General features: G+C 58.6%; 49 protein-coding genes, 1 tRNA gene and 1 pseudogene (1 of these 51 running past the window's edge). 22 read left to right on the top strand and 29 right to left on the bottom strand.

The annotated features are described in order from the left end of the window. The 3 genes in view from HUU46_13435 to HUU46_13425 are tightly spaced (at most 12 nt apart) and all read right to left on the bottom strand, a layout consistent with a single transcriptional unit that may run on beyond the window. Positions 1–263, bottom strand: partial view of a hypothetical protein gene (locus HUU46_13435; GenBank protein NUM54641.1) — the 5' portion only. 679 nt of this gene lie to the left of the window's left edge; 263 of the gene's 942 nt are visible here — the first part of the coding sequence; the start codon lies at positions 261–263; its stop codon lies beyond the left edge, outside the window. 10 nt (positions 264–273) lie between these two features. Then, the gene (locus tag HUU46_13430; GenBank protein NUM54640.1) at positions 274–1155 is read right to left on the bottom strand and encodes a DUF58 domain-containing protein; all 882 of its coding nucleotides are present in this window, start codon (positions 1153–1155) and stop codon (positions 274–276) included. Positions 1156–1167: 12 nt separating this feature from the next. Beyond that, complete coding sequence (locus tag HUU46_13425; protein ID NUM54639.1) at positions 1168–2154, bottom strand: MoxR family ATPase; 987 nt, start codon at positions 2152–2154, stop codon at positions 1168–1170. 861 nt (positions 2155–3015) lie between these two features. Here HUU46_13425 and HUU46_13420 point away from each other — a divergent pair. The 3 genes from HUU46_13420 to HUU46_13410 are packed head-to-tail and all read left to right on the top strand — an operon-like array spanning position 3016 to position 5830. Next, on the top strand, positions 3016–3747 hold the full coding sequence (locus tag HUU46_13420; protein ID NUM54638.1) for a YceI family protein: 732 nt from the start codon (positions 3016–3018) through the stop codon (positions 3745–3747). Between the two features lie 40 nt (positions 3748–3787). After that, positions 3788–4645, top strand: a complete 858-nt coding sequence (locus tag HUU46_13415) for a sulfurtransferase (GenBank protein NUM54637.1) — start codon at positions 3788–3790, stop codon at positions 4643–4645. An 18-nt stretch (positions 4646–4663) separates the two neighbouring features. Beyond that, positions 4664–5830 (top strand): aldo/keto reductase, encoded by a 1167-nt coding sequence (locus HUU46_13410; GenBank protein NUM54636.1) that lies wholly within the window; start codon positions 4664–4666, stop codon positions 5828–5830. A 110-nt stretch (positions 5831–5940) separates the two neighbouring features. Here HUU46_13410 and HUU46_13405 read toward each other — a convergent pair whose 3' ends face one another. Together HUU46_13405 and HUU46_13400 are read right to left on the bottom strand one after the other, a co-directional pair. Then, positions 5941–6153 (bottom strand): hypothetical protein, encoded by a 213-nt coding sequence (locus HUU46_13405; protein NUM54635.1) that lies wholly within the window; start codon positions 6151–6153, stop codon positions 5941–5943. Between the two features lie 21 nt (positions 6154–6174). Further along, positions 6175–6936, bottom strand: a complete 762-nt coding sequence (locus HUU46_13400) for a hypothetical protein (protein ID NUM54634.1) — start codon at positions 6934–6936, stop codon at positions 6175–6177. Between the two features lie 82 nt (positions 6937–7018). On the opposite strand from HUU46_13400, the gene HUU46_13395 reads away from it, so the two are divergent. From HUU46_13395 to HUU46_13385, 3 genes are all read left to right on the top strand, one after another. Then, positions 7019–7094, top strand: a tRNA-Arg gene (locus HUU46_13395). A 123-nt stretch (positions 7095–7217) separates the two neighbouring features. Continuing rightward, the gene (locus tag HUU46_13390; GenBank protein ID NUM54633.1) at positions 7218–10679 is read left to right on the top strand and encodes a pyruvate carboxylase; all 3462 of its coding nucleotides are present in this window, start codon (positions 7218–7220) and stop codon (positions 10677–10679) included. Continuing rightward, entirely contained in the window at positions 10676–11488 is an 813-nt protein-coding gene (locus HUU46_13385) for a biotin--[acetyl-CoA-carboxylase] ligase (protein NUM54632.1), read from the top strand. Before HUU46_13390 ends, HUU46_13385 begins: the two co-directional genes overlap by 4 nt. A gap of 33 nt (positions 11489–11521) precedes the next feature. Here the strand turns inward: HUU46_13385 and HUU46_13380 are convergent, their stop codons facing one another. Continuing rightward, positions 11522–13330, bottom strand: a complete 1809-nt coding sequence (locus HUU46_13380; protein ID NUM54631.1) for a heparinase II/III family protein — start codon at positions 13328–13330, stop codon at positions 11522–11524. Between the two features lie 567 nt (positions 13331–13897). Here HUU46_13380 and HUU46_13375 point away from each other — a divergent pair. The 3 genes from HUU46_13375 (at position 13898) to HUU46_13365 (ending at position 16995) form a co-directional block, all read left to right on the top strand. Continuing rightward, positions 13898–15088, top strand: a complete 1191-nt coding sequence (locus HUU46_13375; GenBank protein ID NUM54630.1) for a response regulator — start codon at positions 13898–13900, stop codon at positions 15086–15088. 131 nt (positions 15089–15219) lie between these two features. Continuing rightward, positions 15220–16326, top strand: a complete 1107-nt coding sequence (locus HUU46_13370) for a hypothetical protein (protein NUM54629.1) — start codon at positions 15220–15222, stop codon at positions 16324–16326. 12 nt (positions 16327–16338) lie between these two features. After that, on the top strand, positions 16339–16995 hold the full coding sequence (locus HUU46_13365) for an SIS domain-containing protein (protein NUM54628.1): 657 nt from the start codon (positions 16339–16341) through the stop codon (positions 16993–16995). Between the two features lie 17 nt (positions 16996–17012). On the opposite strand, the gene HUU46_13360 is transcribed toward HUU46_13365, so the two are convergent. Beyond that, entirely contained in the window at positions 17013–17750 is a 738-nt protein-coding gene (locus HUU46_13360) for a L,D-transpeptidase (protein NUM54627.1), read from the bottom strand. A 137-nt stretch (positions 17751–17887) separates the two neighbouring features. Between HUU46_13360 and HUU46_13355 the strand changes: the two genes are divergently transcribed. The 3 genes from HUU46_13355 to HUU46_13345 all read left to right on the top strand — a co-directional run bounded on the left by HUU46_13355 (position 17888) and on the right by HUU46_13345 (position 21062). After that, the gene (locus tag HUU46_13355) at positions 17888–18931 is read left to right on the top strand and encodes a DUF3500 domain-containing protein (GenBank protein NUM54626.1); all 1044 of its coding nucleotides are present in this window, start codon (positions 17888–17890) and stop codon (positions 18929–18931) included. Between the two features lie 12 nt (positions 18932–18943). Beyond that, positions 18944–19861: a flippase-like domain-containing protein gene (locus tag HUU46_13350; protein ID NUM54625.1), complete on the top strand. Its 918-nt coding sequence runs from the start codon at positions 18944–18946 to the stop codon at positions 19859–19861. Between the two features lie 721 nt (positions 19862–20582). Continuing rightward, positions 20583–21062 carry a hypothetical protein gene (locus HUU46_13345; GenBank protein ID NUM54624.1) on the top strand — a complete coding sequence of 160 codons (480 nt, stop codon included), beginning with the start codon at positions 20583–20585 and terminating at the stop codon, positions 21060–21062. Here HUU46_13345 and HUU46_13340 read toward each other — a convergent pair. After that, complete coding sequence (locus HUU46_13340; GenBank protein ID NUM54623.1) at positions 21055–22239, bottom strand: Gfo/Idh/MocA family oxidoreductase; 1185 nt, start codon at positions 22237–22239, stop codon at positions 21055–21057. The two genes, HUU46_13345 and HUU46_13340, sit on opposite strands and share 8 nt — an antisense overlap. A gap of 515 nt (positions 22240–22754) precedes the next feature. Between HUU46_13340 and HUU46_13335 the strand changes: the two are divergent. The 3 genes and pseudogenes from HUU46_13335 (at position 22755) to HUU46_13325 (ending at position 24371) form a co-directional block, all read left to right on the top strand. Further along, positions 22755–23009, top strand: a pseudogene (locus tag HUU46_13335) (prepilin-type N-terminal cleavage/methylation domain-containing protein). A 132-nt stretch (positions 23010–23141) separates the two neighbouring features. Continuing rightward, positions 23142–23795 carry a hypothetical protein gene (locus HUU46_13330; GenBank protein ID NUM54622.1) on the top strand — a complete coding sequence of 218 codons (654 nt, stop codon included), beginning with the start codon at positions 23142–23144 and terminating at the stop codon, positions 23793–23795. A gap of 180 nt (positions 23796–23975) precedes the next feature. Beyond that, positions 23976–24371 carry an ankyrin repeat domain-containing protein gene (locus tag HUU46_13325; protein NUM54621.1) on the top strand — a complete coding sequence of 132 codons (396 nt, stop codon included), beginning with the start codon at positions 23976–23978 and terminating at the stop codon, positions 24369–24371. Positions 24372–25386: 1015 nt separating this feature from the next. Here the strand turns inward: HUU46_13325 and HUU46_13320 are convergent. The 10 genes from HUU46_13320 to HUU46_13275 form a co-directional block, all read right to left on the bottom strand. Then, complete coding sequence (locus HUU46_13320; GenBank protein ID NUM54620.1) at positions 25387–25782, bottom strand: YjbQ family protein; 396 nt, start codon at positions 25780–25782, stop codon at positions 25387–25389. Beyond that, positions 25779–28928, bottom strand: a complete 3150-nt coding sequence (locus HUU46_13315) for a multidrug efflux RND transporter permease subunit (protein ID NUM54619.1) — start codon at positions 28926–28928, stop codon at positions 25779–25781. The genes HUU46_13320 and HUU46_13315 overlap by 4 nt, the downstream gene beginning before the upstream one ends. Continuing rightward, entirely contained in the window at positions 28925–30097 is a 1173-nt protein-coding gene (locus HUU46_13310) for an efflux RND transporter periplasmic adaptor subunit (protein NUM54618.1), read from the bottom strand. The genes HUU46_13315 and HUU46_13310 overlap by 4 nt, the downstream gene beginning before the upstream one ends. A gap of 10 nt (positions 30098–30107) precedes the next feature. Continuing rightward, positions 30108–31796 carry an efflux transporter outer membrane subunit gene (locus HUU46_13305; GenBank protein NUM54617.1) on the bottom strand — a complete coding sequence of 563 codons (1689 nt, stop codon included), beginning with the start codon at positions 31794–31796 and terminating at the stop codon, positions 30108–30110. Next, positions 31789–32427, bottom strand: a complete 639-nt coding sequence (locus HUU46_13300) for a CerR family C-terminal domain-containing protein (protein ID NUM54616.1) — start codon at positions 32425–32427, stop codon at positions 31789–31791. Before HUU46_13300 ends, HUU46_13305 begins: the two co-directional genes overlap by 8 nt. A 563-nt stretch (positions 32428–32990) precedes the next feature. After that, positions 32991–33380, bottom strand: a complete 390-nt coding sequence (locus tag HUU46_13295; GenBank protein ID NUM54615.1) for a hypothetical protein — start codon at positions 33378–33380, stop codon at positions 32991–32993. A 332-nt stretch (positions 33381–33712) separates the two neighbouring features. Next, a complete protein-coding gene (locus tag HUU46_13290) occupies positions 33713–35407 on the bottom strand; it encodes a hypothetical protein (protein NUM54614.1) in 1695 nt (564 codons plus the stop codon). Beyond that, positions 35404–36132 carry an ABC transporter ATP-binding protein gene (locus HUU46_13285; GenBank protein NUM54613.1) on the bottom strand — a complete coding sequence of 243 codons (729 nt, stop codon included), beginning with the start codon at positions 36130–36132 and terminating at the stop codon, positions 35404–35406. Before HUU46_13285 ends, HUU46_13290 begins: the two co-directional genes overlap by 4 nt. Before the next feature lie 116 nt (positions 36133–36248). After that, the gene (locus tag HUU46_13280) at positions 36249–37715 is read right to left on the bottom strand and encodes a glycosyltransferase (GenBank protein ID NUM54612.1); all 1467 of its coding nucleotides are present in this window, start codon (positions 37713–37715) and stop codon (positions 36249–36251) included. A gap of 119 nt (positions 37716–37834) precedes the next feature. Beyond that, a complete protein-coding gene (locus HUU46_13275) occupies positions 37835–37981 on the bottom strand; it encodes a hypothetical protein (GenBank protein ID NUM54611.1) in 147 nt (48 codons plus the stop codon). A gap of 559 nt (positions 37982–38540) precedes the next feature. Here HUU46_13275 and HUU46_13270 point away from each other — a divergent pair. Continuing rightward, positions 38541–39608 (top strand): Gfo/Idh/MocA family oxidoreductase, encoded by a 1068-nt coding sequence (locus HUU46_13270; protein ID NUM54610.1) that lies wholly within the window; start codon positions 38541–38543, stop codon positions 39606–39608. A gap of 3 nt (positions 39609–39611) precedes the next feature. On the opposite strand, the gene HUU46_13265 is transcribed toward HUU46_13270, so the two are convergent. Further along, on the bottom strand, positions 39612–39974 hold the full coding sequence (locus tag HUU46_13265) for a response regulator (GenBank protein NUM54609.1): 363 nt from the start codon (positions 39972–39974) through the stop codon (positions 39612–39614). A gap of 249 nt (positions 39975–40223) precedes the next feature. On the opposite strand from HUU46_13265, the gene HUU46_13260 reads away from it, so the two are divergent. The 5 genes from HUU46_13260 (at position 40224) to HUU46_13240 (ending at position 44283) form a co-directional block, all read left to right on the top strand. Then, a complete protein-coding gene (locus HUU46_13260; protein ID NUM54608.1) occupies positions 40224–41027 on the top strand; it encodes a hypothetical protein in 804 nt (267 codons plus the stop codon). Positions 41028–41084: 57 nt separating this feature from the next. After that, a complete protein-coding gene (locus tag HUU46_13255) occupies positions 41085–42386 on the top strand; it encodes a Glu/Leu/Phe/Val dehydrogenase (protein ID NUM54607.1) in 1302 nt (433 codons plus the stop codon). Positions 42387–42624: 238 nt separating this feature from the next. Continuing rightward, on the top strand, positions 42625–42891 hold the full coding sequence (locus tag HUU46_13250) for a hypothetical protein (protein NUM54606.1): 267 nt from the start codon (positions 42625–42627) through the stop codon (positions 42889–42891). Further along, on the top strand, positions 42888–43283 hold the full coding sequence (locus HUU46_13245; protein NUM54605.1) for a type II toxin-antitoxin system VapC family toxin: 396 nt from the start codon (positions 42888–42890) through the stop codon (positions 43281–43283). The genes HUU46_13250 and HUU46_13245 overlap by 4 nt, the downstream gene beginning before the upstream one ends. Positions 43284–43446: 163 nt before the next feature. Beyond that, entirely contained in the window at positions 43447–44283 is an 837-nt protein-coding gene (locus tag HUU46_13240; protein NUM54604.1) for a DUF4143 domain-containing protein, read from the top strand. Here the strand turns inward: HUU46_13240 and HUU46_13235 are convergent. From HUU46_13235 to HUU46_13190, 10 genes are all read right to left on the bottom strand, one after another. Then, positions 44240–45607, bottom strand: a complete 1368-nt coding sequence (locus tag HUU46_13235; GenBank protein ID NUM54603.1) for a hypothetical protein — start codon at positions 45605–45607, stop codon at positions 44240–44242. The genes HUU46_13240 and HUU46_13235 overlap by 44 nt on opposite strands. Next, positions 45607–46695: a hypothetical protein gene (locus HUU46_13230; protein ID NUM54602.1), complete on the bottom strand. Its 1089-nt coding sequence runs from the start codon at positions 46693–46695 to the stop codon at positions 45607–45609. Before HUU46_13230 ends, HUU46_13235 begins: the two co-directional genes overlap by 1 nt. A gap of 1 nt (position 46696) precedes the next feature. After that, on the bottom strand, positions 46697–47476 hold the full coding sequence (locus HUU46_13225) for a hypothetical protein (GenBank protein ID NUM54601.1): 780 nt from the start codon (positions 47474–47476) through the stop codon (positions 46697–46699). A 30-nt stretch (positions 47477–47506) separates the two neighbouring features. Further along, positions 47507–47929 (bottom strand): type II toxin-antitoxin system death-on-curing family toxin, encoded by a 423-nt coding sequence (locus HUU46_13220; protein ID NUM54600.1) that lies wholly within the window; start codon positions 47927–47929, stop codon positions 47507–47509. Further along, complete coding sequence (locus HUU46_13215) at positions 47930–48154, bottom strand: AbrB/MazE/SpoVT family DNA-binding domain-containing protein (protein ID NUM54599.1); 225 nt, start codon at positions 48152–48154, stop codon at positions 47930–47932. Between the two features lie 583 nt (positions 48155–48737). Next, on the bottom strand, positions 48738–50066 hold the full coding sequence (locus HUU46_13210) for a Gfo/Idh/MocA family oxidoreductase (protein ID NUM54598.1): 1329 nt from the start codon (positions 50064–50066) through the stop codon (positions 48738–48740). Between the two features lie 141 nt (positions 50067–50207). Next, complete coding sequence (gene nifA / locus HUU46_13205; protein ID NUM54597.1) at positions 50208–51797, bottom strand: nif-specific transcriptional activator NifA; 1590 nt, start codon at positions 51795–51797, stop codon at positions 50208–50210. Positions 51798–51956: 159 nt separating this feature from the next. Next, the gene (locus tag HUU46_13200; protein ID NUM54596.1) at positions 51957–54092 is read right to left on the bottom strand and encodes a hypothetical protein; all 2136 of its coding nucleotides are present in this window, start codon (positions 54090–54092) and stop codon (positions 51957–51959) included. A gap of 21 nt (positions 54093–54113) precedes the next feature. Beyond that, positions 54114–54950 carry a hypothetical protein gene (locus HUU46_13195; protein ID NUM54595.1) on the bottom strand — a complete coding sequence of 279 codons (837 nt, stop codon included), beginning with the start codon at positions 54948–54950 and terminating at the stop codon, positions 54114–54116. Positions 54951–54973: 23 nt separating this feature from the next. After that, positions 54974–55660 (bottom strand): hypothetical protein, encoded by a 687-nt coding sequence (locus HUU46_13190; GenBank protein ID NUM54594.1) that lies wholly within the window; start codon positions 55658–55660, stop codon positions 54974–54976. A 113-nt stretch (positions 55661–55773) separates the two neighbouring features. Here HUU46_13190 and HUU46_13185 point away from each other — a divergent pair, with 113 nt between their 5' ends. Further along, a complete protein-coding gene (locus HUU46_13185; protein ID NUM54593.1) occupies positions 55774–56427 on the top strand; it encodes a rhomboid family intramembrane serine protease in 654 nt (217 codons plus the stop codon). Positions 56428–57671: the final 1244 nt, after the last annotated feature.

Here is a 57671-nt window from a genome sequence, read left to right as displayed (position 1 = left end):
GTCGTCCGTTTGCGCCCGTCTGGCAGCGGTTCCGTCTTGATCACGACATCACCGAACGGCTGCAAGCCGCCGAGGTGGTCCATCACGTCGTCGACAGTCACTTCCGCGTCAGCGGGCGCTTCGATGACCACGGCGAACGAAACCGTCTTGTGCCACGGGATTTCCTTGGGTTCGACTTCCAGCCGCGCGTCGACTTCCCCCGCTGCGTGCGCGACGCTCGCTATCACAGCGACTGCGGTAAATAGGAAGCACCATCGGCGCATAACTACCGCCTCACACCACAAAGCGCTTCTCGCGCATCCGGAAAAACCGGTACAACTCATCGACGTAGGGGCGATCTGTGCGCACATGTATCGCGTCCACGCGCGTCCGCCGCAACATCATGTCGCGCTCCCCCGACCGTTTTGCCGCGGCTTTGGCGTATTCCTGCCGCACGGACGGATTGCTCGTGTTGACCAACGTCTCCCGGCCGGTTTCGGCGTCGCGCACGGAAAGCAGCCCAACGTCCGGCAGCGCGCTCTCGCGCGGATCGGACACAACGACCGCGACGACATCGTGCCGCTTGTTCGCCACCCTTAGTGCAGATTCGTAATCGTTCGCCATGAAATCGGAGACGAGGAACGCGACCGAGCGCCGCCGCGTCACACCATTTAAGAAGTGCAGCGCGCCGGGTATGTTCGTCTTTCGTCCCTTCGGTTGGAAGTAAAGAATCTCGCGGATAACCCGCAGCACGTGCCGCCGCCCTTTGCTCGGCGGCACATACAATTCAACGTCGTCTGTAAAAACGATCAGACCGACCTTGTCATTGTTCTTGATCGCGGAGATCGCGAGCACCGCGCACAACTCCGCCGCCAACTCGTTCTTGAATCGCCGCACGCTGCCGAACCGCCCCGAACCGCTCGCATCCACCACGAGCATCACCGTCAATTCGCGCTCTTCGGCCAGCAGTTTCACGTGCGGCACGCCCGTCCGCGCCGTCACGTTCCAATCTATCGACCGAATCTCGTCCCCCGGCACGTACTCCCGCACCTCGTGAAACTCCATCCCCTGGCCTTTGAACACGCTTTCATACTGGCCCGTAAAAATGTCGTTCACGATCTTGTTCGTCCGGATTTGGATCCGGCGAATTTCCTGCATGATTTCTTGCGGGATCATATCGAATCTCGGCTACGGCACAGGCACCGTGTCCAGCACCATCCGAATAATATCTTCGCTTGCTTTACCTTCTGCTTCCGCTTCGTAGGTGATGATGACGCGGTGGCGCAGGATGTCCATCGCCACTTGCTTCACATCGTTGGGATAGACATTGCCTTCGCCTTGGAGGAAGGCCTGCGCGCGCGCGGCGGCCTGCAAGTAGATAGTCGCGCGGGGCGACGCGCCGTACTCGATCAGATGTTTGATCGGCATGCCATACGCATCCGGTTGGCGTGTCGCCTGCACAATATCGACGATGTAATTCTTCGCCTTGTCGTCGACATAGATCTGATTCACGACTTCGCGCGCATGCAAGATTTCATGCTTCGTCACCACCGTGTCCACGCGCGCCTCGTGCAACATATCCACGCGATCCATGATTTCGCGCTCTTCGGCTTTGCCGGGGTAGCCCACGCGCAACTTCAGCATGAAGCGATCTACCTGCGCTTCGGGAAGGGGGTAGGTGCCTTCCTGCTCGATCGGGTTCTGCGTCGCGAGGACCATGAACGGCTCTTCGAGCTTGTAGGTCTGATCCCCAATAGTCACCTGCCGTTCCTGCATCGCTTCGAGCAACGCGCTCTGCACCTTCGCCGGCGCTCGATTGATCTCGTCCGCAAGGATGATGTTTCCGAAAATCGGCCCCTTCTTCGTCGTGAAGTTCCCGTCCTTCGGGTTATAGATGAGTGTCCCTATAAGATCGGCGGGGAGGAGGTCCGGCGTGAATTGAATCCGGCTGAACTGGCACTGGATGGCCCGCGCGAGAGTCTTGACGGCGGTCGTCTTCGCCAGACCCGGCACGCCTTCAACCAGCACATGACCGTTGGCTAGGATTCCGATCAGCAATCTGTCAACCATATACTGCTGACCCACGATGACCCGGCCAATTTCCTTCCGCAAGCGCTGCACAAACGATGCCTGCGCCTCTACATTGCGCCGGATCGCATCTACCGAAATACCCATTGCCGTCCTTTCCACACCCAGCCGCGATTCACGTCAAAAAGAATTGGGATTCACAATAGCCTTGTAAGCCGATGGTACCACACGAACTACCCCTGTGTGCGAGGCCGAGGCCCCGCCAGACACGAAAATTCCCCGAGAACGGGCGAGAAGCCAGGCAGGGGTTGTGTGGGGTTGCACCTGGAGAGGGAACTGGTAGGTTCTGAGTTTGGGGAGGTCTCAAAACCATAGGGTGCAATCGTGGGTTACTGGCTCCTCGTGGTCACCGTCCTCGGGGATCTTCGTTGGTACGTGGTTTCACAAGACGCACCGAGTATCAGAGTCACTAGGTTTACGCTGATTCAAATTGTGTTGTGTCTGTGAGCCGCGCTCACAGCATAGTAGGAGCATACGCTATGCCGAAGCGCCGACGAGTCGTAAATCCTTTGTTTCCAATGACTGCGCGGCAAATCACCCCATGGGCGGCACCCCAGTTCGGGTTTGCGCACCACCTCCAACTGTTTTCGGGTTTTTTTCAGCCTGACCAAACCGGGTATGCCGGGAGATCGAACTCTATTGTCGGATTCTGAACAAGCTGCGCAAGAAGTCTTGCCCTTACTACCCGATGCCAAAACTCCATACCCGATTACCAATCCGCTAAACCCTATACCCTATACCCTATACCCCAAACCCTCGTGCACCCTCTGGTTGCGGCCCATAGCCGCGCTGTGTTCCGTATGTCTCCATAAATAGTGCGCCGCCGCCTCCTGTTCTGCTACCATAAATCGGGTGCTCTAGACTCGAAACTAACCTCAATCGCTTTACAACCGGTCTCGACCCGGATACTACGGCATCGAGCACGGGGGGAATTAGGGAGTTCATATCATGCGTACGCGTTCCGCGGCCTTCTTGGCTAGTATTTTCCTAATCGGTGCCACGCTCTTGGCTGGATGCGGCGAGACTACGCCGCCCCCCGCCCCTGCGGCGTCGGACGCGTCGTCCACAGAACCGGCCAAGCCCGAGCCCGCGCCGACCGCGGACACGACTCCAGCAGGCGAAACGAAGCCGGTTGAACCCGCCCCATCGTCCACCGAACCGGCTGCCCCCGCCGCGGAAGGCAAAGTGACGTACGATCTTACCCTGGAGACTGCAATTGTCTGGGCGGCATCGGTCCCCATCGGCACCCGTAAAGGCGGATGGGCCGACTTTACGGGTACAATTGAAGTCGAGAATGGAAACTTCGAGACGGCCAAGATCAGCGTCGAAGTGCAGATGGCGTCGGTGTTTTCCGACGCCGCGGAAATTACCGAAAAGATGAAGGGCGACGAGCACTTCTTCGCACCAGGCAAGTACCCCACCTCGACGTTCAAATCCACCTCCGTGTCGAAGACCGACACCGGCTACGACGTGACCGGGGACCTGACGATACGCGACAAAACCAAGTCGGTTGTGTTGCCGGTCACCGATCTCAAGATCGACGGCAAGTCGCTCACGTGCAAGTCCACGACGAAACTGAACCGCCACGACTTCGGGGTCGAGTACAACACGACCATCGGCGATTACGTGATCGAGGACCTGTGCGACCTGACGTTGGATGTGGTCGCCGAAGCGAAGTAGCGGCATCCGGCAAACGCCCGGCATCGTGGAGAGAGCAAGCATGGTGTTCGTTGTGACGGCCGTTCTGTGTGGCGCCGCGCAATCCAGCCTGCTCGTATCGACCGCGGACGTCGACCGCCTGAATAACGCCCTGCTCGTCGATGCCCGCCCGGCGGATGCGTACGCCGCGGCACACATTCCCGGGGCGCTGCACCTCGATGTTGCTACGCTCTCCGAAACCCGCGATGGGGTGGCGGGTTTGCTCAAACCGCTGGATGCCGTGCGCCGCATGCTCGGCGGCGCGGGGATCGATCCCGCAAAACGCATTGTCGTGTATAGCGCGATGGATACGCCGAGCGACCTGAGTAGTGTCGCGCGCCTGTTCTGGATTCTCGAATACGTCGGCTACCAGAACGTCGCCGTACTGGACGGCGGCTTCGCGAAATGGACTGCCGAAGGTCGAAAAACCGAGACCGGCGAATCGAAGGCGGCGCCGATTGAACTCCCGGAAATGACAGTTCGCGAAGACCGCCTCGCCACCGCTGCCAATGTGGACCTTTTGATTAAGGACAAGAAGGGCACGCTTGTTGACGCTCGCGGCGCCGATTACTTTCGCGGCGACAAGAAAACCGACGTCGTGAAAGCAGCAGGCCACATCCCCGGCGCCGTAAACCTGCCCGTAGACACGTGCGTGGCCGAAAGCACGGCGCTGAAGTCGTGGGAGGAACTGCAGGAGATCGCTAAGTCCAGCGGTGTGCAGAAGGGCGCGCCGGTCGTCACTTACTGCAACACGGGCCGCTCCGCGAGCGCGGCCTATCTCGTACTGCGCCTGCTCGGATACGAGAACGTCTCGATGTATGACGGCTCGATGGCGGAATGGACCGCCTCCGGCGGCCGCCCGGTGGAAACCGGCAAGTAGCTCAGTGTGGGGGAGGCCATGAAGTACCGCCGCTTCGGCAAAACCGAAATCGAGATTCCTGTCATTAGCTGCGGCGGCATGCGCTTTCAGCAGTCATGGAACAGCAACGACGACTACACCGCCGAGAACCAGCAAAACCTCGAAGCGACCATCCGTCGCGCCTTCAATCTCGGCATCAATCACTTCGAGACCGCCCGCGGCTATGGCACCAGTGAAAAGCAACTCGGCAATATCCTGCCCCAGTTGCCGCGCGAGGAAATCATTGTCCAAACCAAAGTCGGGCCCACCGCCGATCCGAAACAGTTCGAAGAAATCTTCAACTACTCGATGGGACTGCTGAAGCTCGACTACATCGATCTATTCGCCTTTCATGGCGTCAACAATGACACGATCTTCGAGCACACCAAAGCCTGCCTCGATACCGCCTTCCGCTGGAAGAAGGAAGGCCGCGTGCGGCATATCGGCTTCTCGACGCACGCGTCAACCGAATGCATCGTCAAGACAATCCAACTCGACTGCTTCGAGTACGTCAACCTGCACTGGTACTACGTCTTTCAGGACAACTGGCCCGCCGTGCTCGAAGCCGCCAAGCGAGACATGGGCGTTTTCATTATCAGCCCCAACGACAAAGGCGGATTGCTGTACAGGGAAAGCAGGCGCCTTGCCGACTTGACCGCGCCCTATCACCCGATGGTCTTCAACGGTCTGTTTTGTCTCGCGCGCCCGGAAGTTCACACCCTCAGTTGTGGTGCGTCGAAACCCGGCGACTTCGATATTCACCTGAAGACCGCCGAACTATCCGATCGTGCCGCCGAGATATCGGCCCCCATCGCGGAAATCCTCGATTCGGAGATGGAGCGCGTACTCGGGAAGGAATGGCTGAACACCTGGCACGTCGGTCTGCCGTCATGGGATCAAACGCCCGGCGAAATCAATATCCCGTGGATTCTTCGCTTGCGCAATCTCGCGCTCGCGTTCGACATGGTCGAATACGGAAAAATGCGCTACAACCTGCTCGGCCATGGCGACCATTGGTTCCCGGGAAACAAGGCCGACAAACTGGGCGAACTCGATCTGCGCGACTGCCTCAACCGCTCACCCCACCGCACACGAATCCCCGCGCTACTGGCCGAGACCCACGATCTACTCCAAGGCGCGGAACGAAAAAGGCTCCAAGAAGACTGATCCCAAAAGGCCCAGTCGCCGACCCGTTCGCCTATCCGGTGATTGTCGTCCGCCCTTTCCATCGAATCTACTGAGAATATCCCCCAAAATGCACTCCTCGTGTAAGCTCTTTAGCCCGCATTTCTACCCGCCCCACGACACCGCAGTGAGTGCGAAATCCTGCGGTGCGGTGAGAAATACTCACGAGTAAGCCCTATTAGTCCTTTCCGTCCTATTAGTCCTTTCGGTCCTATTGGTCCTATTGGTCCTATCCGTCCTATTGGTCCTTCCCGTCCTATTGGTCGTTCCCGTCCTATTGGTCCTATCCGTCCTATTGGTCCTATTGGTCCTCTCCGTCCTTTCCTTCACTCAACGAACGCAATTTTCGCCACCCGCCGTCGTAACCCCTCGTGAATTCTCCCATTGCTGCACACCAGCACCGTCGGCATTTTTCGCACTGGCTTGTTGTAGCGCAACGGCGCTCCATTAACGTCTGTCAGCTTCCCGCCGGCCGCTTCCACGGCGCAACTCGCCCATGCGTAATCGTGCTCGCCCGTGGTTGCTGAAGTCGTCGCGACGCAACCGTCAATCTCGCCGGTCACCACCTTGAATATCGCCACCGCGTTGTTCCCGAACTGGATGGGCGCAGAATGCAGGTCAAGAAAGCGCGGCGCATGCGTTGCAACGATCGGATGATCGTCCGCCGATTCCGAGACCGTGACGCGTCGCCCGTTCACGAATGCCCCCTCGCCAAGCTTCGCGTACAGCGTCACCGCCAGGGCCGGAAAATGCGCAACGCACTCCGTTGCGACGCCGTCTATGCACAACGCAACCAGCGTCCCGAACCCGTCCCGATTCGCCGCGAAATGCGCCGTCCCGTCGATCGGGTCCGCGATCCAAACGCGCGACGCGTTCAATCGTCCCGGCGCGTCCGCTGACTCCTCGGACAAGATACAGTCATCCGGAAACTGTGCCGAAATCTCTTCGTGCAGAAACGCATCGATCGCGAGGTCCGCGCTCGTCACCGGCGATCCGTCCGGCTTCGTCTTCAATTCAAACCCGTCTCGCCGAAAGTCCAGGGCGATGCGCCCCGCCTCCTCGGCCACACTGATCAACCACTGATTCATGCTGTACTCGATCCGGTCTCTGCGTGCCGGCTGCGTAGAAAGTCTAGCAGTCTATGTGCTACCCTGCTTCCAGTCAAAATACGCGCCCGTAGCTCAGGGGATAGAGCACTTGCCTCCGGAGCAAGGGGTCGGACGTTCGAATCGTCTCGGGCGCGCCATTTCTACTTTTGAGTGAGCCCACCGGCAACACCGGTGGGCGTTGGTTGTGGCGGGGTCGAGGTGCAACGGCGGGTAGGGGTGCCCACCGGAATCATGCCGCGCGAAAACCTGACGGGCGAACTGTGAAAAAGAACGGCGAACACAAACCCATCAAGAAACTGCTTGCCGCGAACCGGAGCGAGATCGCGATCCGCGTCTTCCGCTCCGCGCACGAAATGGGCATCCGCACCGTCGCGATCTACTCACACGAAGACCGGTACGCGCTCCACCGCCTGAAAGCCGACGAGTCGTATCCCGTCGGAAAACCCGGCGAACCCCTCCGCGCCTACCTGGATATCGATGGGATCATCGCCGTCGCCAAGCAGTGCGGCGTCGACGCCATTCACCCCGGCTACGGCTTTCTATCCGAAAACCCGGACCTCGCGCGCGCCTGCGTTAAGGCGGGTATCGCATTTGTTGGCCCGCCCGCGCGCATTCTCGAGCGCCTCGGCGACAAAATTGAAGCGCGCGAACTCGCGAAGGCCGCCGGCGTGCAAGTCCTGTCCGGCGGCTCGAAGCCCATTCGCGACCTGAAGGAAGCGCGCGCGCTTGCGGACAAGCTCGGCTATCCCGTCATGCTCAAAGCCGCAAAGGGTGGCGGTGGCCGGGGCATGCGCGTCGTGGCGTCCGCGAAGGACCTGCCCGATTCCCTGGCGCAGGCCCAACGTGAAGCATTGACCGCGTTCGGCAGTTCCGATGTCTTCCTCGAGAAATTTGTCGCGCGGGCGCGCCACCTCGAAGTGCAGTTGCTCGGCGATTCCCACGGCAACCTCGTCCACTTGTACGAACGCGATTGCTCGCTCCAGCGCCGTCACCAAAAGGTCGTCGAGATTTCTCCCGCCCCCAACCTGCCCGAAGAAGTCCGCGACAAATTGTGCAATGCCGCGCTGGCAATAGGCCGCAGCGTCGGCTACGTCAGCGCCGGTACCGTCGAGTTCTTGCTCGATGTGGACACAAACCAGGTTTACTTCATCGAGGTCAATCCGCGCATCCAGGTCGAGCACACCGTCACGGAAGTGACCACTGGCGTCGATATCGTCAAAGCGCAAATCCTAGTCGCGCAGGGTGCGACATTGGCCGATCCCGGCATTTACCTGCCGAACCAGGAAAGCGTCGCCGTTCGCGGTTACGCGTTTCAATGCCGCGTTACGACTGAAGACCCGCTGAACCAGTTCGTGCCCGATTACGGCCGTGTCACGCACTATCGTTCCGCCGGCGGGTTCGGTATTCGTCTTGATGCCGGTACCGCATTTTCTGGCGCGACGATCACGCCGTATTACGATTCGCTCCTCGTAAAGGTCACCGCCTGGGCGCGTCATTTCTCCGACGCCACCCGCCGAATGGAGCGGTGCCTGCAGGAATTTCGCATCCGCGGCGTTAAGACGAATATCCCGTTCTTGATCAATCTTATCGAACACCCCGCCTTCATTCGCGGCGAGTGTACGACGCGGTTCATCGACGAAACGCCCCAACTCTTCCAGTTCCCCCCGGCGCGCGATCGCGCAACGAAATTGCTCACGTATCTCGGCAACGTCATCGTGAACGGCCACCCGGTCGTCAAGAATCGGCCGGTGCCCACGCGGCGCGATTCGCCCGTACCGCCATGCGTCGACGAAACCGTGCCGCCGCCGCCGGGTACGCGCCAGCGTCTGCTCGAACTGGGGCCCGAAAAATTCTGCGATTGGGTCCTGAAACAAAAGCGCCTGCTGCTCACCGACACCACGTTTCGCGATGCGCACCAGTCTCTGCTCGCGACGCGCATGCGCACCTACGACATGCGGGAAATCGCCGACGCCTACGCGCGGCTCGCCCCGGAAATGTTCTCGATCGAAATGTGGGGGGGAGCCACGTTCGACACGGCAATGCGCTTCCTGAGCGAGTGCCCCTGGCAGCGCTTGGCCGAGCTGCGCCAGCGCATTCCAAACATTCTGTTCCAAATGCTGCTGCGCGCCTCGAACGCCGTCGGCTATACCAGCTACCCCGACAACGTTGTTCGCGCGTTCTGCAAGGAATCCGCCGCGGCGGGTATCGACTTGTTCCGCATTTTCGACTCACTGAACTGGGAGCCAAACCTGCGCGTCGCGATCGACGCCGTGCGCGAGTCGAACATGCTCGCCGAAGTCGCGATTTGTTACACCGGCGATATCACGAATCCCGCGCGATCCAAATACAGCCTCGACTACTATGTCAAACTCGCCAAAAGGCTCGAGGCCGCCGGCGCGCATATCCTCGCCATAAAGGACATGGCGGGTCTCTGTAAGCCGTTCGCCGCCGAACTGCTCGTGCGTACCCTGAAAAAAGAAATTAGTATTCCGATCCATTTCCACACCCACGACACCAGCGGTGTGCAGGCGGCATCGATCTTGAAAGCCTCCGATGCGGGCGTCGACATCGCTGACGCCGCCAGTGGCCCAATGTCGGGTCTGAGTTCCCAGGCCAATCTCGACTCACTCGTGGAATCGCTGCGCTTTACACCACGCGAGACCGGCCTCAAACCGGACAACCTGCGCAAATTGGCGTCGTACTGGGAACACGTGCGCGAGTTGTACGCCGCATTCGAGACTGGACAGAAGGCCTCGACGTCAGAAGTCTACGTCTATGAGATGCCGGGCGGTCAGTACACCAATCTCTACGCACAGGCGCAGGCGCTCGGCGTTGCGGACCGTTGGCCCGAAGTCTGCCAGATGTACGCCGAAGTGAACCAACTCTTCGGCGACATCGTGAAGGTGACGCCGTCATCCAAAGTCGTGGGCGACATGGCCCTCTTCATGGTCGCGAACAATTTGACGTCAAAAGATGTGCTCGATTCGAACCGCGAATTGGCCTTCCCCGAGTCCGTCACCGATCTCATGATCGGCAGACTTGGTCAGCCCCCCGGCGGGTTCCCCAAAAAACTGATGCAACGCGTATTGCGCGGCCAGAAGCCCGTCAAGGGGCGCCCCGGCCAGAGCATGACGCCCGCCGACTTCGAGAAAACGGCAAAAAATCTTTCGAAAACGCTGGGCAATCAGCCGTCCCATCGCGACGTACTCTCGTACCTCCTCTACCCGCGCGTGTACGAGGGCTTCGCGCGTCATCAGAAGGAGTATTCCGATACAAGCGTGCTGCCGACGCCCGTCTTCTTCTACGGCTTGCAGCCGGGCGAAGAGACCGCATTCGAGATCGAGCCCGGCAAGACCCTGATCGTCAAACTGGTCACCATTGGCGAGCCGCATCCCGACGGAAAGCGGACCGTCTTCTTCGAACTGAACGGGCAGCCGCGCGATGCGACCGTCATCGATCACTCGCTCGAATCCGAGATCGTGAAGCACCCCAAAGCCGATCCGTCGGACCCCGATCAGATTGCCGCGCCCATGCCGGGGCTGATTGTGAACGTCGCGGTCCAAGTTGGCGACCAGGTCGCTGAGGGACAAAAGCTGCTCACGCTGGAAGCGATGAAAATGGAAATGACCATGTACTCGCCGCGCAACGCGCGAATTGCGGAAGTCCTGGTCAAGCCCAAAACGCAAATGGAGGCGGGCGATCTGCTCGTTCGGCTGGAATGACCGCCGCGCGCAGACGCACCGAGCGCGTCGTCTTCTCGCTGCCGCGAATCAAGCGCGAAACGTTTGTACGACAGGCCGAACTGCATCGGACGATCGATTCCACCAATACCCGCGCCATGGAGTTGGCTGCGCTCGAATCAACAAAACTTCCCCTATTGGTGCTCACCGAGAATCAGACTGCAGGGCGTGGCAGAGGAAGCAACGTGTGGTGGTCCGCGCCCGGCGCGCTCACGTTTTCCCTCGCGCTCGACCTTTCCGGCAACGATACCTCACCCGAGTCCTGGCCACGCTACGCGTTGGCGTCGGCCGTTGCGGTGTGCGACGCGCTGGAATCGTTCGCGCCCGATGCCTCCTTCGGCATCCGCTGGCCAAACGACGTGTGTCATGGCCTGCAAAAGATATGCGGCATCTTGCCGGAACTGTGCATGGCGCAGGCGCCGCGGCTTGTATTGGGCGTCGGCATTAACGCCAACAATACGACCTCGGCCGCTCCGGCAGAACTGCGTGACTCCGCGACGTCCCTCTTCGATCTGACCAGACGAAGGTCGAATGTCACCGCGCTGCTGATCGCGGTCTTGCGGCAGTTGGAATCTCGATTCAACGCATTGGCGGCTGCCGATCCAGCGCTTTCGCGTTCGTGGTCCACGCGTTGTTTGCTTCGGGACAAAACCGTGCGCATTGCGTTCGACGATATTGAAACGGAAGGACGATGCGCCGGAATCGACGCCGATGGCGCGCTGCTCCTAAGCACTACGTCAGGCCAGCAACGGTTTTACGGCGGGACGCTGTCGTACATCAGTGTGTCGTAGCGGCGTATCTTCGCCTGCGGGGGGCCATTCAAATCAATCCGGCCAAGCCGGGACCAATTGCACGCATATTTCTGCTGGCCCGGGCTTGCCCTCGACGCGAACTAGGAGCCGCTGCACGCCCTTGTTTTGTTTTTGCGGCGGGTCTTGCGTGCACGGTTCCGTTGAAAAACTCGCTCCCGTCGGTTCCAGTATTCGTGCGCGCAGCTTTTTGTCGCGCAGGGTCAGCACAGCGATGCCGTCCTGACCCACTTCGATCGCCGCGTCCGTCGTCATTGCCCAAACCAATTCGGCAGGCGCGGCCAAATCGAATCGGTCCCGCACAACAACTGCGCGCCGCTGGTCCGTCAACGCAATCTCGCGCTTCACACTTTCCACACGATCCTTGTATGCATCCGTCAGATCGAGAGACACACGCGCGCCGTCCGGCGACGATTGGAAATCAATCACCGATACCTTCGCGGCTTCGTCCTGTCCCTTGCCGCCCACGAGCGGCACGCTGTGGCTTTCGCTGATGTTGCGGTAATACAGCCATCGCTTGCCGCCTTTCTTCTTGTCGAAATACCCCGGCAGGTTGTAATCGTCGGAGCCGAGGTCGCGCGCCCAACGCTCGCCCAAGGCATCCAACTCGAAGTTGCCGAGATCGAGATGCCCGTGATTCACCTGGTTGTACCCGCCTTTCACTCCGACGAACAGCGCGTCCGGATCGTCCCACGCGCTGCGCATAACGATGATATCCACCGTGCTCTTGAACCAACGATCCAGATCGCGGGGCGTTGATGCCTGCCCTGACGTCGGCACATACCAGACGATGTGCTCTGCTGACGCGCGCGAATCCGCCAGCAACGCGTGCTCGGCATCGGCGATCGCCGCGTCCCTGAAATGCCGTGCGAGCCAAAACATGCACGGCATCGGCTTGTGCGTGGCACGTTCGCCGCTGTCGGCGTAATTCAGGAACAGACCGGCAGGCCCCGTCGTGTACCACGGAAAGTGTCCCGTAGCCCGCAGTCCCGGCATGTCACTCAACCCAAAGTCCGTCCCAAGCGCCGTTTGTAGTGCACACAGACCGTACGCCGTGTATCGCGTCGCGTAATGCCAGTAACTCGGCCCCTCCGTCCATGCGCCGTCGGGATCGTACGCGCGCAAGGCCCTCGGCATCGATCGCACCGCGCGCGGGACAATGAACTGCGCGAATTCTGGATCTGTATCCGCAATCGCCAGTGCGCCCACGATCATCCCGGCGTTGCAGACCTGGTTCCAGTTGAATTCGGAGATTGTCCACCATCCTCCCTTCTTGTATACCTCGATGCCGGGTTTCATGCCTTTTTCGATCAACGCCGCGCGGATGACTTTCTTGGACTCGTCGCTCAGCCAATCGTAGAGCCAGTCGTAACCTACGCCTACTGCGTGCGACATTTCTGCCGTGTCGAGAAAGTGCGAAGGGTTCCAGTCGGGAAACGCCGAAACGGCCAGCAAGTTCGATTCGGCGGCCTTCGCGTATCGTTCGTCCTGCGTCCAACGGAAGGCCAATGCCAGCACATAGACTCGATCGAGACACTCCCTGCTCACGGACAGCAGTCGAGGCCCAATCAGCTTGTGCGCTAACGCCGGTTTCGTAAGCGCCCTGTCCGCGTCGTCCTTTACCTGCGAAGCATACCGCTGCAATGCTACGTCGGACTCGTACCGCGATTTGAGTTTGCCTAGGTCCTCATTGCTCAGCATAAGCCGGGGATGACTTCTCTCCAGCGTGTCGAGGACCGACTCTTCGGTCGGCGGCGTGACGTCGCCCAAAGCCGCCAAGCCCCACAATGTCAGAATGACGATTCGACTGATATGCGTTTTCATTACAATACCCCCATTTATCAATCCGCACGCACTGCATAATTGCTCCATTGAGAAACACTTCGCAAACAACGGGTCACCCGTCCACTTCGATGCAGGTTCCTCATTAGTACTGTGCAATTTTGCCGCTTGCTATTGTCTTTTTGCGCACGTGCTCGATACCCGTCCTCCGATGCCAATCTGGCGAAGGAGGATCGTGCTCGAAATCCTAATCGAATGTCGGCCTGCGTCTTCAATGCCGTCCATCTTGTCCATCCCGTCCATTCGGTCCGTGATGTTGCATTCGTCCGTTTTCTGCTCGCTACCGCGCGTCCATGCCGATATGGTCCGCATCCGCCGCCAAATCCACCTCCAAGCCCAACTGCCGCCCCTCCCATTGCTCACATTGCACGCATTGCTCCCATAGGCCCCAGCTCCGGAACCCGATTTGCGATTCCCGGTAGTTGCTTGTGCCTACGCCCCGCTGTGCTATCATCTGCCCGGTGCGATCCCAGTGACTGCTTCCGCCCGCGCGGTGCATCGGCGGCGGAACGGGTTTCGCCCGAATTATTGGCATTTCCGAGGTTGAGCATGCAGGCGGAAGACAAGGAATACCCGGCACGCCAGACGCGGGCCGACCAGGCGGAAGAGTCCGAACGCCTCGAAGCCATCGCGATGACCGGCCGGGGTATCGCGCACGACATCAACAATCTCATGGAAACCGTCCTTGGAAACGTCGCCCTGTTGCGCGGCGATCTCAATGACGACCATCCCCGAGTTGCTACGCTCGAAGCCATCGAGAAAGCCGCCGAATTGGCCGGCAACCTGACCCAGCGCATCCTTGCGGTTACCCAAGGCGCCGAACGCAAGCCCGAGCCGGTCAACCTTAATTCGATCGTGTACCATCTGCTTCTCGTTGAAGAAACCAGGCTCGCGCCCAGCGTCCGCATCGTGCGCCACATCGACCCCGACCTCTGGCGCGTGCTTGCCGAACACACGGCAATCGCGCAGGTCGCCTTGAACCTCGCAACCAATGCCGTCGACGCTCTGAACGGAAAAGGCCGCGTGACAATACGCACGCGCAACGTCGTGCTGGACCACGGATCGATACCAGAAGGTTCGGGACTTCGCCCGGGCGCATACGTGCTGCTCTCCGTCGAAGACGATGGAGAAGGCATGTCGCCGCTAACGCTCGCCAAAGCGTACGATCCCGGCTTCACGACGCGCGACGGCCACCACGGCCAAGGTCTCGCGACGGTCCAAAAAATTGTCGCCCGGTATAAGGGCCACGTTCAGATCAACAGCTTCGTCGGCAAAGGTACGGCCTGCCGCGTGTATCTACCCGCAATCGATTCCGCGAAAGCTCCACGTCCCGCACCCTCGATGTCGGTCCCGGCGGGTGAAGAGACCGTCCTCGTAGTCGATGACGAACGCATGATTCTCGAAGTTACGGCGGAAACCCTGCGCCGTCTCGGCTACCGTACGCTAACCGCGCGAAATGGTCAGGAAGCTGTCGACGTCGCCCGGTCGCACGACGGTCCGATTCATCTCGTTCTGCTCGATATGTCCATGCCCGTAATGGGTGGCGCGGACGCGTTTCCCCGTATCAAGGCGATCCGGCCGGAATCCCGCTTCATCGTTTGCACCGGATTCGAACAGGAGTTGATCTCCAGCCATCTGCTCGAGGCGGGCGGCGTGGATTCCTTCCTGCTAAAACCATTCCGGCTGTCCGCGCTCGCCCACGAAATCCGCAAGGTGCTCGACAAAGCCGACGCCGCGTAGACAGACCTTTTTGGCCTGCAATTGGCGCCGTCGCTCGCGTAACTCCCGATCGTCACGCTTACGCCCAACTTCATTTTCCCCTCCGCCCCCTGCTAAAATAGGTTGTTTCTATTGATAGAAAGCCGCCTAAAATGTCCTTTGACCAACTCGATCGTTTCAAAGTCCACTGCAAACCGCTCAAGGAACGCCCGAACAAAGTCCATATTGATACGGACCACGTCCCTCCCGACGCGAAACCCAATCCGCTCGGCGCCGGCGGAGATGCCGCGGTCAAGGAAACTGTCACTCGCCTCGTGAAAGCCCGTGAGACCGGCGCCTCGCGCATGCTCGCGTTCGGCGCGCACTCGATCAAAAACGGCCTCGCTCCCGTATTTACAAAACTGATCGAGGACGGTTGGATCACGCATCTCGCTACGAACGGCGCGGGCATCATTCACGACTGGGAATTCGCGTTTCAGGGCCACAGCAGCGAGGACGTCCGCGCGAATGTCGCGAAAGGCGAGTTCGGTACCTGGCACGAAACTGGCTTCTACATCAATCTCGCGATCCTGGTCGGGGCGTACAGGGGACTCGGCTACGGTGAAAGCGTCGGCGCGCTCGTCGAAAACGAACGGCTCGACATCCCGTCCGAGAAGGAACTCGTGGACACCGTAAAAACGCTCGTCGATTCCGACTCCGATCGCGCAGCCGCGGCAGCCGATCTATTGACCCACGTGCGCGCGTTCGATCTGAACCCGGGACGCCTGGCCGTCCCCCACCCCTACAAGAAGTACGGCCTGCAATCCGCCGCGTACCGGCTCGGCATTCCGTACACGGGGCATCCAATGATTGGACACGACATCATCTACGTCCATCCGATGAATCATTGTGCCTCAATCGGCCGCGCCGCCCAACGCGACTTTCTCTACTACGCGCATGGCGTGTCGAACATCGACGGCGGCGTATATATCTCGATTGGTTCCGCGGTCATGTCGCCGATGATATTCGAGAAATCGCTGTCGATGTCGCAGAACCTCGCAATACAAACGGGCGAACACATCGACAACCATTTCATGATGATCGTCGACCTCGCGGAATCGCATTGGGACTGGTCGAAGGGCGAGCCGCCCGCGGACAACCCCGATTACTACCTCCGCTACAACAAAACTTTCGCCCGCATGGGTGGGACCATGCGCTACCTCAGCGCCGACAACCGTGACTTTCTGTTGACGCTATGGCAGGCCCTCGCCGTTCTCTAAGGAGTTCCCCCGTTGAAACTCACGGATATTGAAACGCAAATTCTGGACGGCATGAAAGCGCGCCGCGCCGACCTCAACGGTTGCGTTGATGCAATCAACGCACTGCATCGCGTCCTCGTCAACATGTACGATGCCGGCGGGAAACTGCTGCTCTGCGGTAACGGCGGCAGCAACGCTGACGCCATGCACATAGCGGGAGAACTCTGCAAGAGCTTCGAGCGCAAACGCGCGCTGCCGGAAAAGTTTGCCGAAAAACTCAGGCCGCTGCCCTGCGGCGATGACCTCGCCAATCATCTCGAAGCGGGCCTCGCGGCGATCGCGCTGGGCTTCAATGGTTCACTAAAGACGGCGGTCGAAAACGACATCAAGCTGCGCGACATCGCCTTCGCGCAGGAAGCCGCCGCACTCGCCAAACCGGAAGACGTGCTAATCGGAATCTCCACGTCCGGCAACGCAACAAACTGCCTCATGGCAATGTCAGTGGTGAAGGCGATCGGCGGGACGGTTGTCTCGCTCACCGGCCCGAACGGCGGCAAGATGGCTGCATTCGCCGACATCGCCATCAAAGCCCCCGGCGATTCCGTAAAAGTGATTCAGGAAGCGCACCTCGTCATCTACCACACAATCTGCGCAATGATCGAGGCCCACTACTTCCCCGACCCACGCTGACCGCGGTCGAGGCTTCTCTACGGGGTGCCAGGCGTGACACGCTCCGTGATGAGCACCGGCGTGCCCTCGGGGATCAGGTCATACGCCGTGACGACGTCCGCATTCTTCAGCCGAACGCACCCGTGCGATGACGGCGTACCAATCTTTTCTTCCTCGTTCGTCCCGTGGATATAAATGAAACGACTGTACGAATCCACGTCGCCGCCAAGGTTCTTTCCAGGCTCCTCGCCGGTGAGCCACAGGATGCGCGTCAGCACGAGGTCTTCCTTCGTAACCTGCCCGGGCTTCCAGATTTCTTTCGTGGCCTGCGCACTGCGAAAGACTTGCCCCAACGGCGCGTTGGCCCCGACTTTTCTCTTCACCGAGTGCCAGCCCAGCGGCGTCTTGTGACTGTTCATCTTCGAGCCGGTGCCGTTCGCCGCGGTCGCGCACGGCGCCTGCCAAAGCACCCGGCCGTCGCGGATAATTCGGAGGATTTGCTCATCGACCGACACCCAAACCCCTAGGCCGCCACCGACCCAGCTTTCCCACTTGTGGCCCGCCAGGACCGCCAACTGGGCTTCTGGGAGCGATGGACTCACGGGGTCACCTGCCTCGCCCGAAGCGTCGCCTTCGTCGGCGGACTTCGCCTCGGCGATTTGCCGGGAGTCGGGGTTGGATGCTCCATAAGGCACTACGGCATATAGGGTTAACGCCGCGCAAACAAATGCGCTCGGCGCCGCTACATTGCGCACGAGCATACTTCTGGTACTCAAACAGTCCTCCGAAAACTCACACCCGCCTGATAATGCCGCGCAGACCGCGCGGTCAAGATGCCAATATGATAGCATATGCCAAATGCCGCCTTCACGCGCGGCCAGATACCGTCCAACGGCGGGGGAGAGTGGGGTATATGAGTGGGAGATTGCTCGTCGTGTCCGTGCTGCTTGGGTCAATGGCGTCGCACTTTGCGGGGGCCGAACCGCTGCAGGAGCTTGTGGCGAGCGCCAACGCGTTGCTCGAATCCCTCAACGACGAACAGCGCACCGCCGCGGCGCTCCCCTTCAATTCGGACGAACGCCTAAACTGGCACTACGTCCCCAAGGAGCGGCTCGGATTACCCCTCAAGAGCATGGACGAAAAGCAGCGCGGCCTCGCGCTGACGCTCCTCAAGACCCTGCTGAGCCATGAGGGGTTCGAGACCGTCGAGACGATTCGCAGTCTCGAAGACATCCTCAAAGTCATCGAAAACGATCAGGTCGGCCGCCGCGATTCCGACAAGTACTATTTCACCGTTTTCGGAAAGCCTTCCGATTCCGAAAACTGGGGCATCCGCTACGAAGGCCACCACATCTCCCTCCACTGGACCATCGTCCACGGTAAGATCGTCTCGACTTTTCCCCAGTTTCTCGGTTCTAACCCCGGCGAAGTGAAGGACGGCCCGAAGAAAGGCGCCCGCCCGCTCGGTATCGAAGAGGACCTCGGACGCAGCCTCGTCAAGGCTCTGGACGACAAGCAGCGCACGGAGGCCGTGCTCCAGCAGGACGTCCCGGCGGACATCATTACCGGCGCGTCCCGCGAAGCCTCTATCGAGGGAAATCTGGGGTTGGCCTACAGCGCGATGACGCCAGACCAACAGGGCACGCTGATCAGCCTCATTCAGGTCCTGGCAAACATACAACGTCCGGAATTCGCCGAACTGCGCATCGCGAAACTGCGCGACGCGGGCCTCGATAACATCAAGTTCGCTTGGATTGGCGGCTTCGAGAAAGGCCAGAAACACTACTACCGAGTTCAAGGCCCGACCTTCGTCATCGAATACGACAACACCCAAAACGACGCAAACCACATCCACGTCGTCTGGCGCGACTTCAAGGACGATTTCGGCATGGACTCGTTGAAGGCGCACTACGCCGCGCATGCCGACGCGGCGCATCCCGGCGACCACACGCACTAGCAATCTCGTCAGATGTCGATCCTTACACGACGCTCCGCAACGGCGCTCCTTTGGGTCGTTGGACTGGGCGTGTATCTCGTCGTTGTCGTAGTAGTCGGCTGGCGGCCAATCGCCGATTCGTTCGCTAGCGCGCGCCCCGGTCCCGTCGCTGCGATGGCGGGTGTTACGCTCGCGGCATTGTGGATTCGTGTTCTGAAATGGCGCGTCGTACTCGGACGCGAGGCGGATGCGGTCCCTCTCTTTTGGCTGTCCAAAGCGGCGGGGGAATGGTCGCCCGGGCGCATCGGCGAATTGTCGCCGCTGTTGCTTCAACGCTACCGCACGCCGCGTGTAGCGGCGTGGCTCGTCCTCGACCGCATTCTCGAAATGGTCACGACCATCGCCCTCGGCATTGCGGGGTTCCTGCTCGTCCGCGCTCCCAACCGCACCGCGATGCTCGCCGCCGCCCTGCTCGTCCTCGCCGCCATTACCGCCGCGTTGTTCGTGCTCGCGCAACGTCGGATATTCGAGTACGCCGCATCGCGCTTCGCAAGCGAATCGCGATTGGCCCGCGCCCTGCACTTTGCCGCCGATACAAGCGACGACATCAAGCGCTTTCGTTCCGCTCTCGTGACCGCAACCGTGCTCACTGTTCTGCCCGGCCTCATGGACGTCTGGGCCGGAATGCTGTTGTATCAGGCCTTTGACGCCCCGGTTTCGTTTGCCTTGATGGCCGCAGTCAAGGGATTGCACGCAATCACCAGCGCAATTCCCATCACCCCCAACGCGACCGGCATACCCTATCTCACTGCCGCCGTTCTGCTGCACGAAGTCGGCAGAGTCCCGTCCGATACGCTCGCCGCCGCAATCGCCCTCGCCGTCGCGCTCACCAACGTCATCTTCTGGCTCTCCGCCTCCGCCGCCGCACGCCTGCTCTGGCACAAGCGGTGATCTGCTGAACCATATCGACGTGATATGCGAAATGGCAGATGGAAATGGGCAAGACTGTTCTTACACGGACCATATATCCTGTTCGCTGACGTTGCCATCAATTCCCGCCGAAGCCTCCTTCCCGACACGCAGAGTGGCGTTATTGTCGTTGGCGGAATTTGGCGCGCGTTCCTCACATCGGAAGTAGTGTCGCGATTCTTCAATCCGTGTAAAATGCATGGGATGCCGTCGCAGAGGAAACCTATCTGATAGGGAACGTCTGAGTATGAACGAAGGCAGAACAGTCTCACCTGGGTGCGCCACGTTAGCCGCCATTCTGACCATTGCCGTGCTATCGTTACTGATTCTAATGCCCGCGTTTAGACGCTCCATCGAATCGGCAAACCGCGCCTCGTGCCAGGGTACGCTCAAACAATAGGGCCTCATATTCAAGATGTACGGCGCGGAATGGAATGACCTCCTGCCAAGGGTACAAGGTCCGGACCCTTGGCTTGTGGAAGGTATACAGACGAGGGCGCTGGGAGACGACTGCGGAGCTGACGAAGGCATTAACCTTACCCCGAACCCACCGAACGTGTTCCCTGAGTACTTATCCGATTGGGAAGTACTTCGATGCCCAGCGAATGAGTTTCCTGATATTCATGTCATCCGGGACGGCTGCAAGTATGCTGGAATACCAACGCGAGGGGACGCAAGTTTCCAGTACTTGGGTTACACCTTCGTGTCCGACGACCCAGCGGATTTGGCAAATGGTTACGCCCCGTTTGGCGTTGATGATGCGTTACTTTCCGCGCAATTGCGGGAAGTGCTCCCGTTGCTCAACACAAGGTATATGAGCAAGCCCTCGTTGGAGTACGCACGGGTGCTTGCCGATCGCCTTGAAAACAATATTCCGGTTGCACAGGGCATCGGTACCGGTGGCGGGCGATCGATCCAGAGGCTTCGGGTCGCTCCGGAGCGATACCTTTGGGATATGCCTCCAGGCCCGATGAAGGTGCGGGGAGTTCCCGTAATGTGGGACAAGGTTGGTCCCGCGAACTTGGACAACAATACTCCTGTATTCCGTCATCGCCCACGGGGTTGTAACGTGCTTTTCGCCGATGGGCACGTCGAGTTTCAAGAGTACCGACGAAACGGCAGATTCCCAGTATCCAATGCGCTTCTTGACGCGATACTTTCTGCGGGCCTAAGCGTCAATTGACCTTGTCAAAACTCGGAATGCTCAACTGTTCGCCACCCTTCTTCGACGATTCGTGCGCCACGATTCCCGGCACACAGAATGCCAACGCCTCGTACAGGTTCGTGGCCGGTTCCCGCTTTTCCAACAGCGCCATAATGAACTCATTCGTGAGGAACGGATGCGACGCGCCATGGCCCGTGTCCTTGCGCATTGACTCGGGAAGCATCTGAAAATAATTCGGTAGTTCCGCAATCGTCTTATCGGGCAATTGCATCGCGTACGGCTGCCCACCCGACCCGGGCATGTAAAGCGCCGCCTTTGTGCCGAACCACTGTGCGCGCTCGCCATGAGCGTTCAGTTTCCAACCCACGTTGCACCGGAACGGCTTGCCCTTGTCCGTCAAAAACATCCCCGTTTCGTTGAAAAAAGGATTGTCGTACACATTGTCCTTCAACGCAGGGTCGTCGTCGCCCCAACCGATGCACGACACCTTCGTCAAACGATCGCCCGTAACGCCCACGAGAAACGCCGTCGAGTGCGTCGGGTAGAGCATGGGCGCATATCCATATCGCCACGTGCGCTTGCCGTCGCGGTACCACAACGCGTCGCGCTCGGCCTGGTTCATCGGGTGATAGTATTCGGCCTCGCTGTACACCAAATCGCCAAACAGTCCCGCCGCGTGCATCCGTCGCGCCGTAATCGTCTCCCACCGGTAATACGACGTCTCCGCCGTCATATATATAAGGCCCGTACGCTCTTTGAGTTCCTTCAACATCGCCGCGTCCTCGAGCGTCAAGCACGCCGGGCAAGCGCTGATCACATGCTTGCCCGCCTCCATGCACAACTTGGTGTGCCGCGGATGGTCCGGCGCGCCGGTAAACAGCGCCACGGCGTCAATCGCCGGATCGAGTATTAACTTCTCAAGCGACTCGTACGTCTTGCCGCACCCAAACGTTTGAACGAGCCGATCGCGCCGCTCCGGAATTAAGTCGCTGACAGCTTCCACCACACAGTTTGGATGTTGATGCCAATGAAACGAACACCCAAACCCGCCGCCCACGACTCCGATGCGAATCTTCGCGTCTGACACCGGTGTCCACGGCTCGATGACACCGATGACATCCTCGATCGCTCCTGCCGAAATCGCCGATCCCGCAAGTGCCAGTGTCGCCGCCGCCAGAAATGCGCGGCGTTCAATTCCTGTCGATTCATCATGCTGCAACATGTCCAAGTCTCCCGCAGTAGTATCGAATGCTCCAAGCATTTCATCCCGTTACTTCGCCAATCAAGCATGGCGTTCTCAGTTTTTGCGCGACTGTCAGGTATAGACTCTCCGTCGAATACTACTGAACTACGGCAAAGCCTCTTGACAATATTAGTTACCAGTGCTAAATTGCTACGCGCAAGGTCGGCACTTCTCAGATTTGCGAATGGGGATTCAGTTGCGCCACTGGTGCAGAAACTACCCCTTGGATCGCGTCTTGCCGTGCCGATCCTACCGCTACCTGCTCTCGATGCGCGGAACATCATTTTCAGCCCCGCGCAAGTGGAGCGAGCAACTATCGACGGAAAGGAGGTGCTCCAAGGCAAACAAGCGTTCTCGACTGACAGGCAGTAACGACTTGATGTAAGGCAGTTTTCGACGTGCGTCTCCATGCGGGACTGTATCGACTATCGTGTCGTAACTCATGCGTAACAGTTGGGAGTCATATCATGCCTAAGAACCGCGGTTTTACTCTGATCGAACTTTTGGTCGTTATCGCGATTATCGCCATCCTCGCTGCGATTCTACTACCCGCGCTTGCACGCGCTCGCGAAGCGGCACGCCGCGCCTCCTGCCAGAACAACCTCAAGCAGCACGGAATCATCTTCAAAATGTTCTCCAACGAGAGCAAAGGCGAGGTCTTTCCGCGGCGCGGCACGCGCTTCTGGAACACGTTCAACCTAGCGGCAACAGGTTGGGGCGCTACCCTCGAGCGCGCCTACGAACTCGAGGAACTCTACCCCGAATACGTGACAGACCTGCAAATTCAATTCTGTCCATCCGATGGCGACTACCCGCGCTCAAAGGTGCCGAACTACACCTGGGTCAATCCGGGAATGAAACTGCACCGAACAATTGGGCCCGGATGGAACACCTCGGATGACGCTTTGGTCAAGAACAAGGTCTACTCGGGTACCGCAAACGACTACTGCAATCCCGCGACGTATACGCCCGCGCTACATTGCTACTACCACGGCGGCTATTGGTCCTATAACTATTGGGGCTACTTCATTGATGGCTCGTGGTTCAGCACTCCCGCGGACTTCAACGAAGTGTTCAACTCGAACGTCGCGTTCCTGAGCAATCCGGCGACCTCCAATTCGCTCGACTGCCGCGCCGCCGGGTGCCCGAACGGTCGCGGCTGGGTGCAGCACCGCGAAAAGGATGCACAATTTACGATGCCCTCGTCCGGACGCCAGGTGACGGCAATGCGCCTGCGCGAAGGTATCGAACGCTTTGTGATCACCGACATTAACAACCCGGCCGGGTCGGCCAAAGCCCAGACGGACGCCGCAATCATGTGGGACAACTCGTACACCAATGGCGGCGCGCTGTACGACACAAACAGTTGGAACCACGTACCCGGCGGCGCGAATGTGCTGTACATGGATGGACACGTAGAGTTCGCGAAATATCCGCAGCCCACGGGATCGAAGGCTTACGCAATGACAGCGGAAGCGCATCGCGACAACAATTCCCTCGGGCCGTAGATAGTCCCTCTCCGGCGTGAAAAGGACTTAACTTGGGTGCGGCAAAACGCCTCGGGCGGGGACAGTACTCGTGACTGAATCCCCGTCCGGGGCAGGCCCCCCCGTCACGCTGCCGCGAACAATCCGTCTGCGGAGTAGACCGAAAAGTGCCGCACAATTCGGAATGGGAGCTAAGCATTAATGAGCACAACGATGCGCTGTTGCATATGTATTGTCGGTGGTGTTGGTCTGCTGCTGGCCGTCTCCGGTTGCACAGGATCCGCGGCGCTCCCAAAAGATGCCGAGCCGCCGACTGATCCCGCCTCGCAGTTATTCGCCGCAGTCGCGAACGGCGACGCGGATCAGGTTGCCAGCCTGCTCGACGCGACACCGGCCTTGATTTCCGAAGTCGGCGCCGGCGGCGGAACGCCGCTTCACGTCGCAGCCTCCAAGGGAAACGTCGAGATGGTCAAGTTGCTGCTCGAAAAGGGCGCCGACCCAACTCTGCTGGACGACGAAGGAGCAACCCCGGCGCAAGCGGCCGAAGTGTCTGGAGTCAGCAAGGATGTGATCGATCTCCTGGCGCCGCCCCAATGACCTGTCGATGTGTCCAACGCTTCTTTCACAAACCGCCTGATGCGGAGAGTCATTTCGACCTATGTACAACTACGTCAACTGCTCGAATTACGTGGCCGCCACAATCGATCCTGTAATCGTAACCTTCCTGCTCCGAAAGCAGACCTTTAAGACATCCAGCTCGTGCTACTTTGAAATATGAGATTTCAGATCTGAAATCGCATTTTCATGGTCTCTGGATGCCCGAAAGGGTATAACGACTGTTCCGAAAAGTAACCTTTAAGACATCCAGGTCGTGCTACTTTGAAATATGAGATTTCAAATCTGAAATTGCATTTTCATGGTCTCTGGATGCCCGAAAGGGTATGACGACTGCTCCGAAAATAGGCCTTTAAGACATCCACCTCGTGTTACTTTGAAATATGAGATTTCAAATCTGAAATTGCATTTTCATGGTTTCTGGATGCCCGAAAGGGCATAACGACTGTTCCGAAAATAGACCTTCAAGACATCCATCTCGTGTTGCTTTGAAATGCGAGATTTCAAATCTGAAATTGCATTTTCATGGTTTCTGGATGCCCGAAAGGGCATAACGACTGTTCCGAAAATAGACCTTCAAGACATCCAGCTCGTGTTACTTTGAAATACGAGATTTCAAATCTGAAATTGCATTTTCATGGTTCCTGGATGCCCGAAAGGGCATGACGACTACTCCGAAAATAGACCTTCAAGACATCCACCTCGTGTTGCTTTGAAATATGAAATCTCAGATCTGAAATCGCATTCTCATCGTTTCCGGGTGTCCGAAAGCAATTCATCCCGCGCGCCAAAGGCGCAACGCAACCCTAGCCAGGGGCATCGCCCCTGGAAAATGTCCACGCCCCTATCACCGCGCGCTGAAAGCGCACCGCACAAGTTTTCATAATCTCAGCAGAAACTCTGTTCACGACGACTCGTAATCGTAATCGCATATTTCGCTTCGAGACCGAGCAATGCGCGCGCCTGTGGCTACGCAAGCTCTTGAATCGCTCTAAGCCTACGCCGGTGCAACCTGTACCCACACCTTCCGACTGCGGGGGCCATCGAACTCGCAAACGTAGATCGACTGCCACGTCCCGAACTGCAACCGACCGTTGCGGATGATGACCTGCACGCTGTTTCCCATCATGCTGGCCTTGACGTGCGCGGCGGAATTGCCTTCGGCGTGGGCGTAACCGCCTTCCCACGGCGCCACGCGCTCCAAAATCAACTTCATATCGCACACGACATCCGGATCGGCATTCTCGTTTATCGTGATTCCCGCCGTCGTGTGCGGCACGACCACCACGCACACGCCGTCCGTCACGCCCGATTCCTCCACGGCCTGCTGCACCCGATGGTCGATATTCAAAAACTGGCAGTGTTCGGACGTCGATATATCGAGTTCGATCATGAAATTGTTTCCTGCAGCGACGCGCGCTTCGGTGCGCGGATTCGCTCGGTCAACCGTTCGATTAGCGTAAAGAACAACGGCACAAACAGAATCGCCAGGAATGTTGACGCCAACATTCCGCCCATAACGCCGGTCCCAATGGAATGCCGGCCGCCCGCGCCCGCGCCCTGCCCCACGACCAACGGCAGCACGCCAAGAATGAATGCGAGCGACGTCATCACAATCGGCCGCAGCCGCAGCCGCGCCGCTTCCAACGCCGCCTCCACGATGCCCATCCCCTTCTCGTGCAGCGCGGAACAGAATTCGACGATCAAAATCGCATTCTTGGCGGACAACCCGACCAGCGTCAGCAGGCCAATCTGGAAATAGATATCGCGCGAAATGTCGCCAACGAAGCTGCGCAAGTATACCGCCAACACCGCGCCCAACGCGCCGAACGGGACCGCCAGCAAGACCGCGAACGGCAGCGACCACTTTTCGTACTGCGCCGCAAGCACCAGAAACACAATCGTCAATCCAAAAAGGATGATATACGGCGCCTGGTTGCCCGCCTTGCGCTCTTGATACGACACACCGCTCCAATCGATACCGTACCCATCCGGCAGCGCCGAAGCCGCAATCTCGTCGATCCGCGCCAATGCCTGCCCCGTACTGATGCCCTGCACCGGTGCGCCCGTGATCTGAACCGTGGGGTAGCTGTTAAACCGGCTCACGACGTTCGGCCCGGACTGGAAATGGGTGTTGAGCACGCCCGACAACGGCACCATCTCTCCGTAATTATTGCGCACGTAGATTCGTCCAAGATCGTCCGGCGTCCGGCGGTACGGCGGTTCCGCCTGGACCTGGACGCGGTAGATGCGCCCATACTTGTTGAAGTCGTTAACGTACAACGAACCCAAGTACGCCTGCAGACTCTCGTACACGCGGTTGATAGGCAACCCCAGCGTCTTCGCGCGATCTCGATCCACGTCAACGAACAGTTGCGGTTGCGTCAGGTTGAGCACGCCCGAAATTCCGCTCAGCATCGGGTCCTTTTGGAGTTCCGCCATGAACGCGTTCGATATCTCGCCCAGTTTACGAATGTCGCTGTCGCCGCGCCCTTCAAGCTGCATCTCGAACCCCGCGCGGAACCCAAGCCCGCGAATCGCCGGTGGATTGAACGCAAGGACAGTCGCCTCTTGAAGGTTTCCAAACGCGCCGAACACGCGCCCAACCAATGCATTCACGTGCGATCCGGGCGACCTGCGCTCCGACCAATCCTTCAAATTCACAAACATCGCGCCGGCGCTCGTTGTCGGCGACCGGCCCGCAAGAAAATCCTGGCCGCCAAGCGTCACGACCTTTTCCACTTCCGGCTGCTGCAACAGGAATTCCTCGACCTTGCTCATCACCGCGCTCGTGCGCTCGAGCGATGCGCCCTGCGGCAGCATGGTCACTACGAGGAAGTATCCCTGGTCCTCTTGCGGAATGAACGAACTGGGTACGCGTTGGAACAAGTCGTATGTTGCATAGATGACGACGCCGAACACCGCGAGCGAAACTACCCCGTACCGAATGACAAGCCGCACGGTCCCGGTGTAGAAGCGCGTGGTGCGCGCAAAAAGCCGATCGAACCACCGAAAGAGAAATAGCTTGTTGTGGTTGGGGCGAAGCAGCAGTCGGCACAGCGCGGGACTCAGCGTCAGCGCCACGAGGCCGGAGATCATCACCGAGAATGCGATCGTGATGCCGAACTGGCGGAACATCACGCCCGTGATGCCGCCGAGAAAGGCGACCGGCAAGTACACCGCGGTCAACACCAGCACAATCGCGATGACCGGCCCGGTCACCTGCTCCATTGCCTTGATCGTCGCCTCGCGCACCGCAAGGCCCTCTTCGTGCATGATTCGCTCCACGTTTTCCACCACGACAATCGCATCGTCCACCACGATACCGATTGCCAAAACCAATCCGAACAACGTGAGCGAGTTGATCGAAAAGCCCATCACCAACATGCCGGTGAACGTGCCGATGATTGCCACCGGTATCGCCAGCAGCGGGATGATCGTCGCGCGCCAGCTTCCGAGGAAAACAAACACCACCAACACCACAAGCGCCGTCGCTTCGAGGAATGTCTTCACGACTTCCTCGATCGAAACGCGCACGAACTTGGTCGTGTTGAACGGTATATCGTATGTAACGCCTTCCGGGAACGACTGCTTCAGAATCTCCAACTGATCGCGCAGCCCGTTCATCGTGCTCAGGGAATTGGCGCCCGGCTGCAAAAAGATCAGCACAAACGTGGTCGGCTTGCTGTTCAACCGTCCAAACGAATCGTAGCTGAACGATCCCAGCTCGACGCGGCCAACGTCCTTCACGCGGACCGTCGATCCGTCCGGGTTCGCCTTCAATATGATGTTCTCGAACTCCGCGGGATCGTCGAGCCGGCTCCGCGTAATCACCGGGATGGTCAGTTCCACTTCGCCCGAGTTCGGCGGAGCGCCGATGCGGCCCGCGGCGTACAGGTCGTTTTCCTCGCGTATCGCGTCCGCCACTTCCGTCACCGTCATCCCGCGCGCCGACACCTTGTGCGGGTTCAACCACACGCGCATCGAGTAGTCTTTGCCGCCGAAAATCAGCGCATCGCCGACCCCCGGCACGCGCTTCAACGCATCCACCATATAAATTGTCGCGTAGTTGCTGAGGTAGAGATCGGTGTGTTTCGGATTCGTCGAATTCAGTGCCACCACGCCCAGTATGTTGTTCGACCGCTTGTTGACGGCTATGCCTTGCCGGATCACCTCCTGGGGAAGGCGCGGTTCCGCGCGCTTCAACCGGTTTTGCGTTTCAACGGCGGCGATATCGAGGTCGCATCCAATCTCGAACGTCAGCGTAATCGCCAGGCTGCCGTCATTTGCGCTCTGCGACTGGTAATAAAGAAGGTTCTCGATACCGCTGAGTTCCTGCTCGATCGGCGTCGCGACGGATTCCGCAACGACTTCCGCGTTCGCGCCGGGATACCGCGCCGTGATGTCCACCGTCGGCGGCGTGATTTCCGGCGACTGTTCGATCGGGAGCATCGTGATCGACACCACTCCGCACAGCGCGATGATGATCGATATCACCGACGCAAAAACAGGACGATCAATGAAAAATCGTGAAATCACGGTGCTGCCTGGTTGGATCTCGGTTCAGTGGGTTGATCCGGCGACGGCCCTGGCTTCACTTCGCTGCCGGGCCGGACCTTCGTTAAGCCTTCAACGATGACTCGCTCGCCGCCGGAAAGCCCCGAAAGGACGATCCAGTCGGCGCCCGTCCAGTGCCCAAGTTCCACCGGTCGCGGCTGCGCTATGTTGTCGTCGCCCACAATGTACACAAAGGACCCCTGCGGCGATTGGTTCACCGCGCGCTGCGGCACCGTGATGCTGTTCGGCCGCGCCCATCCCTTGATATGTCCCTTGATGAATTGTCCGGGCCGCAACTTCACATCTGGGTTTTCGAACGCCGCGCGTACTTCGTAACTGCCGGTTTCCATGCTCAAATCCGGCGAGAGATAATTGATCGTCCCACGCTTCTCGTATGTGGACAAATCGTTCAACGTAATCTCCATGTACGGCTCATGGCCGTCGATCTTTACTAACGCGCCGCTCTCGGATTCGTTCCGCCACGCAAGGAAATCGCGCTCCGCCACCCGCAGGCTCACATAGATCGGCTCGACTTGGTGCATCACCGCCAATAGGCTGTTCTCGCCAATGTCAACGAGACTGCCAATCTCCTTTTGCGCCTTGCCGATAAGCCCCGTCAGCGGCGCGTCGATCTTCGTGTAACTCAGTTCGAGTTCCGCTTTCGCCAGTTCTGCCTTCGCCAATCGAAGTGATGCGGTCGCCTCTGCAAGTTCGGCATCTGCGCTGTCGATGTCCGTCGCGGCGACAGCCCCCGGCAGCGTTACCGATTTCATGCGCTTCACTTCCTGGTCCGCAAGTTTGCGCCGCGCCTCCGCCTGCTCGACGCGCGCACCCGCGATCTCCGTGTCAGCTTCGAATGTCCGTGGATCGATCGTGAATAGGCGCGTGCCTTCTTTCACGAGCGCACCTTCCTCGAATTCGCGGGACTCGAGATATCCCTGCACGCGCGCGCGTATCTCTACGGTCTTTGACGCCGCCGTAACGCCGGAATACGAAAACGTCACCGGTACCAGCCGCGGTTGCACGGTAATCACCGAAACGTCGGGCGGCGGGGGAGGGCCGCTCGGCGGCCCTTGCGCTGCCAAAGCTGCGACGCCAACGAACCCGGCCAAAAACAACGAGGCCGCGCGCGTAAGAATCTTCGATTGCATGGACTCTGATTTATCCTTGCTCGGTTGACTCGCTCGTGGACCGCGGCGCCGTGGCCGTCTCGAACGACTCCCACCCGCCGCCAAGCGCCTTGTACAGTGTTACGAGGTTAAGCAGTACGGTGGTTTGACTCTGCACCAACTGGTCCTGCGCGAGATACAATGCGCGTTGCGTATCAAGCACGTTGATGAAATCGCTCAATCCGCGGGTGTAGCGTTCGTTCGCCAATTCCACCGCGCGCTTCTCGGAAGTCACCGCCGTATCGAGCGATGCGTAACGTTGCTGTTCCTTTGCATAGGCAACCAGGCTTGTCTCGACGTCTCCGAGCGATCCGATCACAGCCTGCTCATACCCAATCAGCGCTTGTTCTTGCCGCGCGTTCTGCACCTCGATGTTCGCGCGGATGCGTCCCGCGTCAAAGATCGGCCAACGAACCGACGGGCCGAATCCCCACACCTGGTTCGCGCCGATCGTAAAGTCGTTCGCGTTGTCGCTCTGGAACCCAAAATTGCCCGTAAGCGAAAACTTTGGGAACAAATCGGCCGTTGCCTCCCCGATCCGCGCGGTCGCCGCGGCCAACTCGCGCTCGGCGCGGCGTATGTCCGCGCGGCGGCGCAACAAATCCGACGGCACGCCGACCGGTACCTCGGGCGGCGTGGGAGGGAGGGGACTTTCCACGCTCAATTCGTCATACAGCGCGGCCGGGTCCTTCCCCAGCAGCACGCCCAGCCGATAGAGGGTCGACGCAATAATGTTCTCCAGCGCCGGCACGTGAGACTGAGTCGTCGCCAATTGCGCGCGCGCCCGCGATACATCCAGCTCGCTCGTCAATCCCGCGTCGAAGCGCGACTGAGTCAGATCGACAGACCCTTGCTGCGCCGCAATATTTTCCTGGGCAATCCCGAGACGCGACTGCGCCTCGCGCAACGTCAGATAGTTCCGGGCAACCTCCGCCAGCAGCGACACCAGCACGTCGCGTCGGCCTTCCTCCGATGCTTCAATATCCGCGTTCGCCGCCTCAACCGCGCGCCGGTTCCCGCCAAAAATGTCCAACTCCCACGTCGCGTCGAATCCCGCCTGATACAAATCCTGCGTGCGGTCGAACGATGGCTGACTGTCGGGCGAAAACGAAATGTTTCGGTTCTGGAACGGCTTCAAGAAACCGCCGCCGCCCTGCACACCGCCTTGACCGCCCTGGTCAACCTGTTGCGAACCGCCTCCGCCAAACAACAGCGCGCTCAAGCGCGTCGCGGACGACGAGGAGTTGAACGTAAAATCTCCCGTGCGCAACGTTGTGCTGCGCGAAAGCGAGAAATCGTTTGCGCCGCCCCCGAAACTCACCGAAGGCTCGGCCGCATCCGGTTTCGTCAATTGCTGGCGACGATACGAACCCGACACGTCGAGCCTCGGATAAAGATCCGCGCGCACTATCCCGCGCGCCGCGCGCGCTTCGCGCACGCGCGCCTCCGCGATGCGTACGTCGAAGTTCGAAACCGATGCTTCGGCGATCAGCGCATTTAGGGCTTCATCCCCGAATACCTTCCACCAGTTGGTGACGTCCGCAGCCGCGTTGGTCTCTCCGCCTTCGGACGGCGCATGCCACGCCGATGCGACGCTGACCTCGGGTGGTGTGTAATCGGGTCCGACCGCGCATCCCGCCACGGATAGCACCAAAATCAGCGGGAATGGCCACCTAGCCATCCGTATGCACCTGTCGAATTCCGGCAAGCCCCGACAGGCTGAACTGCGTAATATGTCGCGCGAGCGCATCGATCTCCGCTTCGCTCGCCGGCACCGGGACGCCGAGCAGTTCCGCCACGGGACGTGAGTGGCGATAGAACAGGCATTGCCCCAGAATGCTGCACGTGATCGCTTCTATCTGTGGCGTGTTTGCCGTAACATTCATGTAATCGCGAATAATTCCAAGAAGGACGTTATGCGTTGGGCGCGCCACGCTTTCCACCAGCTTCAACCACGCCCCGGTCGGGTTCGCCAATTCCGCCGCCATCAGCTTCCCGTGCCACGCCGGCTGGCCTTCGCCAAGTATCCTCATCAGAAACATGCGCACGAACGCGCCCAGGCGTTCTTCCGCCGTTCCCTCCGTGTCCGCTATCGGATAGCTGTTTACGCAACGGTCTAACGAACGCCGCAGTATCGCCTCGTATAAACCGTCCTTGTCGCGGAAGTGGTAATTCACCGCCGCCAGGTTGACGTTGGCCCGAGCGCAAATGTCCCGTATGCTCGTCTGCCGGAAGCCCTGCTCCGCAAACAGCTCTCCCGCAACGTCCATAATTCGGTCCGGTGTGGCGTAGGCAGCAATTGATCCAATCATATGTTTCAAACATTCGTTTAGAACATCAGTTTAATACACGCGTTCCGAAAAAGTCAAGCCATGTAAAGCATTGAAATAATTAAAGATACGATGGGATTAAGCAATTTGAGATATTATCCCGCTGCGTTTTCGCGCTTCGTGATCGTGCTGTTCCGAAAGCAGACCTTTAAGGCATCCTGCGCGTGCTGCTTTGAACTCTGAGATTTCAAATCTGAAATTGCATTCTCATCGTTTCCGGTTGCCCTGATAAGGGCATGACGACTGCTCCGAAAATAGACCTTTAAGACATCCTGCTCGTAATGCTTTGAACTCTGAGATTTCAAATCTGAAATTGCATTTCATGGTTTCTGGGTGCCTGAAAGGGAATGACGACTGCTCCGAAAATAGACCTTTAAGGCATCCTGCGCGTATTGCTTTGAACTCTGAGATTTCAAATCTGAAATGGGATTTTCATCGTTTCCAGTTGCCCCGCTATGGGCACGACGACTATTCCGAAAGCAGACCGTTAAGGCATCCTGCTCGTATTGCTTTGAACTCTGAGATTTCAAATCTGAAATTGCATTTCAAGGTTTCTGGGTGCCCGAAAGGGCATGACGACTATTCCAAAAATAGACCGTTAAGGCATCCTGCTCGTATTGCTTTGAACTCTGAGATTTCAAATCTGAAATTGCATTCTCATCGTTTCCGGTTGCCCCGATATGGGCACGACGACTATTCCAAAAGTAGACCGTTAAGACATCCTGCTCGTATTGCTTTGAACTCTGAGATTTCAAATCTGAAATTGCATTCTCATCGTTTCCAGTTGCCCCGATATGGGCACGACGACTCTTCCGAAAGCAGACCGTTAAGACTTCCTGCTCGTATTGCTTTGAAATATGAGATTTCAAATCTGAAATTGCATTCTCATCGTTTCCAGTTGCCCCGATAAGGCCCCATGACGACTGTTGCGGCAACGCACAATTCATCCCGCGCGCCGAAGGCGCAACGCAACCCTAGCCAGGGGCATCGCCCCTGGAAAATGTCTACGCCCCTATCACCGCGCGCTGAAAGCGCACCGCTCAAGTTTTCATAATCGCAGGGAAAAATCTCTTCATAACGACTCGGGACCGATTGTCGGCATTCGTCTCAAATGCCGTCCATCTTGTCCATTCCGTCCATTCGGTCCACGAATCTGCATTCGTTTGGGAGAAGCCACGCCTTATGAAGATTCGTAATCGTAATCGACTCTCTGGCTTCGAGACCAAGCAACGCGAGCGGCTGTGGCTGCCTAAGTAATAGAACTGAACTAATACTCGCTCTGTTCGAGATTCCGCAAACCAAGCCGCATCGGTATGTACGACGCCAAGACGCTCACAAAGGCCATCCCCGCTACGACCGCCGCGAATACGCGATTGAACTGTTGCTCGTTCGGGAACACCCCGAGCTGATGGGCGACCATGACCGTGGCCTGCGTGCCAATGATCACGGTGATGTAGGCCATGCTCAACAAAAAGTTTAGCGTGCCGCCCATCCCGGACACGATGCGCGCCGGGTTGTCTTCCTGGAAATTCGGGAAGAGGCTTCCCAGTCCCACCGCAAGACCCGACAACGCAAAGTTGGTAATGACGATGCTGTAAAGCGCGAGAGCAAAAAAGATCGGTTCCACACGGAGCATGTAACACGAGAGAATCACGAGGCTGATCGTGAATACCGACGTCGTGCATACGCTCAGCCAAAACTTTTGCATCATGAGCTGGCGAAACGTCAGCGGCGCGAGACCGACGACCCAGAAGCGCCGGCCTTCCAAACTAATCAGTGGAAAGACGAAGCGGCTCGTCAGCGTAGCGAGGATTAGCGTGCACGCGCCAATATTCAGACTTATGATCACGGTGCGCCAAAACGCCGAGTCCGCCACCGAAGACCGATCGCGAAGGCTCGCAATGTACACCGCCATGATCCCGAAGAAGATCACGAACTGGGACCACTGGGTCGTATCCCGCCAGAACAGCTTCACGTCCTTTATCACCAGCGCGCGGTGTGGTTCCCACAACCACCGAAGAAACCCGTCAATCCGCCCTACCCAGCCGCGTCCCGGCGGCGTCTTTCGGTTCATGTCGTTGCCCAGAAGGTCGGACCAGCCGGGATAGAAGACATAGTTCGCGAAGGTCGCCGCCACCAGAAGGACCATCAACGCGTTGGACAACAACAGCAGGAAATAGAACCACGACTCCGAAAACTCGCCAACCGAAGCCGCCAACACGCCGTGCGCCGCCCAATAGCTCGGAAGTATCCACGACTGCGTGCGGTTTAGCGTCTGCTTGATGGTCTCGTAGTTTGGGTTCGCAAGCTGCTCGACCGACACATTGCCACGCACGTACAGGAACATGCACACGACCGCAATGATTCCAACGGCTATCATGCTGCCTCTGGGCAGGCGCGGAAAGATGCGCACCAGCGTCATTGCGATGATTGCGCCCATCGCGGCGGGAAGTGTGACGTATGGCACGTAGTACGCCACCGCCGCAATATAGAACGGCCAGCGCGCGCCCTCGATGATGCCGTACGCGAGCATCATCGGCGACCCAAGATATGCCGTCGCCCACGAACTGAACGCGACGCATTCGACAAGCCGCGCGAGAAAATACTCCCACCACGGAATCGGCGCCTGCACGAGATACGCATTCTCGCGCGCCTTGTACAGCGTCGAGAACGCAATCAGCGTGTTCGAAAACAGCAGCATAAAAAACAGCGCCAACGCGAACAGCGAAAGCATCCGCGACATGATCATTTCGCCGATGCCAAACCCGGGCTGGTACGCGTCGACTTCGTACTGCTTCAACCAGCGAAACGCGCCCCAAAACGCCACGTACGCGCCGAACCAGAGCGCGACCGCCGATAGCGATACCACCGCCACTTTCAATTTCGATTCGTGCCGCACCGACGCGATCTGGTTCACGCCGATCCGCGTCTTCGCCCACAGAATGGCGCCCGCGCGCGTCATTCCAGTTCGCCTTTCGTCATTTCCAGGAATACGTCCTCGAGCGAACCCGGGTTCTCGGAGAGTTTCAGCGTCTCCTCAATCGTGCCCGTGTGAAGCAATTTACCCTGGTGAATGATCCCGATGCGGTCCGCAACGTCTTCTATAAGACTCAGCGTGTGCGTGGACATGAAAACCGTAAGACCTTCGCGCGTCTTCTGCTTGAGATACTCCTTCACAAAGCGTATGTTCTTTGGATCGAGTCCAACCCACGGCTCGTCCACAACGATAATCTTCGGTTCGTGCAGGAAGCACGAGGCGAACGACAGCTTCTGCCGCATGCCGTGACTGTAGTTCTCGATGAGCTGATCGCCCACGTGACGGACCTCGAACAACTCGAGCAGTTCCTCGCTGCGCCCGTTCAGCGCGGATTTCGGAAGCTGATACAATCCCGCCACGAACCGCATGAACTCGCGGCCGGTCAGTTTGTCGTAGAGGAAAGGCGTGTCTGGTATGTAACCAAGGATGGATTTGGTCCTCACGGGATCCGCCTGAATGTCGAAGCCGCCCAAGAGGGCCCTGCCCTCGCTGGGTTTCAACAGCCCCGTCAGCATCTTGATTGTGGTCGTCTTGCCCGCCCCATTGGGTCCCAGAAAGCAGAAGAACTCACCCTGTCCAATCGCGATGTTCAGCGAAGAGACAGCAGCCTTGTTCCCGAACCGCTTACTCAAGTTCTCGGTCTGTATCATGCCTTGCTGCCTCAGGTTCGCCGCGGCTGCCGCCGCCCAGGAAACGCGCGGCGCCGCGTCCATAGTTCCAGCCTAAACTTCCGCTCGCTCCGAATCGAATTGTCGGCGTTGCACCACTACCAATCCGGATGCAACAACGCGGTCACCGCCTCGGCAGTGACGCCCGGCACGCGCAGCCGGTCACACACTTCCCGCGCGATTTCGTGCAGCCGTTTCGTTCGCTTGCGTGCGGCAACTATCGTCAGATTGTCGTCCGTTCGAATGCGTTGGACAAGATGAAAGTCGCGGCGAACCAGCCAATGGTCAAGTGGCTCGCCATTCGTGAGGACAGCCGGATCGCATCGCAAAAGCAATGTGCCTCCGGGGACGAGACAGGTCCACGCGGTGCGGATGAAGTGCTCCGCCGCGAAATCGGACTCGATAGCGGCAACGTCGTATACCCCACGGGACGAATCATTCAGTTCGCCCATCACCACGTCGAACGAACCCGCGCGTCTGAGCCGCATCGCCTCGTCTTCCGAGAACCCATCCAAACGTTCGATGCCACGCCGCGCAACGCTGTACTTCGTGACGCGAAGCCCCATCCCGATATCGAGAACGGACCTGGCCCCGTAAGGTATGTACTCGTCCAACCGATCGTGCCGTAAGGCGGGACCTTCACGATCAAACGGAAAGCCGCGGCATAATTCGTGAACCGTTCGCAGTATCGCTTCCACCCGGTGCCCATATGTGTGGCGCTCCAATACGTTCACCCTGCCGTTGGCCGCAAGCCGTTCTCTCAACGCTTCGTCGCCCAACAATTGGGACACCTTGCGAATTAGGTCTGCTTCTTCCTCATACATGAGCAGGTGTTCGCCATCCGTAAACAAATCGGACAAGCCATTTCGTTCCGCGTCGCGGTTCGTCAGCAACGCGCAGCCCATCGCCAGCGCTTCGAAGATGCGCATGTTGACGTCCTGCACCGCCGAATGGTTGAACGCGGCGCGGCCCGTCGAGAATGTCGTCACCATCTCCTCGCCGTACACTCGCTCGCGTGCCAAAACGTCAAACCGGGATTGCAGCGTTTCGAGCAACCTCGCCCGCTGCCAGTGCACCGGTTCGGATGTACCGCCAACAAATACGATGTCGTGCGATTTTTCGGCATCCACCGGGCGGTGTACTTTCGGATTGCACGCCATCGGTAGCCAATACACGTGACGCGATCCGGTTTCGCGCAGCAGCGGCACATAAGCCCGCTGTCCCGCGAATACGACGTCGTAGTGCAGCGCCTCGCGGTAATCCATGTAGCACTGCCACGTATCGACGCTGTAAAAGACGGTGGGGCAGGGGAGATCGTGCGTACTCGCCAGCAGCGGCACGCCGCCGCCGGAAACCGCCACCACAAGTTGTGGCGTCCAACCGTCCGGCAGCACGTCAAACAGACTGGAAAGCTGCGAAAGATCGCAATCGATGTGTCCGCGAGGCGGCCATTCTCCCGGCCATGAATCTCGCAACATGTCGTGGGCCACCGGACCTGCCGTGCGAACTTCGCAGCGTTCCTGGAACGCGGAAACGATATGCGGCATCCACGCGATTCGCGTCATCAGACCCAAAATACAGACCCGCAGCATCGGTCGTTAACTACACGCCGGCCGGACAAGACAAGAGCGCCCACCGGCGTGAGCCAGGGGCGCCCAACAAATCAACCGCAATTAAGCAGCCGTTACGCAGTCTGGTTGTTGTTCTTCTTCTCGTCTTTCTCTTCCGGCGTCTTCAGGATCGTGTCGCACGGCTTCCCGCTCTTGTCGAACGAGGGAAGACTGAACGCCGTCTTCGGATTCACTTTGCTCAGGGCCTTGATGTGCTTCATGTCGCGTTAACCTCCTAGGTTTTTTGAAAGGGCCATTACGTCAACGTGTTCCTACTACCCGAAGACGCAACCGCCTCCTGCATTCAATGCAAGGCCGACTGCTCACGGGATGCTGTGACAGGTTGGGTCTGGCCTTTCTCCCATTCCGCTTGACGCACCCACTTTGTTCGCGTCGGTTTGAGTATACACCATCATTTACAAAAACTCAATACAATATCTTGTGCCAAACTGCTCCAACGGTCATGCCCTTGGGGGCTGACGATCCCTGCTAATCGTAACTACCAGTCTCCTCGACCTGCATTACAAAAAATGCCAAACGGCGGATTCCAGGGACGCCGAACGGACTAATGCATTCTAGATTTTCTATTCATGTAAAGTATTGACTGTACGTGTTTTACGCGTGTCCCCAACGCCGCCGCCGTCGCCTTTGGCAGCGCGCAAACGTCTCCCGGGAACCCCGTCTGCGCCCCAAGTTGTTTCGTGGCCGGTTCCCGGGTAGATTCTCCGTGTACCGTTTTTGGGCGTGACACAATTCTTTACGCGTGGGAGAGAAACGTACATGGCCAAGATGAAGTTGCGGGTTGGGGTCATCGGGGTTGGCGCAATCGCCGACGAAAAACACCTGCCGAACTGGCAAGAGCTCGAGGCGGAAGGCCGCGTCGAGCTGATCGGAGTCTGTGACATCGTTTCCGAGCGCGCGCACGAAATGGCGGCGAAGTATGGCGCCCGCGTCGTTCACACCGACTATAAGAAGATGCTTGCCGATGACAAATACGACATCATCGACGTCTGCACACAGAACAGACATCACGCGCCGATCACAATCGCCTCGCTAAAGGCCGGCGCGCATGTCATCGTCGAAAAGCCGATGGCTATGAACAGCGCCGAATGCCGCGCGATGATTCAGGCCGCCGAAACGAACAAGCGTAAGCTGATGGTTGCGCAATTCATGCGCTTCGAGCCGGATTCCGAAAAACTCAAGGAAGTAATCGACGCGGGCCGGCTTGGCACGATCTACTCCGCCAACGCCACCTACCTGCGCCGCCGCGGAATCCCGGGCTGGGGCAAGTTCCACATTGCCAAAGAATCGTTGGGCGGCCCTCTCATTGATATTGGCGTCCACGTTCTCGATCTCGCGATCTGGCTCATGGGGTGTCCCAAGCCCATCGCCGCGTCGGGCAAGGTATACCGAATGTTCGGCGATCGCGAAGACCTGTGCAACGCCGAGTGGGGGGAACCCTACGATAGAAAAGAGTTCGACGTGGAAGACTACGCGTCCGCCTACGTCCGCTTCGAACGGGATATCACGTTGACGATGGAAGTGTCCTGGGCCGCCAATATCGAAAACGAACGCAGCGGCGTTTCCATTCTGGGCGACAAGGCCGGCATCTCGACCAGCCCCCTCGGCCTCTATGGATACGAAAACCGCTCGCTGACAACGACCCGCTTCGACTGGCTGCCGCCGCAAAGCGGTCACCGGATGGAAATTCGCCATTTCACCGAATGTGTCGAGCGGAACCGCCCGGTGCGGGTGAAGCCGGAAGAGTCCCTCCGCGTCCAGCAGATTATCGACGCCATCTATGAGTCCAGCCGAACGAACGCGGAGGTCCCCATCAAAGCCACGTGAGGATCACGCGGACAGGATTCGACTGAGCAGTTCGCGCACGTCGGCCGATCCGTGCTCTCGCGGAAACGATCCGGTCGCGCCCGCCCGTTCCATTCGCCGCCGGTCCAAGTCAGTGTCGCCGAGGAGCAGTACCGGCAATCGCTCCGGCACGTCCGGGTCTGCCCTCAGCATCGAACACGTCTCGTACCCGTCGTGAATCGCAAGCGCCGGCCCCAGAAACACCGCGCCGGGGCCGTCCGCGAGGACCCGCTCGTACGCATCCGCGCCCGACGACACGCAAATGACCTTGTGCCCTTCCGCCTCGAGTTCTGCCGACAATGCGGCGATCGTGTCCTCGTGGTCGTCCGCGACAAGTATCAGGGCCATTTGACCTTACCTCCACCCGATAGCATACCATGCGCACGGACAATCATTCTTGACTTGTTCCGGCGGCGTGCATAGAATCAAGTCGCGTTCCGTGAATGACATGCGATTGCGGCCGTAACCGCGCGGTAGCGCGTTTCGCACATTTCCAATCCGGCCGCGAATCCGTTCTCGAGTATTGGACGTCCAAGCGGGGTGGTTTCACATTTCGTGTTGTTAGGCGCTTCAGGCACAGGGGAGTCAATCACGAGTATGTCCGTGCGATCGCTTGCGTCTTTGTTGTTGTTCCTCTGTCCCGTCGCGCTGCACGCGCAACAAGAACCTTCGCCGCCACCTGCGCCAGGGCCCGCCACCGACGCAGCGCCTGCCCCGGCCGCGCCGCCTGCCCCTTCGGAGTCCGAACTGGGCCCTCCCGGAGACCTCGTCACGCTCAGAAACGGCCGCGTCTACCGCGGGTTTCAGGTCGTGAAGTCCACGTCCGCGGAGGTTGTGCTCGAGGTAACGCCCGAGGTGACGATTAGCATACCGCGCCGTCAGATCGTCTCGATCGACTACGACGATATCGATCCGGTTGTCGAACGCGAAAAGCGCAAGGCTGCCGAAGAAGCCGCCGAGCAGGCCACCATGGCCCTGCTTTCCGGACAGAAAGTGTCGCCCGCGATCCAATCGAAACTGCGCTCGGACATCTCCGTTCCGCCTATCAAGTTCGAGGCCCGGGACCTGGGCGAGGCAATAGCCGAGATCAACAAACATCCCGCGGTCAATGGCCTTCTTATCTTGGATAAACCGGTACTCAACTTCCCCGAAGAAGAGCGGAAGTGGACCTTTGAAACGAAGCCCGGGATTTCGCTCGCCGCGGCCATCGAGCTTTTGCGAAAATCGAACCCGAAAATCTTCACGTTCATTCGCGACGATAGACTGGTTATCACCGACGAAAAAACGGCGAAAGACTTTCTCAGCGTTCAGCAGCCGCCGGCGCCTCCCGCGGGCGATGCGCCTGCGCCCGCGGCCCCAGCCCCCGCTCCAGCGGCGCCGCCTCCAGCGCCAAACCCGTAGCGCGATTTTGACGCGCGATGCGTCACGCACAGCACACGAACGTTGGAGCGGGGTGGCATGAAGGTCGGCAATAAACTCGAAGAGTACGTGCGGAGCAGCGAGCCTTCGACACGCTCGGCGCAACTGCTGCTCGAAAGCGCCAAGCGCCTCAAAGTTTCCGACGAGGCCATTCAGGAAATCATCAAACCGTGTGCAGTTCACATTCAGCGCCTCTCCGTGCCCATTCTCGGCACCGTTGTGAACATCATCTCCGGCATCGTTCTGCACGATCGCGCGCGCGGACCGTATAAGGGCGGGATTCGGCTCGCGCCCGATGTCGATCTGTGGGAGACAACCGAACTCGCGCGCCTCATGACACTCAAGACGGCGCTGGCGGACATCGAACTCGGCGGCGGCAAATCGGGCATCAGCGTGGACCTTCGCGCGCTGTACACGCACATGACGAAGGCGAAGCGCTTTGCGGGCGAGTACCGTGAGTTCGAGCGCATCGCGAAAGCCGACATCATGACCGAATTCGCGAAATGTTTCGGCCAGTTGTTTGCAAGCCACGATTACATCCCCGCGCCGGATATGGGTACCAGCGGCGCGGAGATGGTCCGCATCTACAACGAGACGAAAGACCCCGCGTCGGTCACCGGCAAACCGGACGGCATCGAAGGCTGGCTGCCCGGCCGAGCCGAATCGACCGGCTACGGCGTTTACCACGTCATACTCCGCGACATGGAGCGCAGGGGCATCGCGCCGGAGCAGTGCTCGATCGCGCTTCAAGGTTTCGGCAAAGTAGGGTCGTACGCCGCACGCTACCTTTACGAAGAAGGCGCCCGCATCGTCGCCGTCACGGACATCTCCGGCGGCGCACACGATGCGAAAGGCCTCGATATCGATGCGCTCGGCGCGCACGTGAAGAAGGCCGGCGGCATCGCGGGATTCGATGCAAAACGGATCACAAACGACACGTTGTTCCGCCTGAAATGCGATTACCTCATTCCCGCGGCGAGCGGCCACGTCATCAATGACACGAATGCAGCTGGCATCGGCGCTGCGTGTGTCGTGGAAGCCGCGAACATGCCGGTCACTTTCGAAGGAATGAAGACGCTCGATCGCCGGGGGATCGCGATCCTCCCGGACGCATATGCGAATGCAGGCGGCGTGATCGCGTCGAACCTCGAGTACCGCCACGCCCTCGGCGGCATCAAGTTCACCCGCGAACAGACGCTTGCCGAAATTCGCGCGCGCCTCGACGACGCCTACACCGCCTGCGAGCCAATCCTCGCCCGGGGCCGCACGCTCACCGAAGCCACCGTGGATGTGGCGTTGATGCGCGTCTACGAGACGATGGTCAACCGCAGTCTGCTGTAGCATCCGCTGGGGCGGATGCGAAGATACGATGCTTCGTCCGGGCCGGCGCGTGTGATCCATTCGCGATCGCTGCCGATTAGCGCAATTCAACATTGAGTGTGCGCATCGTAGTTGAAGTGCTCCTTCACATCCCCCTATGGGGTATGGCAGAGGGATGGAACGGGTCTGTCGGGGAATTGCCGATGTGGAATCAGAGTTCGGATTTCTGCTGGCGTGCCCCAGCAGGTATAATCGACATATGAACGTGAAACTGGATACGAGGTTCGAGCGCCAACTTCAGGCATTGGCTGAAGCCCAGGGACGGACGATTGACGAAGTGGCCCAGGAAGCGATCCAAACGGGCCTCGCGAAAATGTCTGGAAATGGGGATTCCGCCGAAATGGAAGTCTGGAAGCCGAGACTATTGCGGTTTCTCGACGAGATTTCCGCTCTGCCGGTCGAGTCTCCGGCCGATGGATTCTCCGGCGTCGAGCACGACGACGTCTTGTACCCCCGCTCGTCGTGATCTTTGTCGACACGAGCGCCTGGTTCGCCGCATTTGTTCCCACCGATCGCAATTTTGCCGCCGCCACCGAGTGGGTTCGAGCCAATAATGACCGACTTGTGACAACGGACTTTATTGTGGACGAGTTGATAATCCCGCTCGGCCGTCGCGGCGAACGCAAGCGCAGCAAACTTGTTCACGAATCGCTGTTTCAGGAACAGTGCGCGGTCCTTGAATACGTGACACCCGCAGATTTCATGAAAGCGTGGGACGTACATGAAGCGTTCCAGGACAAAGAATGGAGCTTCACCGATTGCACCAGTTATGTTGTGATGCAGCGGATGGGTATTCAGTCGGCGTTCTCCTTTGACATGCATTTCAGACAATTCGCTACGGTCGTCGTCGTGCCGTAGCCGCGCGAAGCAGCGGGCCCGTAGCGCGCGTTTGCCGTTGCCTTCCCGGGAGACGAGACATGAACGACCCGCCTGTCGCCGAAGTACGCAAGCATCGAATGGAGCATTCGCGAGAATTCGGTTCTGATCTTCGTCTTATTTGCAAGGACTTGCGCAAATCTGAATCGACGTTGGGCAAGCGGCTGGCCAAGGCGGCGGCGCGACGCCCGAAACGAGCGAAAGTGAGGAAGACGTCGAGGGGGCGCTCTCCACTCCGCAACGTCATTTGGTCTTGAAGGGCGTTGTTTTCTACCTTGAAATTTCGGTTGACTGCATCGAGATTTCAAGGTATGCGCGGTCGTTTGGCGCTTCGGACACGGCGGTCAGGGCTTATCTCGACCATTTGGCCGCCGCGCTTGTCGTGCGGCAACTGCAGCCGTGGCACGAAAACCTGTCCAAGCGACAGGTGCGCGCGCCGAAAGTGTATTTGGCCGACAGCGGAATCATGCACACGCTGCTGAATCTGAGGACGCAGCGCGATGTGGAAGCGCATCCGAAGTGCGGCGCGTCGTGGGAAGGGTTTGCGATCGAGCAGGTTCGGGTGGCGTTGGGCGCGGAGCGATCCGAATGTTTCTTCTGGTCAACGCACGCGGGGGCAGAGCTCGATTTGCTTGTTGTGCGCGGGCGGACGCGACTGGGGTTTGAGATCAAGCGCACTACGGCGCCGCAGGTTACGCCGTCCATGCGGCACGCGCTCGCGGATTTAAAGCTGAATCGATTGGACGTGATCCACGCGGGGGATACGACGTTTGCGCTGGCGAAGAATATACGGGCCGTTTCGATCGTGCGCCTTCTAACCGACCTCAAACCGATGCAGCAGCATGCCTTGCTACGACAACGGGCGGTGAGAATTGCATGCGTACTACAAACGCCGTGCAAACGCTTTTGCTCAGTATGTCGGCTTGACGTGCAAAGGCTTAGATCGCCCCTTCAATCCCCTCTGAGAAATCCGGCGTGGTAGTCTGCCTCGTTGATTCGCCGGCCGCTTTCACGCATCCCGCATCAATCACGGTGTGGTTCTTATCGACGGCGAATTGCACCACCTTTGCTGCAGAAGAAAGTGTTGCACGAGGGTGAACTGTCTGTCCTTCCAGTAGGGCGTCGATCCCGTCCGGCGTGAAGGGCTTAATGGTCCCTTTCTCTTCCTGGTTGATGCGGAAATAGTCGAGGTGCGCAACGATAATGCCCTGCGCTTGCTCCTTGCTGGGGAAAGGAAGCTCGACAGAGTTTGGGGACGTCGGATCGAGTCTGCCGATTGCCGCAAGGCCAGCATCACCCCATGCAGTCGCTAAGGCCAGGGATGCTTGCTGATGAGTAGTGAGTACGTTGGAGAAAAAGCGGTACTCGGTGTTCGCGTATCCCGGCCTGACCGTGCAAAGTCCAAACTCCTTCGCGAACTCTATCCGCTCCCGTCGAGCCATCTGGTCAACTAAGTTTTCAATGTCGTCAATGAACAGATAGCCTCCGCCGTACCCGGCCGCGCGCAGGTATCGAACGATATCGTTGAATAGCAGCGTTCTGGAATAGTCGAGAATCTTCGTGTCCCTGGGGACGTATAGCGGCTCCAAAGCTCCGTCTCTTCGCATTGCCCGAAGATAATCCTCGAACGTACCTTTCGCGAGCGGATGGGCGACGGGAACCTCGACTCCAGCACTGATGAGCGTACTTATCACCTGTTCGTCAAGCGATTCGGGATCAACATCATGCTTTTGGAGTACCTGATCGTTGAGGAGGTTGTCAGCACCGGAAGTGCCCTCACCATCATCGGCTAGGATGGCTTCGACCTTTGCTTCGGGGATTGCGCTCAACCGAAGCGCCGCACGTGAAGCATCCAGCACGCCGTTCTTACAGACGTCGACTAGTGCCGACAACGCAAGCTGCTCCATGTATCGGCGGTCAACCTGGCTGCGGAAGCCGACATACACGACCACCGCAGAAAACCGTGTATTGAATTCTGTTTCTCCCCAGTCGCAATTGATCCGTTGTCGAAAGTAGCGTAGGAGTGCGGTCTTGCCTACTCCGCGACCGCTTTGGCTGTCACCCTTGGACCAAAGGTAAGCTAGCCGGACACGGTTGGGGAAATCGTCGGGCCGGATCAGCAGGTTCTCGAACTTCGTGATAGCCGACTGAGCTGTGGACACGGCGTAAATACTGCCATTGGTCCTCGGGTCGGTGCTGTACGGGTCAACGAATCCACCGTCGGGGAATGGCAAGTCCCGCAGCCCCAGCATTTCGTACTTCGAGCTGATGGGCGTGGTGTGCTTCTTGGGGAGATGGATGGCCATTATGCACTCCTTATCAAGTTGTAAATCTGCGTGGACTCGCCCACTCGGACTAGTGGCTTTCGCCGTCCCGTTATGCGTTCATAGGTCAACCCAAGGGTGATAGGCGGCTTCGGTTTCTCCAACAGCACAATGATGCCTTCATCGAACGCGGCTTCGGGAATCAAAAGATTCTCACATACAAAATCCCGCACGTCGGGCAAGTCAAAATATCCCGCCTGTGCCTTCAAAGTCGAGTAAGCCGCATCGAGAGCCTTAAGAAGGTCCCGCTGTGTTTCGTCGTCTTCGAAGTTTGGCTCGCTTAAGTAAATTGTGTAGGTTCCACCGGTGGTTAGTGAAGTTTCTGCCCGGCGGTGCCACTCCCGAGTCGGTGGGCCTTCGACGCACGGTGAGTAAGTTCGATAAAAGTCCGCCTTCTTACCGAAAACCTTCATGGCGTTAAGCAGACGAAGACTAACTAGACGGTCGCACATAGACCGAAACAGAGGGACACCGAGAGAGTGTTGAGGCATGAGTTTCTTCAACACCCGCTCACGAAGTGCGTCTTCCACCTGCTTGGCTGAGCGCTCCTTCATCTGTTCGAATAACCCCTCGGCTTCGCTTTCAGCAGCAGTCCCGAATATCGGCCGCAGCAGGGCGGCGATGTATGCGGTGTCTATTGTCTTCGTAGTCTCGACGGCCGGACTCGGGATCCCCTTTCGGGCGATATGGACGTGGACCACTGCTTGCAGGTTCGCGTACGTCTTCAAGTGCACCAGTGCCATCCTGCGCCGAAGTTCGAGATAATTCTTGTCGCTTAACAGCCGCAGCGTTTCCATGCCCGCAGCCGTCAATTCGTACCCGCGCCCCTTCGTCGCCTCGGCAAACTCAAAATGTGCCAGTTCCTGGCAGATTTTCTCGCCAACAGTCTCGTATGTGCTCTTCGGCTCCGGAAGCATCAGGCGGAGTGCCTTGTCTCGTGCGTACTTCAACACATTTCGGGAAATTGTCGCGTTCTGCTCTTCCCGTGATGCTTCCGGCATGGCTGCCAGTACCCGCAGGCCAATATAGTGATAACCCACATCCGTGATGTTGAAACTCGAAATATTCACATCAGCTTCCCTTAGCCGTTCTAACGACCTTTATCAGTCGGGAGCATTCTCCGTTCAGTGCGCGCAGGTCATCGACCAGTTCAGTAACAGCTATACCTCCGAAGGCGCGAACCGCGATCGTAAGATCGTTAAAGCAATCAAACCGGGCGTTAGCGTCAGCACCTGCGAGCAAGCTCGTCATGTGGTTGAGCTTCGCGCAGAAATCGTCAAAAGCGTGCGTGTCTTCTGGTGAGAGCGTTACGCCTTTATCCATCTCGCCAGTCATACGGTTTGCATTATCGATCAGGATGGGTAGGGGACGAAGTTGGGGGGCAATCGGATGTATGCCAAGCCCGAGGCACGCGGCTAAGCCCGATTGCTCGAAGGGATAGCTCGATACAAAGATCGGAAGCAGGTACGACCGCAAGAGCACCGGTGTGAGGCACAGGTAGTCCAGAATCTTCGCGAAAAACACAATCACGTCGTTTTTCTCCGGTGGCCATTCGGCCCGGTTTTTCAGTTCGAGAATCCCAACTGTCGGCTCATGCCGGGCGACGACATCAACCTCGTGCAGCACGCCGGAGGCGGTAATCAACTGCATCCCCAGGTTCATCTCGCGGTGCTGCGAGACCTCCCAGCCGGCTAGCTTCGTGACGCAACTTTCCCGTAATTTCACCTCGAATCCCTGATCTGCGGATTCGTTGCGTGGCAAGTGCTGCCAGTCCTCGTTAACAAAACGATAGCAGTGCCGCAGCAGGACCAGCGCGGTTTCGGGCAGAGGTGTTTCGATTCGTAAGGCCATACGTTTTCGCCGAGTCTACTTCCATTGGGCCTAACCGGTACGGCCCAGCAGCCAGTCTACAAGTTCATTGGAGCGAGATGGCTGAGGTGCGGATAGAGTACCGCCGGAGCCGACCAAAGCCAAGCTTGCATGGGAGTGGGCAGTTCGGGACTGAAGCACAGCAGTGGCCGTAAATCCGATTTGGACTTGGGATAATCGAGCCGCCGCGGCACCGGCACCGGTTCGCTTGTTGCCGTCAACAAACGTATGGTTCCTGACGATGTGGATCAAATACGCGGCAGCCATTTCGAATGCGTCGCGATGAAGGTAGGCCTGATTGAACTTCGCGCACGGCTGCGCGGCAGCCGACTGCAGAAGAGACAGGTCGCGGACGCCCGCCATGCCGCCGTATCGCCGTATCTGATCCTCGTGAATTTCCAGGACGTCGTCGGTGCTTAGAAAAACAGGCGGCATTTACTCTGTCAAGCGTTTGAGGGCCTTGCCATACCGCGCGTTCGTCCAGTCCAGGGCTTCTTTGAGCTTTTTGTTTGCTCGTGCGCGTCGCTGTGGTCTGATGAGGAGCATGTCTCCGTCCGTGGACACTTCCAGCGGCGTGTTCGCGTCGATCTTGAGGAGGTCGAGTATTGGTTTGTCAATGACGAGTGCCAGGCTGTTTCCGTGCTTCGTAAGTTTTTTCATGCGGCAAACTCCGTTACCACATTGTATAACCCGCGCGGTGCGTGGTCAATGGGCCGGGGAATGGGTCGCAAGGAAACCGCACCTCGTTCACCAACGACGCGTCTTCTTTGCTTGTGCGTTGGTATGAAGTGCGGCAGCAAAGTCTTCGACGCTGCCGCTTTGGCTTCCGGCGGAGCCGGACCCAGGACAAAGGACGCAGGTTCGTTACCAAAGAGAGCGCTGTGAGAGCCAAAGCGGTAGCGCCGTCAACCTTCGCAAGGCCTCGGTCGACTCTGCTACCGCACTCCATATTAGGGCCGAGAGGTTGATGGTATGGAGTGCGGCAGCAGAGTCTTCGGCGCTGCCGCTTTGGCTTCCGGCGGAGCCGGACCCTGCGCATAGGAGGCAGGTTCGCTTCAAGGCGTCGCGCTGTGAGAGCCAAAGCGGTAGCGCCGTCGACCTTCGCAAGGCCTCGGTCGACTCTGCTACCGCACTCCATATTAGGGCCGAGGAATTGGCAGTCCCCGCGCGAACACCCTGCGAAGCAGTTACAAATACCAAGATGAGGCAGACGGCCAGAACACTTCTGTGGGAAGGATTGCCGCTACACCTTCCACGGGGCGCGGTAGTCGCGGGTGAGCCATTCGGGTTTGCCGCCGTTGCGGGCGAATTTCATGCGTTTGGGTTTCCACGTGATGGTGGTGTGGTTGTAGTAGGCCTGGTTCATGAGGTGGCAGCAGATGGCGGTGCGGCCGCCGACTTCTTCGTTGGTGATCGGGCGTGTGCGCGATTGGACGCAGTCGAGGAAGTCTTTGAGGTGGTTGTCGCTCTTGTAGAGTTTGACCTTGGCGTTTTTGAGGTATTCGTTTTCGACGAGTTGCAGCGTAGCGCCGAGGGAGCCGTCTTCGCGTTTGACGAAGCCGGCGACTTTTTTGCCGTCGCGGTAGAACTCGAACTGGCCGCGGTTGACCTTGACCTCGCCTTCGCTGCCGAAGAATTCGGCGCCGAAGCCGCTGACGTGGGTCACGCGCACGCCGTTGGCGTAGTGGAGGACGGCGCCGTTGGTCGCTTTGGGATCGTCGGGCGGATGGACTTCGACCGGTCCGCTTTCGTCCATGCCGAGGCCCCATTGGGCGATATCGAGATGGTGCGCGCCCCAGTCGCAGACCATGCCGCCGCCGTATTCCTTGTAGCTGCGCCAATCGGGGAAGTGATCGTGGATGCCGCGCGGGCTGAGTATCGAGTTGTACGGGCGCATGGGGCCGGGGCCGATCCACAGGTCCCAATCGAGTCCGGGTTCGAGGGATTCTTCGGGCAGGTCGCAGGGGACTCCGGGAGGGCCGAAGCTGCAATCGACGTGATCGATCTTTCCGATAGCGCCGTTGCGGACAAGTTCGCAGGCGATGCGGAACTCGCGCATGGAGCGTTGCATCGAACCGGTTTGCAGGACGCGCTTGTTCTTTTTCACCGCGTCCATGACGGCGATCGCTTCGTGGATGTTGTGGGTGAGCGGCTTTTCGCAGTAGACGTCTTTGCCGGATTCCAGCGCGGCGATCATGGGGATGGTATGCCAGTGATCGGGCGTCGCGATGCAGACCGCGTCGATGTCTTTGCGCGCGATGATTTCCCGGAAGTCGTTGTAGGCCTGGCAGCCGGCGGAACCCATCTCCGGCTTGCGCGTATAGAATTCGTTTACCTTATTCTGCGCGTTGGTGCGGCGCGTGGTGTCGACGTCGCACACGGCGACGACGCGGCATTCCGGGAACTGCAGGAAGGTCCCGAGCAGGTGATGGCTCTGCTTGCCCATGCCGATGAATCCCATGACGATTTTGTCGTTGGGCTTGGTTTCGGCGGCCCAGATTCGGGACGGCAGAATGAAGGGAGCGGTAGCAACTGCGGCGGACTTCAGGAAGGATCGGCGGTTCGTCTTCATGAGTATTTTCCCCTGCGCCGCGGAAGTGGGCGCGTTGACCGGCAGTATCCTATGAAAAGGGGCCGAATCACAAGGGAATCGGTTTGGCGCCGGCCATTCCACCTTCGCGCTGCGGCGGGCGGCCCTGCCGCGGGAACCGCACTATACGACGCGCGCGGTTTTATAGATGCGCGGATCGATGTTGTGCTTGTCGCAGCGGAGACCCATGATGCGCTCGGTAATGCCCAGCGAATCGGCGGCTTTGGCTTTGTTGCCGCGCGTGTTCTTGAGCGCCTCGATGATGAGTTCGCGTTCGAGGCGGTCGAGTGCGGCGTCGAGCGTTTCCTTCACGACGGTGCCGCTGGCCTCGGCGGTCTGCAGCGTGGGGGGCAGGTGGTGGCCGTGGACGACGTCGTCGGTGGTCAACAGGATTGCGCGCTCGATGCAGTTCTCGAGTTCGCGGACGTTGCCGGGCCAGTGGTAGCTGCAGAGCATGTCGATGGCCGGCGTGGAAATGCGTCGGACGTTCTTGTGCGATGTCTTGCTGTATTTCTCGACGAAGAAGTTCGCGAGGTCGAGGATGTCGGTGCGGCGTTCGCGCAGGGGTGGAATGTGAATCGGGAAAACGTTCAGCCGGTAGTACAAGTCCTGGCGGAAGGTGCTTTGCGTCATGAGCGTTTCGAGGTCGCGGTTGGTTGCGGCGATGACGCGCACGTCCACCTTGATCGTGTCGGTGCCGCCGACGCGTTCGAATTCGCGTTCCTGCAGCACGCGCAACAGGCGCACCTGCATCATGGGCGCGAGGTCGCCGATTTCGTCGAGGAAAATCGTGCCGCCGTCGGCGAGTTCGAAGCGGCCTTTGCGCTGCGTGACCGCGCCGGTGAATGCGCCTTTCTCGTGACCGAAGAGTTCGCTCTCGATGACCGATTCGGGAAGCGCGGCGCAGTTCACCTTGATGAACGGTTTGCTGGCGCGCAGGCTGTTGTAGTGGATTGCGCTGGCGACGAGTTCCTTGCCGACGCCGCTTTCGCCGCGGATGAGCACGGTCGCTTCGCTTTTCGCGACCTGCGCGATGAGGTCGTAGACCTTCCGCATGCCGCGCGAGTTGCCGATGATGTTGGCGGGGCGGAAGCGGTCCTTGAGTTCGTCTTGAAGGCGGCGGTTCTCGTCGATGAGGCGCTGCTTTTCTTCGATGGCGCTTTGCCGCATTTTCACGGCTTGGGCAATCATTGCGGCGATGATCGTCATCAGGCGCAGGTCTTCGTTCAGCGAGATGGAGTCGGCGAACAGCCGGTCCACGCTGAGCGCGCCAATCGTCTCGCTGCCCAGTTTGATGGGTACGCAAATAAACGAGATGCTGCTCTTCTCGAGCTGCTTGCGCGCGCCGGTCCGATCGAGGAAGGTCGGCTCGTCGGAGATGCGGGGGATGACGGCGGCCTGACCGGTCTGGATTACCTTGCCGGTGACGCCCTCGCCGGGGCGGTAGCGGCCGCGCTCCTGCTGGCTGGGGGAGAGGCCGTGGGCGGTTTCGATGTAAATCTCGTCCGTCTCGCGGTTTACGAGAGTGAGGGTGCCGCGGACCATGCCCGTGTTGTCGGCGATGGCCTGCAACAGTGGGCCGACGACGTCCCGCAGGTCGATGCTCTGGTCCAAGCGCTGGCTGATATCGAACAACAGCGCCAGTTCGCTGACTTCTCGGCGGATCTCCGGGTCCACGATGCGGCTCGCCCCTACTTCGATTGTAGCTTCCATCGCCAAATGCACCCGGTTTGTATGGCTCCCAGAAGAAATCGACGGAATTGTAGGGTGATTATTGGGGAATGTCAAATCCGTAGGCGCCCAACGCCGCAATACTGCGACTTTGGGTGGGGAACAACGGTGAGTTGGGGAAAATGCCCGGAGTTGATACGGCTATTTCTTTTGGAGTGTCAGCGGGGAGCCGTATGCGGACCTGTGGGTCTGGCTAGCGGCGTCCACAACAAATGCGTCCGCTGCCAGCGTTACATCGAACTCATGGCCCCTCAGTCTCACGTTGTGCAGACTCATTTTTCCTGCGATCGGCGGAAGGTGCGGATTGATGGTGATCGATCCGTCGGCGTTGGGGGTGATGCCGAAGAGGCCGAAGATGATCATTTGCGCGACGGTGAGGCCGTCGATGGCGCATTGGAGCGGGGTGTCTTTGCGGTAGTCGGGGCGGTCGGCGTAGAGGGAGTCGCCCCAGTAGGGGAGTTTTTCGCCCCACCAGAGAATGCGCTTGAGCAGTTCGTCGGCTTCGTTCGCGTGGCCGCTCTTGTAGAGCCGCTCCATGATCTGCGGGGCAAAGCAGGTGCATGCACCCGGGCCGCCGTTGTCGACGTCGTTTTCGTCGTAGGCGGGATCGCCTTTGGCGAGACTGTGCAGGCCGTAGTCGCCGAGGAACTCGTTTGCGTTCCAGTGCGAGAGGAGACCGTTCAGCGAGTCGTCAGTGAGGACGGGGGAGTTGAAGAGTTTGAACATTTGGCAGGTGTAGCGCAGTTCCTTTTCGCCCTTGCCGTTTTTGAACGCGAACCATTTTGCCTGCGGGTCCCACAGTTCGTCGTGCAGGACTTTTTTCAGCGCTTCCGCGCGTTCGACGAGGTCGGGACGCGGTTTGCCCATTGTCTCCGAGAGTTTCGCGGCGAGGACGAAGTTGTTGTGGCGGCGGCCGTTGAGGTCGGGCATGACGTGGTTGTACTTCAAATCTTTGCGCAGTTCGAGGTGGCTGTTCGATTCGCCGTAGTCGATGAGCGCGACGGGTTTGGCTGCGTCGTCGCCATAGGTGGCGTGTTCGATGACGTGATCGAGGATGGTGCGGCCGTTGAGGGTGTCGTTGAGAAACGCGGTGTCGCCGGTGACGGACACGTAGTGATAGATCAAGCCGATGATCTTTTCCTGATTCACCATGTACCACGGTCCGAATCCCTCGCCGGTGATCGGGAGAAACGCGAAGTGTTTGGTGAGGTCGACGCTGAGGAAATGTTTGATGTGCGCCTTCACCGCTTCGGGATCGATCATCGGAAGGATTTCCCAGACTTCGCCGAAGTCCCAGAGGTAATTGCAGACGCAGCCGCCCTTCACGCTGCCGGTGGAATAGTAAGGATTGAGTTTGAATTCCGGCACTTCCCACTTGTTCATGAGGGCGTGCACGAGGGAGCGATAGTAGAGGCGTTCCAGGGATTTGTTGTCGCACGTGAATCGCGGGACACGGTCGAGAAGGCTTTTCGCGCGTTCGCCGAGCGCCGCCTCCACGTTTGCGTAATCGGCGTCGTACTGGCCGAGTGTTTCCTTTGCTGTGGCGAGCGCCGCGTCACGCGTCCCAATCGCGATGGCGAATCGTGCATAGCCAAGATAGTTTTGTGGATCGACGGGAACCTCGCATGTCCACTGCCCGGTGGTTGAATCCCATCGCACGCTTATTGCGGGCCGGTTCGGATACGTGCCCCATGCGAGCGCGATGGCATTGTCGCCCTGCGTCAGCAGCGCTGTGTTCCCATCGAGCGAGCGCGATGTCGCTGACGTGCTGGCCGGCCGAGCGAACTCCCACACGGAGTTCGTATCGAGGGTGCCGGAGAATTCGCCGGAGAGCTGGACCGTTTTGCGGCCATCGCGCGGCGATACGAGGATTGAGACAAGCGCGGCGCGCTGGCCGTATAGCAGGTTTATGGAACTGTCCATAGAGACCGGATTTAGACCGTGTTTCGCCGTTACGCGAACGGGCAACCACGCGCCGGAGGTCGGCTTAAGCGGCGCGCCATCGAGATTGATCGTGAACCGAAAATCCGAACTCACGAATGGGGGCGCGTACAGACCTTGAATGTCAACCATCGCTTTAGAATCGATACCCACGGACATCATGCCGTTTGCGATGCCGAAGTGATCGGCCTGATGGATCACTTCGGTTATGGGAAACGCGAAGAGATATCGGTAGAAGTCGGCGTTGGGGGTGGCGTCGTCAGCGGCTGCGGCAAAATTTCCTACTGCAAGACAAATCACTGTAGAGGCTGCTACGGCCAATGTTTTCAATCTCATTCTGGTGCGTCCGGCAGGAAATTAGTCGATGCTTCTCATAAATTCGCCAAGAGAGTGTAACACCGATTCGTAGAAGTTTCCGTATCTTGGCCGGAATATCTGGAAAGGTTCGCCGGGACTGCCGACAAATGGGCGGAGGACCCATGCGAGTTGAGTTCCGACAAACATATAAAGCAACAGCCAGATGATGAAGAGTTTGCCGGGCGCGGGCCTGCCCAAGCGTATGGCGGCAGTACCCAATGCGCGATTCAGGTACACCAGTCCCGTCACTCCGGCATATACGAACATCAGAACGTGCAACAGTTTGATGAAGTGGTACGAGACGCTCGTGAGCGAGAAGAAAAGCGCCACTGTGGCCATACTTGCCAGCGCCACCGTAGTGACGGCGCAGGCGGTAACCAGAAAACCGGAAACCTGGCCGAAGGATAGACGCGCGCCAACGAAGGCGTTCGACACGTAGATCGGAAACACGACGATCACGAGTGTGAGCAGAAACAAGACCGGGACTTTGGTGGCTGTGACAAGAATGAGGAGAAACTTCGACGACACGGCCATTTCCGATCCTTGGAGCAGGTTTGTCGCGCCCATGACGCCGCCATACACAGCGGCCATGATGAGGGAGATGACGAACATGATGCGGACGATGCGCCACGATTGATCGTCGCGGTGCAGCGATTCGGAAATCTCTTCGGGATGGTGCAGCGTATAGTCGACTTGCCGCCAAAACCCGCGCGGGAACTCAGCGGGTGGCACTGTCCGAATCTCGATCGGAATCTTTGCGGATTTCGAGATGCCGGCCGCGTCGTCCGGTTGGGACTGAAGCGACCCGGTGTCGTCGGGCCTTGTTTCATCGATCATTCGTGTCTCCTCGATACTCAGTCTTATAAACCCGTCAGCCGAAAAATAGACTCTATGAACGACCCTTCGATGGGCCGGAGCGGCTGGTAGTCGATCGCCCAGGAACCGATCCAGGGGCGCAGCACCCAGGACATCTGGGTTCCGACGAAGGCGTAGACGCCGCCGAACATCACCAGGAAAGACGAGCGGAGCGGTCGATTGAGTTGGTGCGATGCCGCGCGGAACAACACGTGAATGATCACGAGGCTGAGACCTCCGGCGACAGCGAATACAGCAACGTGCATGATAACGAGGAATCGATATCCGGAGAGTGCGATTGACGACGTAGTAAGCGTAAAGAAGTAGCTAACCGGCGCGTAGCTGAAAATCGCGACGGAATTCGCACTTGTCGCCAGCAGGAGCAAACGCAGGCAGCCGATGCCGGATAGTCGCGGCCCGAGGAAATTATTCAACACGTAGAACGGCGGAAAGCAGACGAGAAGCGTGAAGACATAAAGGAGAGGCAGCTTTAGGCCCGACACCACCGCGGGCAGTGCGCCGCGCGGCATGCCCATGCTGATGCCGTAGCAGCAGTACATCATGCAGACAATCGCCAACACCGATGCATCAAGCCGATCCAACTTGGCATCGCTCGATATTGATCGCCCCGCGCGGTCGGGCGTGAGCAGAGTGCGCCACCATTCGCGAATGTGATTTCGGTCTGCGGCCATCTCACCCTCGTTGTAATTGATGGACGGTCGACGGCATTCAATATACAATAGCCCGCTGCTTCAGTATAGGTGATATTTGCGGGGCCGGCTTTCAGACTTATCGGAGATACTCGATGGCCATCGTACCTTACGAAGTCGACGTCCCCATGTCGCGTTGGCCGTACGCGAACTGGGTAATCATCGGCGTGACGTCGCTGGCATTTCTGCTTGCGTTCGCCGGGGACGTGAGGCTGCTCGAACTTGAACCGCTGATTCTGTACCGGGGCAATCCATCCGGGATCATTGGCCACATGCTGTTGCACGGCGGCTGGCTTCACATTGTCGGCAACATGGTGTTTTTGTGGACGTTTGGCAATGCGGTATGCGCGAAGGTGACGAATATCGCCTATCCGGTCATTTACCTTGGGCTCGGCGCGATGTCGGCAATTATTCACCTCATCATCGACGGAGACCCGGCCGTCGGTGCGAGCGGCGCGATCAACGGAATTATCGGCATGTACCTTGTTTTCTATCCACAGAACGAGGTGACCTGTTTGTGGTGGATAATTTTTCGTGCGGGCACGTTTGCGGTGAGCAGCATTTGGATGATTCTGTTTTGGCTGGCGTTCGATATTTGGGGGGCGTGGAGCGGCGCCGGCGGCGTAGCGTATTGGGCGCACCTCGGGGGCTTCTTCAGCGGTTTTGCGCTTGCGTCGTCGATGCTGTGGCTGGGCTGGGTCGAAATGACGGAGACGGAAACGTCCATCTACGATCTTATGTCACGTTAGTTGCCGCAGCGCAGGCCGAATCGCACAAATTGTAATGGTGCTCCGCTCGTCATTATAGTCCTATGCGCTGTGCCTGAACTTGGGCGGGTTTCTGAGGAGTTTGTAACAAGATGGCTATGATCCCTACAGGATTGAAGCATGTTGTAGGCTACGTCCCTACCCAGGGTATTTCCACCGGCGTCGTAGCGACTTCGGTGGACCAACCCCGGGCTGCGCCCCGTATCGCTTTCGGGGAAAAGACTGGAACCGTACGCCGGTTAGAGGCACTTAGTGTCATGAACCCAGAATTCATTCGAAAAGTCGGACGCCCATAGAAGTTGTGCAGAAGTTCGAGTGCTCGATTACGATCACGAGTCGTCATGAACAGAGTTCCCCTGTGATTATGAAAACTTGCGCAGTGCGCTTTCAGCGCGCGGTGATAGGGGCGTGGACAATTTCCAGGGGCGATGCCCCTGGCTAGGGTTGCGTTGCGCCTTTGGCGCGGGGGACAATTTGTGCATTTTCGGAGTGGTTGTCATACCCCCTATCGGGGCACGCGGAAGCCATGGGAAAGCGATTTCAGATTTGAAATCGCAAATTTCAAGGCGACACGAGTCGGATGTTTTAAGGGTTTATTTTTGGGACCGTTGTCATGCCCCTATCGGGGCAGGCGGAAGCCATGCGAAAGCGATTTCAAATTTGAGATCTCAAATTTCAAGGCGACACGAGTAGGACGTGTTAATGGATTATTTTTGGGACCGTCGTCTTGCCCCTATCGGGGCACGCCGAAGCCATGGGAAAGCGATTTCAGATTTGAAATCGCAAATTTCAAGGCGACACGAGTCGGACGTTTTAAGGGTTTATTTTTGGGACCGTCGTCATGCCCCTATCGGGGCACGCGGAAGCCATGCGAATGTGATTTCAGATTTGAGATCTCAAATTTCAATGCGACACGAGTAGGACGTTTTAAGGGTTTATTTTTTGGGACCGTCGTCATGCCCCTATCGGGGCACGCGGAAGCCATGGGAATGCGATTTCAGATTTGAAATCTCAAATTTCAAGGCGATACGAGTAGGACGTTTTAAGGGTTTATTTTTGGGACCGTCGTCATGCCCCCTATCGGGGCACGCGGAAGCCATGCGAAAGCGATTTCAGATTTGAAATCTCGTAATTCTTTAGCCGAGTGAAGCATTTATGGAAACTGCCGATAAACATAATGCTTGGATTCAGTCGAGGGACGGAGGTTTTGGTGACCCAGCAGACGG

The sequence above is a fragment of the Candidatus Hydrogenedentota bacterium genome (genome assembly GCA_013359265.1).
In the GTDB taxonomy this organism is placed as follows: domain Bacteria; phylum Hydrogenedentota; class Hydrogenedentia; order Hydrogenedentales; family SLHB01; genus JABWCD01.
Note: the sequence above shows the minus strand (reverse complement) of the source record. Positions and strands in the feature narration are given on the sequence as shown.

Excerpts from the sequence above, each read along its gene's own strand:
- HUU46_13300 (NUM54616.1), bottom strand. The coding sequence starts at position 32,427 with ATGATTGGATCAATTGCTGCCTACGCCACACCGGACCGAATTATGGAC.
- HUU46_13375 (NUM54630.1), top strand. The coding sequence starts at position 13,898 with ATGCAGGCGGAAGACAAGGAATACCCGGCACGCCAGACGCGGGCCGAC.
- HUU46_13225 (NUM54601.1), bottom strand. The coding sequence starts at position 47,476 with ATGGCCTTACGAATCGAAACACCTCTGCCCGAAACCGCGCTGGTCCTG.
- HUU46_13190 (NUM54594.1), bottom strand. The coding sequence starts at position 55,660 with ATGGCCGCAGACCGAAATCACATTCGCGAATGGTGGCGCACTCTGCTC.
- HUU46_13255 (NUM54607.1), top strand. The coding sequence starts at position 41,085 with ATGAAGGTCGGCAATAAACTCGAAGAGTACGTGCGGAGCAGCGAGCCT.
- HUU46_13385 (NUM54632.1), top strand. The coding sequence starts at position 10,676 with ATGACCGCCGCGCGCAGACGCACCGAGCGCGTCGTCTTCTCGCTGCCG.
- HUU46_13260 (NUM54608.1), top strand. The coding sequence starts at position 40,224 with ATGTCCGTGCGATCGCTTGCGTCTTTGTTGTTGTTCCTCTGTCCCGTC.
- HUU46_13415 (NUM54637.1), top strand. The coding sequence starts at position 3,788 with ATGGTGTTCGTTGTGACGGCCGTTCTGTGTGGCGCCGCGCAATCCAGC.
- HUU46_13250 (NUM54606.1), top strand. The coding sequence starts at position 42,625 with ATGAACGTGAAACTGGATACGAGGTTCGAGCGCCAACTTCAGGCATTG.
- HUU46_13210 (NUM54598.1), bottom strand. The coding sequence starts at position 50,066 with ATGAAGACGAACCGCCGATCCTTCCTGAAGTCCGCCGCAGTTGCTACC.
- HUU46_13200 (NUM54596.1), bottom strand. The coding sequence starts at position 54,092 with ATGAGATTGAAAACATTGGCCGTAGCAGCCTCTACAGTGATTTGTCTT.
- HUU46_13350 (NUM54625.1), top strand. The coding sequence starts at position 18,944 with ATGTCGATCCTTACACGACGCTCCGCAACGGCGCTCCTTTGGGTCGTT.
- HUU46_13330 (NUM54622.1), top strand. The coding sequence starts at position 23,142 with ATGAAACTGCACCGAACAATTGGGCCCGGATGGAACACCTCGGATGAC.
- HUU46_13285 (NUM54613.1), bottom strand. The coding sequence starts at position 36,132 with ATGATACAGACCGAGAACTTGAGTAAGCGGTTCGGGAACAAGGCTGCT.
- HUU46_13305 (NUM54617.1), bottom strand. The coding sequence starts at position 31,796 with ATGGCTAGGTGGCCATTCCCGCTGATTTTGGTGCTATCCGTGGCGGGA.
- HUU46_13275 (NUM54611.1), bottom strand. The coding sequence starts at position 37,981 with ATGAAGCACATCAAGGCCCTGAGCAAAGTGAATCCGAAGACGGCGTTC.
- HUU46_13215 (NUM54599.1), bottom strand. The coding sequence starts at position 48,154 with ATGAAAAAACTTACGAAGCACGGAAACAGCCTGGCACTCGTCATTGAC.
- HUU46_13280 (NUM54612.1), bottom strand. The coding sequence starts at position 37,715 with ATGACGCGAATCGCGTGGATGCCGCATATCGTTTCCGCGTTCCAGGAA.
- HUU46_13290 (NUM54614.1), bottom strand. The coding sequence starts at position 35,407 with ATGACGCGCGCGGGCGCCATTCTGTGGGCGAAGACGCGGATCGGCGTG.
- nifA (NUM54597.1), bottom strand. The coding sequence starts at position 51,797 with ATGGAAGCTACAATCGAAGTAGGGGCGAGCCGCATCGTGGACCCGGAG.
- HUU46_13185 (NUM54593.1), top strand. The coding sequence starts at position 55,774 with ATGGCCATCGTACCTTACGAAGTCGACGTCCCCATGTCGCGTTGGCCG.
- HUU46_13235 (NUM54603.1), bottom strand. The coding sequence starts at position 45,607 with ATGGCCATCCATCTCCCCAAGAAGCACACCACGCCCATCAGCTCGAAG.
- HUU46_13320 (NUM54620.1), bottom strand. The coding sequence starts at position 25,782 with ATGATCGAACTCGATATATCGACGTCCGAACACTGCCAGTTTTTGAAT.
- HUU46_13420 (NUM54638.1), top strand. The coding sequence starts at position 3,016 with ATGCGTACGCGTTCCGCGGCCTTCTTGGCTAGTATTTTCCTAATCGGT.
- HUU46_13425 (NUM54639.1), bottom strand. The coding sequence starts at position 2,154 with ATGGGTATTTCGGTAGATGCGATCCGGCGCAATGTAGAGGCGCAGGCA.
- HUU46_13270 (NUM54610.1), top strand. The coding sequence starts at position 38,541 with ATGGCCAAGATGAAGTTGCGGGTTGGGGTCATCGGGGTTGGCGCAATC.
- HUU46_13430 (NUM54640.1), bottom strand. The coding sequence starts at position 1,155 with ATGATCCCGCAAGAAATCATGCAGGAAATTCGCCGGATCCAAATCCGG.
- HUU46_13410 (NUM54636.1), top strand. The coding sequence starts at position 4,664 with ATGAAGTACCGCCGCTTCGGCAAAACCGAAATCGAGATTCCTGTCATT.
- HUU46_13380 (NUM54631.1), bottom strand. The coding sequence starts at position 13,330 with ATGAAAACGCATATCAGTCGAATCGTCATTCTGACATTGTGGGGCTTG.
- HUU46_13400 (NUM54634.1), bottom strand. The coding sequence starts at position 6,936 with ATGAATCAGTGGTTGATCAGTGTGGCCGAGGAGGCGGGGCGCATCGCC.
- HUU46_13325 (NUM54621.1), top strand. The coding sequence starts at position 23,976 with ATGAGCACAACGATGCGCTGTTGCATATGTATTGTCGGTGGTGTTGGT.
- HUU46_13355 (NUM54626.1), top strand. The coding sequence starts at position 17,888 with ATGAGTGGGAGATTGCTCGTCGTGTCCGTGCTGCTTGGGTCAATGGCG.
- HUU46_13220 (NUM54600.1), bottom strand. The coding sequence starts at position 47,929 with ATGCCGCCTGTTTTTCTAAGCACCGACGACGTCCTGGAAATTCACGAG.
- HUU46_13310 (NUM54618.1), bottom strand. The coding sequence starts at position 30,097 with ATGCAATCGAAGATTCTTACGCGCGCGGCCTCGTTGTTTTTGGCCGGG.
- HUU46_13370 (NUM54629.1), top strand. The coding sequence starts at position 15,220 with ATGTCCTTTGACCAACTCGATCGTTTCAAAGTCCACTGCAAACCGCTC.
- HUU46_13265 (NUM54609.1), bottom strand. The coding sequence starts at position 39,974 with ATGGCCCTGATACTTGTCGCGGACGACCACGAGGACACGATCGCCGCA.
- HUU46_13195 (NUM54595.1), bottom strand. The coding sequence starts at position 54,950 with ATGATCGATGAAACAAGGCCCGACGACACCGGGTCGCTTCAGTCCCAA.